A 57671-nucleotide genomic window follows, 5' to 3' on the forward strand; every position below is an offset into this window, starting at 1 on the left:
AGGGCTTCATCGTTCGACTTGCATGTGTTAAGCACGCCGCCAGCGTTCGTCCTGAGCCAGGATCAAACTCTCCGTGAATGCTGCAAACAGCACACACGAGAGCGGCACAACCAGGAGGAATAATCCCGGTGTGCACAGCATCCTCGCTGTCTGTATCAAAGAAATCCACGCCCCCAAAAACCAAGGGGACGGGGTATCAACATATCTGGCGTTGACTTTTAGCACGCTGTTGAGTTCTCAAAGAACGGACGCTTCCATCGCAACCCTGTCACAGGCCACTCCGGGCGCTTCCCTCTCGGTGAATCCGACTCTACCAGAAGTTCTCCGGCTGAAAGTCGGGGGCCAACTCCGTTGCAGCTTCCGGTAATTCAGAGTGACTGCGTGAAGTCGGGAAGATACGGACCGCTTCTGCCGAGCTCTGCGGCTCGGTGCAAGCGTTCGAATCAACCTCCACAGAAGGCCGGTTAGACCGGCTTCCGGGGCGGCGAGAACAGTAGCAGCTCATTCGGCGACGACGCACATCACGCCGCCGTAGGGACTGTCGCGGGTCGGTCATCGGCTGCCACGTCTCCGGTCTCCCCCGCTTTCGCCGCACGTGCTCCGAGGAGGTACACGTAGGCGAGGAAGAGGAGTTCGCAGACGACACCGATCGTGATGCGCGCCCACGTCGGGAGTCCCGACGGCGTCACGAAACCTTCGATGACACCGGAGACGAAGAGCACCGCCGCCAGTCCTATCGCCATACCGATGGCTGCGCGTCCCTCTGCCCCGAGGGCCTCCCGGCGAGTACGAGGGCCTGGGTCGACCACAGTCCAGCCGAGTCGGAGGCCTGTGCCCGCCGCGACGAAGACGGCTGTCAGCTCGAGGAGTCCGTGAGGAAGGACGAGTCCGAGGAAGACGTCCAGACGGCCTGCGGACTCCATGAGGCCGATTCCTGTGCCCAGGACGAGCATGTTGGTGAAGAGCACCCAGAGCACCGGGATGCCCAGTAGCGCGCCCAGGGCGAGGCATACGGCCACTGCCTGGGCGTTGTTCGTCCAGACCTGGGCGGCGAAGGACGTGGCCGGGTGGCTGGAGTAGTACGTTTCGTACTGGCCGCCCGGGCGTGTCATGTCGCGCAGTTGTGCAGGAGCTGCGATCGCCGCGCGGACCTCGGGATGGGTGCCGATCCACCAGCCGAGCAGTGCTGCCACGACGATGGAGGCCAGTGCCGTGGGCACCCACCAGTGGCGGGTGCGATAGACCGCTGCGGGGAAGCCGACTGCGAAGAAGTGGCCAACGTCCCGCCAAGAGGCCTTCCTTGCCCCTGTCACCACGCTCCGGGCACGGGCGACGAGGGAGGTGAGGTGGCCGGCGAGAGCCGGGTCCGGGGCGCTCGACTGGACCTGGGAGAGGTGCGTGGCGGTGCGCTGGTACAGGGTGACCAACTCGTCCGCTTCCCGGCCGGTGAGGCGACGGCGGTGGCGCAGCAACTGCTCCAGCCGTTCCCATTCCGCTCGGTGGGCGGAGACGAAGACATCCAGGTCCATGGTGAGAGCTTGGCAGAACCCGCCGCAGCGACGGCAGACTGGGCGAAAGGCGAGGACTCAGTGGAGGCGGGAGAGACGGTGGACGAGCTCGTCACAGGAGATGCGGTCGTCCTGGGTCTCCGGCCTGCCCGGCTGCTGAGCCGCGGGCTGGCAGTCTTCGTCGACCTGGCCCTGGCCTGGGCCGTCTATCTGCTGCTGTCGCTCGGGCTGTTGGCGGCGGTGTCCTCGCTGGATGCCGCTGCTGTGGCGGCGGTTCAGGTCGCACTGTTCCTGCTGGTTCTGGTCGGTGTGCCGATCGCAGTGGAGACGCTCAGTCGCGGACGGTCGGTGGGGAAGGCGCTGTGCGGGCTTCGCGTCGTGCGGGAGGACGGCGGGCCCGTGCGGTTCCGTCAGGCACTCGTGCGGGGAGCGCTGGGGGTCGTCGAGATCACGGTCTTCTTCGGTGTCGTCGCCTGCGCTGCCTCGCTCGTCTCCTCGCGAGGGCGACGGCTGGGGGATGTCTTCGCCGGAACTCTCGTCGTACGGGAACGCGTGCCCGCGATGCGCGGTCTGCCGGCTCCGCCGGTCTCGTCCCCCGGTGGAAGCTTCGGAGAGTTGGACTTGTCGCAGGTGCCGGGCGGTCTGTGGCTCGCCGTGCGCCAGTACCTGACACGGGCGGGGCAGCTCGACGAGGCGGTCAGCCGTTCCATGGCGGAGCGGCTCGCTGCGGACGTCGCGTCGTTCACCGGAGTGCCCGCGCCGGAGGGTGTTCCTGCTGTGGCGTATCTGGCAGGTGTGGTGGCCGAGCGGCAGGCGCGGGAGATGCAGCGGACGTTCGGGGCACAGGTGCCGGGGGCTTGGGCGGCCGCGCCGGACTCCGGTGTCGCTGCGGGTGCACCGGGGCAGGCGGACAGCACGTCTGTGCACTCCCGGAAGGCTCCTGAGCGTCCGGCAGTGCACTCCTGGGCGCCGGTTCACGTGCCTCCGTCCGCACCGGCCACGGGCCCTCCTGCTTCCACTTACGTCGCCGGTGGGCGGGGCGGCCGGCACACGGATGGAGCGGGAAGGCCCTCTGCCGGCGGTGAGAAGCGGCGCACCGGGTTCGTACCGCCCGCGTAGACGGCTGACGGCTGCGAACTGCGCGGACGCTGTGCGCACAGTGGGTCAACTGAACGTGGAGGGCGGGGATTCCAGTTCCTCCAGTTCGATGCCCGGGGCGGACAGGACGACGTCTCCGGCGATGTGAACGGGGTTCTGCTCACCCCTGTCGACCTCGCCGACACGGTAGTTGTGGACGATCAGCGGCTCGTCGTCGGTCTCGTGTGCCGAAGTGTCCACGAGCGACCACATCTGATCGAGCGTGAGCGGGGCGAGCACCGGGGGTGTCAGGGCGACAAGCCGTACGCGCCTTGCCTGTTCGCCGGCGGACGGGCGCAGGAGCCGTGAGTTCGCGATCAGAAAGGCAGGCGACGCGCCGGTGAAGGAGTGGGCCGCGACGTTGCCCTCCTGCGCGTGCTCCCCCGTGGGGTCCGTGCGGACCCAGGTGACGCCCTCCAGGGCTGCGCCGCGCACCCGCCAGCCCGCGGCGTGCAGTTCGAGACGGATGGGGCGGCCGAGGTCGTCCAGGGCGAGGTCCACCGAGCCGGCGTGATCGCCGGAGGGCGTGGTGATCTGGGAAACGTAGCGCCACCCCGAGGGGCCCGTGGCGCACTGGAAGTGCTCGTCCCCGAGGTGGGTGCGGTCGTGCGGGTCGTGGAGCGAATAGCGGCCGCGAGGCATGGTGCGACCCTACGTCCGCCCCGGCCGGGCAAGCCGAAGACCCCCGCCGCGGGGACGGGGGTCCTGGTGCTCACCGGTACCGGACCGGGTCACCGGCCTGGCGGCCGGCTCTCCGACGGATCAGTAGCGGTAGTGGTCCGGCTTGTACGGGCCTTCGACCGGGACGCCGATGTAGTCGGCCTGGTCCTTGCGGAGCTTGGTGAGCTTCACGCCGAGAGCGTCCAGGTGCAGGCGGGCGACCTTCTCGTCGAGGTGCTTGGGAAGCACGTAGACGCCGATCGGGTACGACTCCGGCTTCGTGAACAGTTCGATCTGGGCGATCGTCTGGTTCGCGAAGCTGTTGGACATCACGAACGACGGGTGCCCCGTCGCGTTGCCCAGGTTCAGCAGACGCCCCTCGGACAGCACGATGATCATCTTGCCGTCCTTGAAGGTCCAGGTGTGGACCTGCGGCTTGACCTCTTCCTTGACGACACCGTCGATGGCGGCGAGACCCGCCATGTCGATCTCGTTGTCGAAGTGGCCGATGTTGCCCACGATCGCCTGGTGCTTCATCCGGGCCATGTCGGACGCCATGATGATGTCCTTGTTGCCCGTGGTGGTGATGAAGATGTCGGCCGTCTCCACCACGTCTTCGAGAGTCACCACCTGGTAGCCGTCCATGGCCGCCTGCAGCGCACAGATCGGGTCGATCTCGGTGATCATGACGCGTGCGCCCTGACCGCGGAGCGAGTCCGCACAGCCCTTGCCGACGTCGCCGTAGCCGAACACCACGGCCGACTTGCCGCCGATGAGGACGTCCGTCGCACGGTTGATCCCGTCGATCAGCGAGTGACGGCAGCCGTACTTGTTGTCGAACTTCGACTTGGTGACGGAGTCGTTGACGTTGATCGCCGGGAAGAGAAGCGAGCTGTCCTGCTGCATCTCGTAGAGACGGTGCACGCCGGTCGTGGTCTCTTCCGTCACGCCGCGGATCTCGGACGCCAGCTGCGTCCACTTCTGCGGGCTCTCCTTGAGCGTGCGGTTCAGCAGCTCGAGGACGACACGGTGCTCGTCGTTCTCGGCCGTGTCCGGGGAGGGAGCCGCCCCGGTCTTCTCGTACTCGACGCCCTTGTGGACGAGGAGGGTCGCGTCGCCCCCGTCGTCGAGGATCATGTTGGGGCCGCCGGTGGAGGCGTTGGGCCAGGTCAGAGCCTGCTCCGTGCACCACCAGTACTCTTCGAGCGTCTCGCCCTTCCAGGCGAAGACGGGGACGCCCTGCGGGTTCTCCGGGGTGCCCTCCGGACCGACGGCCACCGCGGCGGCGGCGTGGTCCTGGGTGGAGAAGATGTTGCAGGACGCCCAGCGGACCTCTGCGCCCAGAGCGGTCAGGGTCTCGATCAGAACGGCCGTCTGCACGGTCATGTGGAGGGACCCGGTGACCCGGGCGCCCGAAAGAGGCTTGTCAGCGGCGTACTCCCTGCGGATCGCCATAAGGCCGGGCATCTCGTGTTCGGCCAGGCGGATCTCCCTGCGGCCGAAGGCCGCAAGAGAAAGATCCGCGACCTTGAAGTCCTGGCCGTTGGAGGTCGTCGTCATGCGAGCTGCTCTCCTCGATGTCGAGGTCATGGCTGACTGGTCCGTGCTGCGGCTCTGGGGCTCCGTGTGCGGTGCGTGCGTCAAGTGTGCAGAGCACACGCGGACACACTCGTCCCCTGCTCGCAACCCAGTCCGTCGGAGGCCCTCTCTCCCTCGGTGGCCCTCGGAACGGGCCAGCCGACCGCCATCAGCAGCGACGTCTGTGCTTTACGAATCTACACCCGCCCGTCCAGACGAACGGAGTGATCAGGTGCGAGCAAGGACGGACCTGATCGGTTCTCGGCCGCACACTGCACGCAGTTTTCCCGATGCCCAGGAGCATGCGCTCCCACACATCCGGATGTACCGCGCATACGGGCCGGAGGGTGTGATTCCCTCCGGCCCGTGGCACGGTGGTTGCGGCCCCCGAAAGCCGTTGTTCCGGCTATGCCTCGGCGGTCGGTGCGGACGCGGGTTCGGGCCGGTAGACGTCCGGTTCGAGATAGATCACACGGGCGCTGGCAACCGAGGCGCGAATGCGCTCCTCAGCTGCGTCGATGGCCCGGGCGACGTCTGCGGCGGAGTCGTCGTGCTGCACCGCGATCTTCGCGGCGACCAGCAGCTCCTCGGGACCGAGGTGCAGTGTGCGCATGTGGATGATTCGCGTCACACTGTCGCCGTCGACGAGCGCAGCACGGATCTTCTCCCGCTCGGCCGGGTCGGCCGCCTCCCCCAGCAGCAGCGACTTGGTCTCGGCCGCCAGCACTATCGCGATCACGACGAGCAGCACACCGATGCACAGCGTGCCGATGCCGTCCCACACCCCGTCGCCGGTCGCGATGGCCGCGCCCACGCCGAACAGGGCGAGTATCAGGCCGACCAGGGCGCCCAGGTCCTCCAGCAGGACGATCGGCAGCTCCGGCGCCTTGGCCCGGCGCACGAACTGGCTCCAACTCAGCTTGCCGCGGACCTCGTTGGACTCCTTGATGGCGGTACGGAAGGAGAGCGTCTCCGCGATGATGGCGAAAACCAACACCCCGACCGGCCAGTACCAGTCGTCGAGTTCATGCGGGTGCTTGATCTTCTCGTAGCCCTCGTACAGAGCGAAGACGCCGCCGATGGTGAAGAGGACGATCGAGACGAGGAACCCGTAGATGTAGCGCTCCCGGCCGTAGCCGAAGGGGTGCTCCTCGCTGGCCGCCCGCTTGGCCCTCTTGCCGCCCAGCAGCAGCAGCGCCTGGTTGCCCGAGTCGGCGAGCGAGTGCACGCCCTCCGCGAGCATCGAGGACGAGCCGCTGAAGATGAACGCGACGAACTTGCCCACCGCGATGGCCAGGTTCGCGCCCAGCGCGGCGATGATCGCCTTCGAACCGCCTGATGCACTCATACGAGTCGGGTGTCCCTCTCTGCGTGTCGAACATGGTTCCCGGACTCCGCCGGCCGTCGCGGCGCCGGCGTCCGCGGCGCCGCATCTCACCGCACGGCGACTGCCGCCGCTCCCGGGAGCCGGAGAGCCGTCCTGTCAGACGGCCACTGTGGCGCGAAAGAGCGTACCGTCACCGCTCGCCTCGACTCTCTCCCCGGCTTTGACGTAGGCGGACTGCCCGCGTTCCAGGGTGAGTTCGCCCCCGCCGTCCGCTACGGCGCGCAGCACTGCCCGGCCGTCCGCGCACAGCAGGATCTGAGGCGTGCGGTCCTCCAGCCGACGGGGTTCCTCTGTCGGCGACAGAAGGTAGCGAGAGAGACGGAAGTCGTCGGTCGGCACCTCGTACTGCTGCTCCCCCTCCGCGCCGGCGGCAGGAAGCAGGACCTCCGGGGCGCCGGACTCGAAGCGGACGATGCGCAGCAGTTCGGGGACGTCCACGTGCTTGGGCGTGAGACCGCAGCGCAGCACGTTGTCCGAGTTGGCCATGATCTCGACTCCCAGGCCGGCGAGGTAGGCGTGGGGCACGCCGGCACCGAGGTAGAGGGCCTCTCCGGGTTGCAGGCGCACGTAGTTGAAGAGCATGGCGGCGATCACACCGGGGTCGCCCGGATAGTGATCGGCGAGAGAGGCGTAGGCGGCGTACGCGCGGGCTTCCAGCTCTTCTCCGTACGCCGGGGCTTCCGGTTGAGCGCCGTCCGTCGCGGCGGGCGCTCCTGCCCTTTCCGCCGGCGAACTGCCGGAGAGACGCCCGGCCGCACGGGCGGCTTCCGTGACCGTACGGGCCATCTCGTCCCGGTCGGCGGTGAGCACGGCGGTCAGGACCTCGCGCAGGGCGTCGCTCTCCGGGCCGGCGCGGAGGATGTCCGCGTACGGCTTGAGCCCGTCCACGTCCAGGGCGTCCAGCAGGTCCGCGGTCTCCGACGCGGGGCGGAAGCCGCACAGCCCCTCGAACGGCGTGAGCGCGCAGATGAGTTCGGGCTTGTGCTGCGGGTCCTTGTAGTTCCGGTGGCCCGCTCCCAGCGGGACACCGCGGGCCTCCTCGTCGGCGAACCCCTCCCGCGCCTGGCTGAGGTCCGGGTGCACCTGCAGCGAGAGAGGCGATGCAGCCGCCAGCAGCTTCAGAAGGAACGGCAGACGCGGCCCGAAGGCGGCCACGGTGCCCGGGCCCAGTTCGCCCTCCGGGTCCGCGCCGATGAGTTCCGAGAGCGCCTGTGCGCCGCTGCCGCGGTCGACGTGCGAGGGGGCTCCCGGGTGGGCGCCCATCCACAGTTCGGCCTGCGGCTCGCCCGTGGGTGCTGCCCCCAGGAACTCGGGAATGGCGGTGGTGGAGCCCCAGGCGTAGGGCCTGACGGTGTTGATGAGGCGGTCCATGCGGTGGTGCTTCGCTTCCTTTGGGCGGTCAGGACCATGATGGGCCGCTGGCGGCCAGCGCGAGGTAAACGGCGGTGAAATCGAGGGTGGCGATCAGTTCCGCGGCAGCGGCGGCCGGGCTGCTGCTGTCCGAGGGTTCGAGCTCGCTGAGGGGCACCTCGTGCGCGTACGCCAGTTCCCGTACGGCGACGGCTGCGGAGTGCTCGTACTCGGTCTGCTCACGCACGAACAGCACACGTGCACGCAGCGTTTCGGGTTCCTCGACGCGGTCGCGGAAGAAGTCCTCCGGGTCGGAGGAGGCGGCGAGCGAGCCGGACAGCAGCGTGCTGTGCGCGGAGAGCGCTCCGGGCAGCGCTGCGGTGAGCACGGGGAGGCCCGGGAGGGCCGCGAACGCGCCGGCGCACCGCTGTGCCACCGCCTCCGCGACTGCGCCCTCGCTCCACAACAGCGGGAGAGTGCCCGTGAGTTCCGTGGCAAGGGTCTTGGCGGGGTTCGTGTAGGTGGCGATGGCAGGGCCGCAGCGCTCGGCGACGTGGTCGAGCCGGTCGGCCAGTGACTGCAGCGACGAGGAGTCGGCGGGGAAGAGCCCGAGCCTGTCGAACAGCACGAGGAGGGGCGTCAGAAGCGACCACAGGACCGCCGGGGACGCGGACAGTGCGACGGGCTGCTGAGCGAGCTGCCCGTTCCTCTCCTCCGCACCGGCGCGCGAGGCGGGCACGTACGGCGGCTCCCACACCGCAGCCGGACCGAGGTGCAGCGGCACGGCGAGACCGTGGGTCTCGCCGGTCAGCTCGGCCACCGCGGCGGAGGCCGGTGAGACGCTCACGACGGTGCATCCGCGGCGGTAGGCCTGCTCGATCAGTGCGGTCAGGCCCGGCTCACTGCCGTCGGTGGTGCACACAATCAGCAGGTCGAGCGGACCGGCCCACCCCGGCAGCGTCCAGCGCAGCGCTCCGGGGGCCGCGAGCGGACCGTACGAACGCAGCAGCGTGACGGACAGCGCACCGTTCGTGAACGCGCCGAGGAGGTCGGCAGTGCACACCGTGGCAGGTCCAGAACCGGCGACCAGCACGGCGCGGGGCCGTCCCTCCGGACGCAGCTCGCTGAGCGCGGACTCCTCCGCGTGGCGCGCCGCCGTCCGCACATGGGCGCCCGCCTCGGCAGCGGCACGCAGCTGCCCCTGGGCGTCCGCGCGGGCCAGGGCCTCGGGAGAGTCGAGGAGTGACTCGTCGAACATCTTCCGGAGCCTCCGATCGGCTGCGGGCCGTAGAACTGCCTGCGCCGTGGTGCGTACAGGGATGTGCCGCTCGACGGTGTGACCTTCCGGCCGGCAGCCGCCGGGTGCCGTCAGGCGGGGCGCCGGGCCTCGTCGACGAGGAGCACCGGGATGCCGTCGCGGACGGGGTACACCAGGCCGCACTCCGTGCCGCCGGTGCAGACCAGCTCCTCGGACTCCTCGCGGAGCGGCGAGTGGCACGCCGGGCAGGCGAGGATGTCGAGAAGACCGGCTTCGAGCGGCATGGGGAACCCTTTCCAAAGCAAAGGCACGGCTGCTGGCAAGGGTACCGCCGGGGGCAGGAGGCCCGTCGTGCGGCCCGGCGCCTCCGGCCGGCCCGCCCTGCCTGGAGCCGGGCCTTCCGCAGGGCGGCTTCCGCCGTGCGCGGGAGCGCTCGGCCGGAGCGCCCTGGAGGGGTTCCCGCTACGCGCGCACGATCCCGAGCACTTCGTCACGCACCGCGTCCACTGTGGCGGCGTCGCGGGCTTCGACGTTCAGCCGCAGCAGGGGCTCGGTGTTGGAGGCCCGCAAGTTGAACCACCAGTCGGCGGCGGTGACCGTCAGTCCGTCCAACTCGTCGATCTCCACGCCGTCACGGTCCTGGAAGGCGGCCTTCACCGCGGCCGCCCGGCCGGGCTGGTCCTCGACCGTGCTGTTGATCTCGCCGGAGGCGGCGTAGCGGTCGTACTCCGCGACGAGTTCCGACAGCGTGCCCTGCTGCTCGCCCAGTGCCGCGAGTACGTGGAGTGCGGCGAGCATGCCCGTGTCGGCGTTCCAGAAGTCCCGGAAGTAGTAGTGCGCGGAGTGCTCACCGCCGAAGATCGCACCAGTGCGGGCCATTTCGGCCTTGATGAACGAGTGGCCCACACGCGTACGCACGGGCGTGCCCCCGCTCTCGCGCACCACCTCGGGCACGGACCACGACGTGATGAGGTTGTGGATGACGGTGGATCCCGGCGACTTGGCCAGCTCCCGCGCTGCCACCAGGGCGGTGATCGCCGACGGCGCGACGGGGTCGCCGTTCTCGTCGACGACGAAACAGCGGTCCGCGTCGCCGTCGAAGGCCAGCCCGATGTCGGCGCCGGTCTCGCGTACACGGCGCTGCAGGTCGACGATGTTCTTCGGGTCGAGCGGATTGGCCTCGTGGTTGGGGAACGTGCCGTCCAGTTCGAAGTACATCGGGTCGAGTTGCAGCGGCAGTCCGTCAAAGACGGTGGGGACGGTGTGTCCGCCCATTCCGTTTCCGGCGTCCACCACGACCTTCAACTGCCGGATGCCGGTGAGGTCGACGAGGGTGCGCAGGTGCTGGGCGTAGTCGGTGAGCACGTCCCGCTGTACGAGCGTTCCCTGAGCCGCGTCCGGTTCACGGGCCGGCGGGCCTGAGGCGAGCCATTCCTCGACGAGCGCGCGCACCTCGGCGAGCCCGCTCTCCTGCCCGACGGGCTTCGCGCCCGCCCGGCACATCTTGATGCCGTTGTACTGCGCGGGATTGTGGCTCGCAGTGAACATCGCCCCGGGCAGGTCCAGTTGGCCACTGGCGAAGTAGAGCTGATCGGTCGAGCAGAGGCCGATCTCCGTGACGTCGGCGCCCTGGCCGGCGGCACCGCGGCCGAAGGCGCGTGACAGCCCGGGAGACGAGGGCCGCATGTCGTGTCCCACGACGATCGCCGACGCGTCGGTGACACGCACGAAGGCGGCACCGAACAACTCGGCGAGCGCCTCGTCCCATTGGTCCGGTACGACGCCGCGCACGTCGTACGCCTTCACGATCTCCGACAGATCAGCCACAGCCACGGGGCAGCCCTCTCCTGGGTGCTCGGGGTTTCCTACAGCTCACGAAGCCCCAAACCTACCCGCTGAGTCCGCGATCACCGTTGCTGCCAGGCGCCGTTCTCCCGGTGGGTCGCACGGGCACATGCCGGCGCAGCGGAGCCGGAGGCACGAAATCAGCGTTGCACTGTCGGGCTGGAGCAGACGTAGTTCATGCCGCCCTGCGGCTACAGCGGGAGACTGCCCGGCAGTTCTACTTCTCGGGCGACTTGAGCACGCGGAGGTGACCGCGCCGGGCGACCTCCATCGGGTCCGCGTCGCGTCCCTCGGGCCCGCCCACGGCGTCGGAGGGGCGCGCCGCCGACGGGTCGCGGCGCGGCGTACGGGCCGCCTCCCGCACCGCGTTGGCGAGCGCTTCGAGGTCGTCGCCGCTCGGACGGGCCGGGCCCGTGTCGACGGCCAGCCGGACGACCTCCCACCCGCGGGGGGCGGTCAGCCGCTCAGAGTGCTCGGAACACAGGTCGTAGCAGTGCGGTTCCGCGTAGGTGGCGAGGGGGCCGAGGACGGCGGTCGAGTCGGCGTAGACGTACGTAAGCGTCGCGACGGCGGGACGGCCGCATGCGGTGCGCGAACAGCGACGTACAGGGCTCACGACGATGGACCGTACCGCACTCTTGAGCGGCCTGCGACGACTCCCCTTGACGTCACTCCGTCGTGTCGTCCCGGTTCGTCTGAAACATCTGATCTGCGAGAAAGCGAAACCTCCGACACCCGTGTCCCCAGGGGGAGTCGGCGAACGCACAGCAAGCGGTCGCGAGCCGAACACAACAGGACCTCCCGGAGCGAGATCACCGGTCACAGTAAGCATCCAGTGCGATACAGAACGTTCACCGATCGATCGCGACAGGACACGGCCGTGAAAGACGCTCCAGAGGCTTGCGGCGCCGGCGTGCGGGCTAGGCTCAGGGGGATGAGCAGCTCCGTACCGCCCCGGCGTCCCGGTCTCGACGGCGAGAGCGGATCGACCGGTCCACGGCCGCGCAAGCGCGACCGCCATGGCCGCGGCATGCGCGGGCCGGTCGCGCCGCCGCAGGTACCGCTCGCCGTGAGTCGCTCGGAGTCTTTCGACGACCTGGTCCGCGACTCGGTCAGCAGGCTGGAGAGGCGCTGGCCGCAACTGACGGGCGTCGAGTTCGCCGTGCAGGAAGTGCCACGGACGAACAACGGCGAACTCGACGAGCAGACCGACGTGGTGCCGCTGGGGCGGGTGGCGGAGCCGAAGGACGGACGTCCCGACAGGATCGTCGTCTATCGCCGGCCGGTCGAGATCCGCACCCGCAATCGCGACGAACGGGCACTGCTGGTGCACGAGGTCGTCGTGGAGCAGGTGGCCGAACTGCTGGGGCTGGCCCCGGAGTCGGTGGACCCGCGCTACGGGCAGGACTAGCACGGCAGGCAGGACCGGCACTCTCGCCGTCCGGGAACCGCTGCTCGTGTGCGCTGCCGTTCGGGACGGGGATGCTGATCGGGTCGCATCGGTACAGCGAACGCAGTCTCACTGCCTGCACGTTGGCGCGTTCAGTCACCTCGCGCGTCCCCGGCAGGGCGTGAGCACCGGGTGACTGGGCTGAACGCATCGGCCAGCCTGGATGCACGCAACTGACCGCATCCGTCGCCGGGTCCAGCGCGAAAGGGGCCTGGTGAGCGACCGTACTGACGCACAGCAACGCATCTATTCGGTCAACTCTGAGCAGACGGCCGGAGCCGGCGTCTGCCTCGCCCCGTTCCCCGCCTGCGCGGAACGAACGCCGCAGCGGTCCGGCTAGCTGCGGCAACAACAACGCTGCTGCCGCACCCAACATTTCAGACCGCGGACTCGCGATCAGCCGCCATCGGTGAGCACGGAGAGGTCCTGACCGGAGCCGGGCACAGAGACAGTGCCCCGGTCGTCCGGAAGTACCTGCACTGTGAACGCGGGCAGCTTCTTGCTCTTGCGCTCCAGCATGCGGGAGGCGTGCACCGGTCCGCCCGAGAGCCGTTCGACAGTGACCGCGTAACTCCCCTTCACGCCCTTCGGCAGGGGCGGGACGAGAGACCTGGTTGTCTTGCTCTTGACCTTGTACGTCTTGCTGACGGGCTCCCCGCCACCGCTGCCCGCCGACGACGTCACACGGACTGTCGCCGACTTGCCAGGCGCGGTGAGCGACAGGACGGAGCCCTTCCCGCTGTTGTCCGCCGCAGTGGCATGGTGCGCCAGAGGCGCCGTGCCGGGGATGAAGGCGGTCTCCTGGTTCGCGCCCTTGCCGCGTATGACGCGCACAGCGGCGATCACGGGCGTCGCACTGCTCGCGTCCTCCGATGGAGAGAGCACCAGCGAGCCGGCCTCCCCCTTGGTGAGGTCACGCAGGTCGACGGCCTTGGTCGTACCGCCGCGGACGTGCAGCGTCTCGTAACCGGCGGGGGAGATCTGCCCGGACGGGCCGGCGAGCCGAACGTCCAGGTCCGCGTCGTTCTCTCCGGGGGCGAAGACCGCCAGGCGCACGGCCTTGGCGTCGCTGGGGATGCCCGGCAGGACGACCTGCGGGGCAGGGTCGGCGACGCCTGAGATCCAGTCGCCGCCCAGCTTCTCGTCGACTGCCTGCACTTGGGCGCCCACGCGGCCGGAGCGGGCGACTACATGGAGCGTCACGTTGACGGCGGGCTCGTTCGTCAGCGTCGACAACAGCACAGGCACCGTGGAGTGAGGCCGGATGGTGATGCCTTCGCCGGCCTTGGAGTGCTCCTTGCCCTTCTTGCTGTAGAGGTCGAGGTCGACGACTGCGCTCGTGTCGTCGGGGTTGGTGAGGTGGACGTAGTCCTGCCGGTTCTTGTCGGTGCTCGCGCCGGGGAACCAGAAGTCGGTGTCGGGGGGTGCGCACGCCGTGCCCTGCAATCCTCGCCCAGCTCCGGCGGATACCTGCGTGGTCTGCTGCACGGTCCAGCCGGGTGCCAGCCGTCCGTCCGCCGAGCCGAAGAGGGCCGGTGCCTTGGCGGTGTCCTTCTCGGCCGTCGCGGGCTTGCCGGGAGCCTCCAAGGGGAGGAACGGCTTCGCCGCAGCGGCGCCGCCCGGCTCGTCGGTGCGCTTCTCCTCGTCCTTGGCGTCCTTCTTGCCGCCCTTTTCCTTGCCCTTTCCCTTGCCCTTGCCCTTGTCGTCGTCGGTGCCGTCCGTGTCCGTCTTCTCGGCGGGGAACAGCTTCGCGCCGCCCTTGCCCTCGCCGCCCTTGGGCGCGAAGGCGGTGTAGGCGGTCTCAGCGACGTCGGAGTAGCCGGGCTGCGGGCAGACCAGCGTGGAGCGCTCGACCGGCTTCCGACCGGCCCCGGCGGACGCCGCGGACTCCTCACCGCCCGGCGCTGCGACAGCGGCCACACCGGTCACGGCAGCGAGTGCGGTGACCGCTCCGATCAGGGTCATGGTGGTGCGGTTCACTGCTGATCGCTCCTGTTGCCGTACCGGGGGTCGTATCCGTACGGGTCGGTTGTCCCGGAGTAGTCGTCGTATTGCTGCGTGCTGTCCCAGCCGTCGTAGGGCTGTCCGTAGCCCGGGTCGGTCCGCTCCCCGCCGGACAGCTGCTCGCCGTAGGACGACTGGTCCTCGTAGTACGGACGAGCCGACTGCGAGGGTTCGAACTGCGGCTCGCCGTAGGACTGTCCGTACTCCGTGCCGTACCGTACGTCCGCTCCGGGCTGTGACCCGTAGGTGCTCTCGAACGCGGAGTCGTACGAGGAGTCGTACGCTCCGTCGCTCACGCCCTCGCCGGACGCGCCGTGCGCGTGCGCCGGCTGGCCGTCGCGCTGCTCGGGCAGTTCACCGCCCGGTGTGTCCGCAGCCGCCGATTCCTCCGCTGCAGCCGCACGCAGCCGTCGCGCACGGCGCCCCTCTCCGGGGACGGGCTGCGCCGGTACGGAGGCTGCTTCGGGCAGGTCGTCGTCCACTTCGCGACGGCGGCCGGGCAGTGCCATGACGACGACCACCACCGCGAGGAATCCCTGCATCCACAGCCACACCGTGTGCGCCATGTCCGTCTCGAAAGTGAGCTGCAGGCGGCCGCCGTCGGCCGGGAGCCTGAAGCCCTGGGCCCAGCCGTCGAGCGTGACGGGCTTCAGCGGCGTGCCGTCGAGCGTCGCCTGCCACCCCGGGTCGGCGCTGTCCGCGATGCGGAGTACACGTCCGGACGGCCCGGGCTTGATCTCCGTGTCCGCCTCGACGAGCCCCGCGGCCACCGGGACGGGTGCCTTCTGCGAGCCGGCGCTACCCGGTTCGCCGCTGTTCCCGCCGCTGACCACGCTGATCCGGGAGACCGCCCGGTCCACGCGCCACAGCTCGCTGCCGTCCTCCTGGCTCAGCCTGGTGAGGCCCGGCGTCGAGTCCAGTACGCGGCTCATCTGGCGGGGTGCGCCGTCACGGACGAGTACGTAATGCACCGCGTAGCCGCCCAGCTGCGTGGTCTGGTCGGCCCCGGAGCCCGCGACGAGATTGGCGACCACGCGTCCCAGACGCTCGTCGTCGCCTCCCGCAGCGGCCAGGTCGCCGTCTCCGAGCCGCGCGCCGGAGCCGCGCACCAGTGAGTACGAGACGTTCGAGAGCGCCTTGGACGATCCGGGGGCGTCACCTGACAGCACCAGAGTGCGTGCCTGGTCGCGGGTGATGCTCTCTTCCGCGACGAAGGCGGGTACCTGTACGGGATCACGTCGGGACAGCGGACCGTCGGCGCCGCCGACCATCCAGCTGACCGCGGCGACCAGCGGTGCGGCGACCGCGGCTGCGGCGACGAGCGCGGCCGCAGGCTGCTTCCAGCCGAAGTTCTGCTCCGCGACACGTTCCTTGGCGCCGTCCGCCCCGATGGCCGCGGCGCACAGCAGGGCGAGGCCGTAGACGAGGGTCGACGGGCCGGCCCAGTACGAACTGTTGCTGAGTCCGGCGTACAGCAGCCCGACCAGTGCGACCGCCCAGGCGGCGCGAACGGCCAGCTGGCGCTCCTCGCGGAGCAACGCGGCGAGCGCGGCCAGTACGACGCCGACGAGCAGCAGGCCGCCGGTGGCGCCGGGACCGCCCGGGGTCAGGGTCAGCAGGTCCAGCGCGGAGGCCGAGCCGCCTCCGAACGGCAGTCCCGCTTCCGCGAAGAAGTTGGAGGGGCTCGCCAGGAGTGACAGCGACCACGGGGCCAGCAGCACCATCGGTGTCACGAGCGGAACGCTGTGGCGGAGGGCGTACCGCTGGAGCGAGTCGCCCGCAGCGGAGCCGGAGCGGTCGGAGGCGGGGCCGGTGAAGCCCTGCCAGCGCAGCACCACCAGCAGGACGGCCAGCGTCAGCGCGATCAGCCACACGACAGGCGTGAAGGCCGTCGCCAGGCTGAGCAGCAGCGCGTAACCCCACACCGCGCGCCAGCCGGGTTCGCTGCGCAGTCCGCTGACCGCCAAGGCCGAACGCGCGAGCAGCGGCAGGGTGACGGCGAGGACGGCGGTCCCGATCCGGCCGCCCGCGAGTGCGCCGGTGGCCGCGGGCAGGAAGGCGTACGCGACGCTTCCCCACGCGCGCAGCAGGCGGGACTCGACGAGGGGCCGCGACGTGAAGTACGCGGTGAAGCCCGCGAGCGGCACGGAGCAGACGAGCAGCAGCGTGAGAGCGAATCCCGTACTGCCGAAGAGGACCGTCGCGACCGAGGCGACGACGGCGAGGTACGGGGGCGCGGTCTGCGTGCCCCCGATGCCGACCGGATGCCAGCTGTCGAGATAGCGGCCCCACAGGTCGGACACGTCGGCGGGCGCGGGGAGCAGCGCACCGCCGGCGAGTGCACCGCTGCCGAGCAGCGCACGGCAGGCGATCAGCGACACCAGCAGCAGGACGACGAACAGCACGGGACCCGGCTTGCGTGCGATCTGCTTGAGCCGAGCGAACTGTTCGACGTCCAGGTAGTCCGCGTCCTCGTCCCCGGGACCGGTCTCGACGGCGCCGTGACGCCCGCCCGAGGAGGTCTCCGGCTCCGACCTGCCCCCGAAGTGGCTGGCCACCTGCTCCGCGGTGACGCGGAGCGTGGCACCAGGCGGCGGGAAGAGGTGCCGCATATCGGTGTAGGGCACAGCCGGCTTGCCCCGGCGGCGTCGCGCGCCCATCAGCCGGCCGGGCCGGAGGAGCGTGCCGGTGAGGCCGGTCACCTCGTCCAGGGCCTGCCCGGGCACCTTCCCGACAAGATAGGCGAGCGTGCGCACCAGCGTGCCGAGCACGAGGCGCAGCAGCACCCAGGGGAGCTTCTTGCTGGGCACGTTGGCGAGCAGCGTGTAGACCGCCCCGGCCTTGTCGACGCGGTGCGGGCTGGCGCCGCCCCGTGCGGCCCTGCCCACGCAGTCGACGGGCCGGCGCTCGCGCGACGCCGCCTCCGCGTGGCGGACCACGGCGTCCGGAACGATCAGCACGTTGTGCCCTGCGGCGTGTGCACGCCAGCACAGGTCGACGTCGTCACGCATCAACGGCAACCGCTGGTCGAAGCCGCCCAGTTGCTCGAAGACGTCCCGGCGGATGAGCATGCCCGCGGTGGAGACCGACAGCACCGTCCGTACTTGGTCGTGCTGTCCCTGGTCCTGCTCGCGGCGTTCGACCCCGGTCCAGCGTCGGCCGCTGTTGGCGATCGACACACCGGCCTCGAGCAGTTGCCTGCTGTCGTACCAGCTGCGGAGTTTGGGGCCGACGACTGTCGCGCTGGTGTCGGCGTCGACGACGCGCAACAGCCGTGCCAGGGCGTCCGGTTCGGGGGCGCAGTCGTCGTGCAGGAGCCACAGCCACTGCACGGGCTCGCCGTGCGGCAGCTCCGGCATGTCGTAGGCGTCGTCCCGCCACGTGCGCGTGACGGGGTCCCATCCGCTGGGACGCTTCAGGTAGGGCAGATCGTCAGGCGTCGGCTCCCCCGCTGTCCGGGCGGCCTCGTCGACAGCGGCACCGAAGCCCGTACGGCGGGCCATGTGCAGAACGCTGTCCGGACCGAGCGCCTCGGTGAGGAGCCGCGCCGATTCGTCGGCGCTGCCCGTGTCGGCCGCGATGACGTTCTGCACCGGGCGTTCCTGGGAGAGCAGCCCCGAAAGCGCTTCGGGAAGCCACCTCGCGCCGTCGTGCGAGACGAGCACGGCGGTGACGACGTGCCGGGGGAACTCAGGTGTGGCCGCTTCGTACTGGGCCGCCGAATAGCTGTGCACGGACATCGAGGTGCGGGCCCCTCCCGGGGGTGCGGGGGCGATCCCCCGAAGACGCTGCGACGGACTGAGTAGGCGCACTCGCCCCTGGGAGGGGTCGCGCACCGTGGACGGGCACACACTAACGGCTCAATGCCATGCGCTCATCGGTCCGTGCAACTAGTCCATGCAACTGTCCGTGCAAGTACGGGCGTTTGCCGCCCGGAAGCCTGTCAGACAGCGGCCTTCTTCAGGCGCCTGCGCTCACGTTCGGACAGGCCGCCCCAGATGCCGAAGCGCTCGTCGTTCGCAAGGGCGTATTCGAGGCACTCGGAGCGCACCTCGCAGGCCAGGCAGACCTTCTTCGCCTCTCGGGTGGAGCCGCCCTTCTCCGGGAAGAACGATTCCGGATCGGTCTGCGCGCACAAGGCGCGTTCCTGCCAGCCGAGCTCCTCGTCCACCTCATCGACCAGCACTTCCTGGAACAGCTCGGCCATTTGTGCGCCCCTCGTCCGTCTTTGCGTCCCCGTGATGCTGTCGTTATCGATTCCTGAACGACACGTGTGAAATTACAAGTGTGCCGATCCGCGCCAGTCAAGCCGAGATCTGCTATTGAGTCCGTTATTCACTCTGCGGAACCAAGGGCGATAGGAAGTGTTGATTTCCGCACAATCCCTGTCGCGGCCTCGCAGAGGAGGTGTGATCCACGCCTCCTGAGAGGCAGATCACGCCGCGCCTCCCGCCGTGAGCGGCTTCCCTCACGCGTGCAACCCCGGTCACCGCGCGATCAGGAGTGCGCAACGCCGTTCCCGTACGCGGGCGTTGCCCACCTGTACCCCCCACGGAGAGCACAAACCTTTCCCCGCACACCGCGACCGGATGTGGTGAAACATCGGCCCCAAACACCTCATCCAGTTGACAGCGGTACGGGTGACTCGGTCTCCTTGACCACATGCCAGTGACCCCCACCGAGTCCCGCACGGCCGCTGCCGGCCGGCTCCTTCGCGCTGCTCGCGTCGTCCAGGGTCACCGCTGCTGTCGCTGTCGCTGTTGTTGAGGCACTCCTCGCAGCGTTTCGCTCTCGCTTCCTCCGCGGTTCCCGCCGCCCGGCCGGAACCACGCCTCTCCCCGCCCGTCTCTCCCGGGCTCCCTTCAGCGCGAAAGTCCACTGACGTGAACAGCGACGTCGAGATCGCGGGCGACCCGCTCGCCCTCCCCCACCTGATGCCCCCGGCCCCGGCCCACCCGACGACTGTCGCGGGCTTCGCACGGCTGGTCCGCACGATCGCCGCCGACCGCCCCGGCTGGGTCCCGCTCGTGCAGTACGACCCCGTCAGCCGCTGGTACCACCGGCTGCGCACCGGTCCCGGCTACGAGGTGTGGCTGCTCAGCTGGCTTCCGGGGCAGGGCAGCGGACGGCACGACCACGGTGCGTCCTCCGGTGTGTTCACCGTGCTCGACGGTGAACTGACCGAGCACTCGCAGGGAGAGCGGCACGTTCTCCGGCCGGACGCGCAGCGCGTGTTCGCACCCGGCTATGTGCACGAAGTGGTCAACGACGGTCTGGCGCCGTCCGTCAGCCTGCACGTCTACTTCCCCGGGCTTACGGAGATGGCGATGCATCCCTCCGGCGGCGCCTGCGCCGCCGCTTCAGCGGTACTCGCCGCCGGCTGAACAGGAGCCGGCCGTGCAGTGCGCGGAGCGTCGGTCCGCAATACGGGCTCGTCCGAGTGCGCGGGCGTCGTCCAGGCGGCGGCAACCGCCCTGCAGTTCGAGGACCGGCTGCTGACACACTGAGCGCATGGAGCGCATTGTGGTTCTGGCCGGCGGCATCGGTGGTGCCCGGTTCCTGCGCGGACTGAAGTCCGCCGTGCCCGACGCGGACGTCACCGTCATCGGCAACACCGGTGACGACATCCATCTGTTCGGGCTCAAGGTCTGCCCCGATCTCGACACCGTGATGTACACCCTCGGCGGCGGCATCCACGAGGGGCAGGGCTGGGGACGGGCCGACGAGACGTTCGCGGTGAAGGAGGAGCTGGCGGCCTACGGCGTCGGGCCGGACTGGTTCGGGTTGGGCGACCGCGACTTCGCCACGCACATCGTCCGTACACAGATGATGAGCGCCGGATACCCGCTCAGCGCCGTCACCGAAGCGCTCTGTTCACGCTGGCAGCCGGGAGTGCGGCTCCTGCCGATGACCGACGACCGCGTCGAGACGCATGTGCTCATCGACACGGCCGATCTCGGCGAGTCCTCGCAGGACAGGGGTGAGGACGGCGGCAAGGACAGCCGCAAGGCCGTCCACTTCCAGGAGTACTGGGTGCGGCTGCGCGCCTCGATCGACGCCCACGCCGTCGTGCCCGTCGGTGCGGAGAGCGCCAAGCCGGCGCCGGGCGTGCTCGACGCGATCGCCGAGGCCGACGTCGTCCTCTTCCCGCCGTCCAACCCGGTGGTGAGCGTGGGGACGATCCTCGCGGTGCCCGGGATGAGGGAGGCGATCGCCGACGCCGGAGTTCCGGTGGTGGGGCTCTCGCCGATCGTCGGGGGCGCGCCGGTGAGCGGCATGGCCGACAAGGTGCTCTCCGCGGTCGGGGTCGAGGCCACAGCGGCCGCCGTCGCGCAGCACTACGGCAGCGGGCTCCTGGACGGCTGGCTCGTCGACACGGTCGACGCCGACTCCACCCAGGCCGTCGAGGACGCCGGCATCCGCTGCCGCGCGGTTCCGCTGATGATGACCGACACGGAGGCCACGGCCGCCATGGCCCGGGAGGCTCTCGCCCTGGCCGAGGAGGTACGGGCATGACGCCGGCCCACCCCGCGGACGACCGCGCAGGACGCGCTCCCGCGTTCCAGGTGTGGGCGCTGCCCGGCATCCCGGAGGTGCGCCCCGGGGACGATCTGGCGAAGCTCATCGTCGACGCGGCGAGCACGAGCGGCGGCACGGCGCCGGAGCAGCAGGGGCTGGCCGACGGCGACGTCCTGATCGTCACGTCGAAGATCGTGAGCAAGGCGGAGGACAGGATCGTCCAGGCCGACGACCGTGAGGCGGCGATCGACGCCGAGACGGTCCGTGTGGTCGCGCGGCGCGGCCCCGCCCGGATCGTGCAGAGCCGGCACGGCTTCGTGATGGCGGCGGCAGGCGTCGACGCGTCCAACACTCCCGCGGGCACTGTCCTGTTGCTGCCCGAGGACCCCGACGCCTCCGCGCTGCGGATTCGCGAGGGCGTGCGGGACGCGCTGGGCGTCGACGTCGGGGTGGTCGTCACCGACACGTTCGGGCGGCCGTGGCGCGAGGGGCAGACGGACGTCGCCATCGGAGCGTCGGGCGTGCGGGTGCTGGAGGACCTGCGCGGCGCGCTCGACACGTTCGGCAACCCTCTGGGCGTGACGGTGACAGCTGTGGGCGACGAGCTCGCAGCAGCAGGCGAACTGGTGAAGGGCAAGGCCGACGGTCTGCCGGTGGCCGTGGTGCGCGGACTGCCTCAGCACGTGCTGAAGCCGGCTGAGCCCTCGGAGTCGGCCAGGGCGCTGGTGCGGGACGCGGAGCACGACATGTTCCGGCTGGGCACCTCGGAAGCCGTCAGGGAAGCGCTCGGACTCCGCCGGACAGTCCGCGAGTTCACGTCCGAGCCGGTCGACGGCGGCGCGGTGCGCCGGGCCGTGGACGCCGCGGTGACGGCGCCCGCACCGCACCACACGACGCCGTGGCGGTTCGTGCTGCTCGAATCCCCGGAGTCCCGCCTCCAGTTGCTCGACGCGATGCGCGACCAGTGGATCGAGGACCTGCGCGCGGACGGCAAGAGCGAGCAGAGCATCGCGAAGCGGATCCGGCGGGGGGACGTCCTGCGCAACGCGCCGTACCTCGTCGTGCCGTGCCTGGTGATGGACGGGTCGCACGACTATCCGGACGCGCGGCGCGCTGCTGCGGAGCGGGAGATGTTCGTCGTCGCCTGCGGTGCGGGCATCCAGAACTTCCTGGTGGCGCTGGCGGGTGAGCGGCTGGGGTCGGCCTGGGTCTCTTCGACGATGTTCTGCAGGGACGTCGTCCGTGACGTGCTCGGGTTGCCGGACGACTGGGACCCCATGGGCGCTGTCGCTGTCGGCCACGCCGCGGCGCCTCCGCGGGTACGGCCGCCCCGGGACGGCGGGGACTTCACCGAGGTCCGCTGATCTGATCGTTGCTGCGCACGGGCATTCGTGAGGTGGGACGGCTCAGTGCGCCTCTGCCGGAGCGGCCATCGCACTGCACCGGCCGAGGCCCGTACAGAGGTCACGCGGGTTGATCAGAGGCGGGCGATGTCGGCGATCGGGAACTTCGGCTGACGGCGCGACGGGCCGCGGCCGACCATCAGGATCAGTCTGGCCGCCCGGTGCCGCTGCCCCTCGTACGGGGCGAGCAGTTCCAGCATCCCGTCGTCGTCGGTGTCACGTGCGCCGGTGAGCGAGTGGCCGATGATGCGGGGCAGGTGAAGGTCTCCGACAGTCAGCGCGTCAGGGGCGCCGTTGCTGCGTTGCAGGGTCTCCGCAGCGGTCCACGGCCCGATGCCCGGAATGAGCTGGAGCCTCGCCATGGCGGCCGGGAGCTCCATCGATGCCGCCTCCTCGAGACGGGCCGCTCGCTGCGCGGCGCGTATGACTGCGGCGGAGCGTTTGCCGTCGACCCCCGCACGGTGCCACTCCCAGGACGGAATGCGGCACCAGGTGCGGCAGTCCGGCATGACGTACATCCCGTCGTGCGGTCCGGGTGCGCGCTCGCCGAAGCGGCGCACGAGGAGGCGCCACGCGCGGTATGCCTCCTGGGTCGTGACCTTCTGCTCCAGTACCGACGGGATGAGCGCCTCCATCACCAGTCCGGTGCGCGGCAGGCGCAGTCCGGGGTTGCGCCTGTGCGCCTCCCCGGTCAGACGGTGATGGGGCGTGAAGGCCGACGGGTCGTCCTCGGCCCCGAGCAGCGCGGGAAGCCGGTCGACGGCCCACTCGGCACCCGGGCCCCAGGCATCCCCGTGTACCTCGGCGCCCGCGGCCCGGGTCGTGAGCCGCAGCGTCGCGGGCCCCTCGGGCGTCCGCGTCGCACGCCAGACGGCACCGTCCTCAGTCCGGTAGCAGGGGTCGTACGGTCCGCGCCGCAGCACGCGCAGGTTGCTGCGCAGGTCGTAGAACGGCGGCGCGGTCCAGGTACGGGCGGCAGCGGCAGGCACGCCCGACAGCGTAGGCGGGGCCGGGCGGGAGCGGTCCCGCGGGGCGGGGAACTGTTCAGCAGCGCAATCGCGCCGGGCTGATGTCCGCTCCGCCGATGCTCCGCCCGGGGATTGGCCGACGTGTCACTGATCGGACGAGAAGCGCACAGCCCCCGCGGGGATGTGTGCGTCGCACCAGACGCGGATTCCCCCGCGCAGTTCGTTGTGCTCCCCCACCACCGCACCGTCGCCCACCACGGCGCCGTCGAGCAGGGATCCCGCACCGATGCGGGCGCCCGCACCGATGAGCGAGTCCCTCACCTCGGCGCCGGATGCGATGACGGCGTCGTCCAGCACCGTCGAACCGTCCACACGGGCGCCGGCGCCGACAGTGGCACCGGCCCCCACGACAGTGCCGCCCGTGAGCTTCGCGTCCGGGGCCACCTGCGCTGTCGCCAGGACGAGTTGGTCGCCGCATCTGCCCGGCACCGCGGGGGACGGTGCTCTGCCGAGCACGAGATCCGCAGAGCCGCGTACGAACGCCTCGGGCGTGCCCAGGTCGAGCCAGTAGGTGGAGTCGACCATGCCCTGCAGGTGCGCGCCGTCGGACAGCAGCCCGGGGAAGGTCTCGCGTTCGACGGACACGGGCCGCCCGGTGGGGATGGTGTCGATGACGGAGCGGTTGAAGACGTACGCCCCGGCGTTGATCTGGTCGGTGACGATCTCCTCGGGCGTCTGCGGCTTCTCCAGGAACGCGGTGACGCGGCCGGTGCCGTCCGTCGGGACGAGCCCGTACGCGCGCGGGTCGGAGACACGCGTGAGGTGGAGCGAGACGTCGGCGCCGGTGCGGGTGTGGGTGCCCACGAGTGCGGCGATGTCGAGCCCCGTGAGGATGTCCCCGTTGAAGATGAGCACGGGGTCGGCGGGGCCAGAGTGCAGTCGCGAGGCGACGTTGCGGATGGCTCCGCCCGTGCCGAGGGGCTCCTTCTCGGTGACGTACTCCAGGTGCAGGCCCAGCTCCGAGCCGTCGCCGAAGTACGGCTCGAAGACCTCCGCCAGGTACGAGGTGGCCATCACGACGTGGTCGACGCCCGCGGCCCGCGCACGCGCGAGCTGGTGGGCGAGGAACGGAACACCCGCCGCTGGAACCATCGGCTTCGGCGTGTGCACGGTCAGCGGGCGCAGCCGGGTGCCTTTGCCTCCGACCAGGAGGATCGCTTCTGTCACCAGTTTTCTTCGCTTCCTGACTGACGGAGGAGGCCTGAGCCGGTGGTCGGCGGCCAGTTTATGCAGGGGGACACACTGCCTGGGCGTGCCCCCGGACGTGCGGCTGCCGCGCCGTGCGGAGGAGCGGCGCGGCAGCCGGGCATGGCGTGCGGATGCGGAACCGACAAGGCGTCAGGACGTTGAACTGCGCGTGCAGCGGACAGAGGCGCCGGTCAACTCGCACGATCACTGCCCGTTGCTCTGTTCGTACCGCGCACTGTTCGTGCCGCCCTTTTGTCCCTACCGCGCGCTGTCCGTGCCGCCTCCCGCTCAGCGGCCCTGGAGCCGTCCGGCTTGTTGCCGTACGGCGGGCAGCTCGCCGTAGAGCCGTTCGCCCGGACACTCCGTCACGTAGCCGTCCCGGTGACCGGAGACGGCGTTGAAGGAGACCTTCGTCCCCTTCGTGTGCTTGGTGCCACCGCCGGAGGTGAGCGTCACCTTGCCCCGGGCGTCGACCCCGTGGACGCCGAGCTTCCAGGCGCTGAGCTTGGCCAGGGCCTCGGTGACCGCCTTGGGCGCCGACTCCTTCGTGTACGTGCCCAGGACCGCGATGCCGGTCGTATCCGCGTTGAACCCGAAGGTGTGGGCACCCATCACCGGTCGTGCCATGCCTCCGGCGCGCCCCTCGTAGATCTTTCCGCACTTGTCGACGAGGAAGTTGTATCCGAGGTCGCGCCAGCCGCTGCTCTTGACGTGGTAGCGGTAGATTCCGCGGATGATCGCCGGGGCCTGGTCGCAGGTGTAGTCGTTCGTCTCGGCCGAGTGGTGGACGAAGGCGGCCTTGACGGTCTTGCTGTAGCTGAACTCCTTCTCCCTCATGCTTTCGTCCGCGCCCCATCCCTTGCGGGTGACGATGTCCGGACGGGGCCCGATGCGGGCGTCCGCGGGCCGGTCGCTCCGCGACGGCGTCGCCTTGGCGGCATCGTCGCCGTAGGTCGCCCGCGTCTGGGCGGAGGTCATGGCAGGCAGCACGCCCCCGGGACGCTTCTCCGGGCTCTCCGCGGTCTCGCCGTTCGCCTCGCCACCGTCCCGGCCCGCGCCGGGGCCGGGGTCACGGCGCTCTTTCGGATCACGGCTCCCGGTACCGGACGACGGAGTGTCCGGCCCGGGATCGACGAGTTCCAGGCGGGCGCCTCCGGGCAGTTCGGCCTTGCCGCCTTCCTGCCCGTGCGACTGTCCGCTCGCTCTCGTCGGGGACTTGTGCGGCACGATCCGTACGCGTACCGCGTCGGAGTTCCCGACCCAGAGCGGTGCCGTCGAGCCGAGGGCCCGGCGCCCGGAGGACCTCTTCGAGCTTGCCTCCGGACTGTGGCCGCCGTGGGTGTCCAGCGAGCGCCAGGCCGACCATCTGCCGTTGCCGGACGCTCTCGTCTGCACCTGGAGCTGTCCGCGCGGTTCGGCGGCGGCGTCCTTCCAGACCACCCCCACCAGGGAGAAGGGCTTCACGTTGCGGGAGGCGACGCGGCGTCCTCCTGAGGGGTCGTCCTCCCATGCGGAGAGGAGCTTGTCGCCCGAGCGGGTGCTGTCGGAGGGAGTGCCGAGCGGCAGCGACTGCGTGCTGCCCGGTACTCCCGTTCCGGAATCGGCCCGCGCCTTCCCGGCCGGAGGAACTGCGTCCTCCGCGGGGTCGGCGCGGCCGCCGGGCAGCGTGGAGTCGGCGGATTCGGTGGGCGACAGCGGAAGCAGCAGCAGGGCTCCCGCACACGCGGCTCCGATCGATGTGACAAGTAGTGCACGCATGGTGTGATCGTGCACATATGCCTACAAATCTGTCTATTCGGACAGTGTTCGGCTACTGACGCTGTGTCCGACGTCTGGCCCGTGGTGTGCGTGCTCCGCTCCCCCGCAGTCGCACCCGGAACGCCACACGTACGCTTGCCGGGTGAGTGCTCCCGTACGTACCGTCGCCGGCCTGCTGAACTCCGCCCTCGCGGCGGACCCGGGCCGCCCCCTGGTGACCTACTACGACGACGCGACAGGTGAACGCGTCGAACTCTCGGTGGCGACGTTCGCCAATTGGGTGTCCAAGACGGCGAACCTCTTGCAGGACGATCTCGCCGCCGAGCCCGGCGACCGGCTGGCCCTGCTGATGCCGGCGCACTGGCAGACAGCCGTCTGGCTGGTCGCCGCCTCCGCCACGGGAGTCGTCGTCGACCTGCAAGGCGACCCGTCGGCGGCCGCGCTCGCAGTCAGCGGCCCGGACACCCTCGACGCCGCCCGTGCGTGCCCCGGCGAGCGGGTCGCACTCAGCCTCCGCCCGCTCGGCGCGCGCTTCCCGGAGACGCCCGAGGGTTTCATCGACTACGCGGCCGAGGTTCCCGGGCAGGGCGATCAGTTCATGCCGTACGTCCCCGTGGATCCCGGCGCCCCCTTCCTCGTCGTCGGGCAGACGGAGGAACTGACAGGGCAGCAGGCCGTGCAGCGGGCGGAGGAGGACGCCGCCGCGACGGGCCTGTCGCAGGGGTCCCGGCTGCTGTCGACTCGTCCGTTCGACGGCTGGGAGGGACTGAGCGCCGGCCTCCTTGCTCCACTCGCGGCGGGTGGCTCCGTCGTCCTCTGCCGCAACACGGCCCGACTCGACGACGCGACGCTCCGGCGCCGGAGCGAGGAGGAGCGCGTCACCCACACCGTCGACTGAACGGTCTGCCGCCCTCGGCGCTCCTGTTCTTCCTTATCGGCTGTGATCAGCAACGATCAGGGGAGAACGCGATCATCAGCTTTGCGTACAACTCTGCACAGGCTTCGGGTGTCTCCCTACGTGACGGGGCGCCCGCACGCCTGTACGCCTCCCTGCACGCGCCGCCGATACCCGAGGGATGACGCAGACGTGACCGACCCCGGCCCAGACGAGGACAGAGCGACCGAGAACAGCACCGCGGCCACCGCGAAGACAGCAGCTTCGACAGACTCCGGACGCACCGCCGGGCCCGTCCCCCGGAACCCCCGCCGGCCCTCCCCCGCTTCCTTCCCCCGAACCCCCGCACGCTCCGCCCCCCGCTCCCGCCGCCGATGGCTGCGCTGGGTGGCACTGAGCGCCTCCCTCTCCGTGCTGGGCGTGGCCGGGGCCGGCTGGGCCCTCTACGAGAGGCTCGACGGCAACATCCGCACCGACGTCGGCACCGCGAAGGAACTCAAGCGCTACGCCGCAGAGCGCCCCGCGGCGCCTGCCGGTGAGGCGAAGAACATCCTGCTGCTCGGCTCGGACAGCAGGAAGGGCAGCAACAGCGCCTACGGGCACGACGAAGGCAGCTCCCGCGCGGACACCGCGATCCTGCTGCACCTCTCCGCCGACCGGCACAGCGCGACGGGAGTCTCGCTCCCCCGCGATCTGATGGTGGATCTGCCCGCCTGCCGCCAGGCGGACGGCTCCCACACCAAGCCGCAGTTCGGACAGTTCAACTGGGCGTTCCAGTTCGGCGGGGCCGCGTGCACTATCCGTACGGTCGAGCAGCTGACCGGCGTACGCGTGGACCATCACCTCGTGGTCGACTTCGCAGGCTTCAAATCGCTCGTCGACACGGTCGGGGGCGTCGACGTGTGTCTCCCCGGGGCCGTCCGGGACCGGGACGCCAAGCTCGATCTGCCCGCCGGGCGCCAGACGCTGGGCGGCGAGGACGCCCTGGGCTTCGTCCGGGCGAGGCACGGGCTGGGAAACGGCAGCGACACCGACCGCATGCACCGGCAGCAGCAGTTCCTCGGATCCCTCGTGAAGAAAGTGCGCAGCAACGGTGTACTGCTGAATCCGGCAAAGCTCTATCCGGTCGTGCACTCGGCGACCTCCGCACTCACCGCGGACCAGGGCCTGGATTCACTCGGTGAACTGTACGAACTCGCGCGCGGCGCAAGGGATATCCCCGAGGACCAGGTGCGCTTTCTGACGGTTCCCCGGCAGTCGTACTCCCGGGACCGCAATCGCGACGAACTGGTCCAGCCGGCGGCCGCGCAGCTCTTCGCCCAGCTCCGCGAGGACCGCCCTGTGCAGGTCAGCGACGGCGGGAGCAGGACCGATCGCGCAGCTCCCGCACCCTCCGGACGGACCGAAGGTCCTGCGAGGAACCATGCGCAGAGCAGTTCCGTCAGATCATCGGTGCGGACTGAGACCGCACCGCGCACCCGTGCGGAAGACGACGGGAAGGGCGAAGGTCCGCCGGTCTACCGGGGGACCACAGCAGCACACGACATCTGCACCGGCGACAGCGCTGAGAATAGGGTGAATTGACCAGTTACGAGTTCATGGAATTCGTCACCGCCGTCGCTCCACAGCGAACCGGGCGGATAGTGTGGCCGCTTCGGTTCGACCCGTCAGGGCGATGCCAGGCGGCTAATGGAGGACTTACGCAACCGTGAACGCGCAAGGCCGTGGGCACGCGGGAGATGTCGATCCCGCGGATCAGTGGGTGTTCGACCCGGACACCGGCAGCTACACGCTGCGGCTGAACCCCGTTGCCGACGACTCCCGGAGTCAGTACGGCAGCAGCCGCCCAACCGCGCCACGTCAGAGAAGCAGTCCCGCCCGCGGGGAGGAGGCGCACGTCCCCCCGCAGCGCCGCCGCGGCCGCGCGGAGCCCCCCGCGCCTGCCGGGAACCGCGCCGCGGCGGGAGGCCGCCGCAAGCGCAAGCCCGCCCTGTCCAGGAAGCAGAAGGTCCTGCGCTGGAGCGCGGGAAGCCTGGGATTGATACTGGTCGCGGGTGGAACCGCCGGATACTTCCTGTACAGCCATTTCAACGGCAACATCAACAAGGTCGACGTCGGCCAGGACAACGCCGCGGTGACCGACGGGCCGGTGAACATACTCGTCCTCGGCACCGACTCCCGTAAGGGCAAGGGCAACGGCGGATACGGCGACGCCGCCAGCGTCGGCCACGCCGACACCACGTTCCTCTTCCATGTGTCCGAGGACCGCACCAACGCCACCGCGCTCTCCATTCCGCGCGACATGATCACAGACATTCCGGACTGCCCGACGAAGCAGAAGGACGGTTCGACGAAGACCGTCCCCGGGCAGCGGCAAGTGCGGTTCAACACCAGCCTCGGCCAGTCCGGCCGCGACCCGGGCTGCACTTGGCGCACCGTCGAGAAGATGACGGGCGTCAAGATCAACCACTTCATGATGGCCGACTTCAACGCGGTCAAGGAGCTGTCGACCGCCGTCGGCGGCGTCGAGGTCTGTGCGGCGAAGGACATCAACGACCCCAAGTCGCACCTCAACCTCAAGGCGGGCAGGCACGTCGTCAAGGGCGAACAGGCCCTCGCCTTCGTACGGACCCGCAAGTCCGTCGGCTTCGGCAGCGACCTGAGCCGGATCGAACTGCAGCAGCAGTTCCTCAGTTCGATGATCCGGAAGATGAAGTCCGGGGGGACGCTGACCAACCCCTCGAAGCTCTTCGCGCTGGCCAACGCCGCGACCAAGGCGCTGACCGTCGACACGGGCATCGGCAGCGTCGGGAAGCTGACCGACCTCGCCAAGGACCTGCAGCGGGTGGAGCCCAAGAACATCACCTTCGCCACGGTCCCGGTCGTGGACAACCCTGACGACGCGGCCACGGTCATACTCGACGAGGCCAAGGCGAACCCGCTCTTCAAGATGGTGCAGGCGGACAAGTCGCTGACGAAGACGGGCAAGGGCTCCAAGGGGAAGGAGCCGTCGAAGGCGAAGAAGGTCCCGGCGTCGCAGGTCCGCGTGGACGTGCGCAACGGCGGCGGCCCGGTGGGCGCGGCCCAGGAGACGGTGGACTGGATGCAGAACCAGAAGGGCGTGGGGCTCTCGACCAACGCCGGCAACGCCCCTTCGCAACTGTCAAAGACCCGGCTGGAGTTCGCCCCTGACCAGGCGGGCCAGGCGGCCACCGTCGCGGACATGATGGGCCTGCCGAAGTCGGCCCTGAAGGAGAGTTCGAGCGTCGGCAAGGCGATGCAGCTGACGCTGGGCAAGGACTTCACCAAGGCGGGCGAACCCGTCTCCGCGCCCGAGAAGGCGCCGGACGGCGTGCAGAACGTCAAGGCGAACGACAAGAACATCTGCGCGAAGTGACGTAGAGACCCCGGGCCCCCGCCAGGGCCCGGGGGGCGCACACCGCGTGGGAACGGAAACGGGGAGGTCCCGTGCGGCAGAACGGCACCCGAGGCGGCCGGGAGATGTACGACGGCGCGTCCGTGGAGCGTGACCGCAGGTGGGACGAGGCTTCGTACGAGGGAGGCCGCCTGCCGCGACAGCGACAGGGGCACGTACAGACAGGCGGCATGAAGATGGACTCCGACGGTTTCGACGACGGAGAGATCCGTCAGCCACGCAAGAAGAGACGGGTGCTGCGCTGGTTCAGCATCTGCCTGTCGCTTCTGATACTTGCGACCGCGGGCGCGGGCTACTTCTACTACGAGCACCTGAACGGCAACCTCAGCAAGGACCTGCTGAACCTCGGCGACAACAGGCTCGACAAGAGCGACCCCAACGCCGCCGGGCAGACCCCCATGAACATCCTGCTGCTGGGCTCGGACTCCAGGTCGTCGAAGGAGAACGTCGAACTCGGCGGGGCCCGCGGCGACCGTGACCGCCCCCCGCTCGCGGACGTCCAGATGCTGCTGCACGTCTCGGCGGACCGCAGCAACATGTCGGTGATCTCGGTGCCCCGCGACACCAAGGCGACGATCCCCAAGTGCACCGACCCGGACAGCGGGGACGTGTACCAGGAGACCACCGACAAGATCAACAGCAGCCTCCAGCACGGCGGCCCGGGCTGCACCGTCGCCACGTGGGAAGAGCTGACGGGCATCCCGATCGACCACTTCATGATGATCGACTTCGCCGGCGTGGTCTCGATGGCCGACGCGGTGGGCGGCGTCCCGGTCTGCGTCGACAAGAACGTGTACGACCCGCAGTCCAAACTCCGCCTGAAGAAGGGCAAGTCGGTGGTCAAGGGCGAGCAGGCCCTGCACTGGCTGCGTACCCGCCACGGCTTCGGCGACGGGTCCGACATCGGCCGCGCCCGCGCCCAGCACATGTACATGAACTCGATGGTCCGCCAGCTCAAGGCCGGCACGAAGCTCACCGACCCCGGCAAGATGCGCGGCCTCGCCGAGGCGGCGACGAAGGCGCTCACGGTGGACGAGGGCCTCGGCACCGTCAAGAAGCTCTACGACCTCGGCAACGACCTCAAGCGGGTGCCGACGAAGCGCATCACCATGGCCACGATGCCCTGGAAGTACGCGCCGGGCGGCTACGTGGTGCCCAAGCCGGGCGACGCGGACGACACGTTCTCGCTCGTCCGCAACGACATCGCCCTGGACGGCAAGGACAAGAAGAAGCAGAAGCCGAAGTCGCCGCCGCCCAGCAAGCCTTCGGCCCCCAAGTCGCAGATCCCCGTCCGCGTCATGAACGGCACCGGCAGCGCCCTGCAGGCGCCCGTGTCCGGACGGGCGGGAGTGATCTCCGAGCAGCTCGGCCGCGAGGGATTCGCCCAGGCCACCGCCGACCAGACGCCCCGGTCCCAGGCGGACACCACGGTCAGCTACCCGCTGGAGAAGAACCGCGGGGACGCGCTGGCGGTCGCCGAAGCGCTCGGCCTGCCCGAGAGCGCCGTGAAGCACTCCAGCGGAGTGGAGCAGGTGACGCTGGTCATCGGCGGCGACTGGCGCGACGGTACGACGTACCCGGAGGACGCCGGCGGCTCGGGCGGCAAGAAGGAGAACAAGGCGCCCGACAGCGCGGACGCGCTGCGCGGCGACAACGACAAGGCCTGCATGGAGGTCAATCCGTCGTACGTGTGGTGACGCCTGCCAGGCCCAGCCCCCGTTCCCGGGGCGAGCGAGCGGCGAGCGGACCGTCCGACGAGTAAGGGGCAGCCACCTGGGTGGCTGCCCCTTACGTCGCTGTACGGCCCCAGCGGCTCACTGGGCCGGCACGGGCTCCCGGCGGGAGGCGATGACCTTGCGGGCGAGCTTCCGCGGGCTCGTCAGGAACCCCCAGCCCCACGACATGTGCATCGTGGCCAGCGCGACGGGGATCTGCACCCGGCTGCGCAGCGGCAGCCCCTTGCCCGCGGGCAGCGAACCGGCGGTGATCGCCGCCAGATAGCCGGCCGGCACGAGGAAGCCCCAGGGGAACCCGGCCAGCCCGAGGCCGGTACCCACCGCGATCGCGCTCAGCGCGACCGGCGCCGCGAGGTAGCGCAGGTTGATCGACCCGGCGTGGTAACGCGCGACGACGTGGCGCCAACGCCCGTAGTTCTTGTACTGCTTGGCCAGCGCCCGCACGTTCGGCCGCGGACGGTACGTCACCTTCAGCTCGGGCGAGAACCAGATCCGGCCGCCCGCCCCGCGGATGCGGAAGTTCAGCTCCCAGTCCTGGGCCCGGATGAACTCCTCGTTGTAGCCGCCCTGTTGCTCCAGCACCGAGCGCCGGAAGACGCCCAGGTAGACGGTCTCCGCCTCGCCGGCCTGCCCGCCCGTGTGGAACGCGGCGTTGCCCACGCCGATCTTCGACGTCATCGCCGCGGCGACGGCGCGCTCCCAGTCGTTCTCACCCTCGGCGTGCATGATCCCGCCGACGTTGGCCGCGCCGGTCTCCCCGAGGAGCCGCACGGCCGTGGAGATGTACCCCGGCGAGAGCATGCCGTGGCCGTCCACGCGCACCACGACCGGATGTCCGGACGCCTTGATGGCGGCGTTCAGCGCCGCGGGCGTACGGCCCGTGGGGTTGGGAACCGTGTGCACCCTCGGGTCCTGACGCACGAGTTCCGCCGCGATCTCGTCCGTGCGGTCCGTGGAGGGGCCGAGGGCGATGACGACCTCCAGCTCGCCGTCGTAGTCCTGCTGGAGGATGTGCTTCACGGAGCTGCGGAGATGCCGTTCCTCGTTGAGGACCGGCATGATCACCGAGACGGCCGGCAGCTCCGCGCTCGTCGAGGAAGTCCTATCAGTCACGCGTTCACGTTACCGCGAACGGGCGTACGCCCCCGCACGCCAGGAGAGTGCCGCGGAACCGCGGAGCGGCGTGTGGCCGGGAGCCGCCGATCGTATCCCCCTACGGTATGGCGATGCGCGCGGATGCACACAAAGACGGCCGAAGGCCCCGCTGGGGTGTGCGCCTCGCCACAGCGCTGTCCGTACTGGTGCTGGGAGCGAGCGGCGTGGGCCACGTCATGGTCAGCGGGCTCAACGCGGACGTGAACCGGCTCGACCCCTTCCACGGCCTGACCGACCGCCCCCGCGACACCGGAGGCGTCAACTTCCTCGTCGTGGGCACCGACAGACGCGACAAGCTCTCGCACGAGCAGCGGCAGAAGTACCGCCTCGGAGGCGCCCCGTGCGACTGCACGGACACCCTGATGCTGGTGCATCTCTCCGCCGACCACGACCGCGCCAGCGTCGTCAGCCTCCCCCGCGACTCGTACACGAAGCTGCCGGCCCACACGGACGCCGGGACCGGCAAGCGGCACGCGGCCGTTCCCGCGAAGCTCAACTCCGCGTACGCGCACGGCGGGGCGCATCTGACGGTCAGCACGGTCGAAGCGATGACGGGCATCCACATCGACCACTACCTGGAAGTCGACTTCACCAGCTTCATGCGCACCGTCGACGTCCTGGGCGGAGTGCCCGTGTGCACCGACGAGGCGCTCAAGGACAGCCACTCCGGCCTGGACCTGCCCGCGGGCCGGACGAACCTCGACGGCGGCCGCGCCCTGCAGTACGTGCGGGCCCGGCATCTCGGCGACGGCTCGGACCTGAGCCGGATGAAGCGCCAGCAGCGCTTCCTCGCCTCCGTCATCGAGAAGGCGACGGACAGCGGCGTGCTGATGAACCCCGTGAAACTGAGGAAGGTCTCCTCGGCGGTCCTTCAGTCCGTACGCGCGGACGACGGCCTGGGCACGGAGCAGATGCTCGAACTGGGCCGGGCCATGCGGCGCTTCACCGCCGAGTCGTCCGAGTTCGCCTCGGTCCCCGTCGAGGACTCCGACTTCACCGTGCCGAAGCTGGGGTCGACCGTGAAGTGGGACGAGCGCAAGGCCAAGAGGCTCTTCGACGCGCTGCGCGCGGACCGGCCCCTCACGGAGCAGAAGCCCCGCAGGACGGAGCGCGCCGACGGCGACTCGCACCAGGCCGGAAAGGCGGACCGCCCCGCCACGGTGCGCATCCCTCCGTCCAGCATCCGCGTGCAGGTGGAGAACGGCACCGGGCGCGCGGGACTCGCACGCGAGGTCGAGAAGGGACTCGGCAGCACCGGTTTCGACACGACGGGAACGCCGACCTCGGCTGCCAGCAACGACGTCTCGCGTACGAGGATCGCCTACGACCCGCGCTGGGACCGCTCGGCGAAGACGCTGGCGAAGGCGCTGCCCGGCGCGAAGCTCGTCGAGGACGCCGGGCGCGGGCCCGTGATGCGGGTCACGGTGGGAGAGAAGCACCACACCGTGCGGCGGGTACGCGTCGAGTCGTCCGCCCCGAGTGCCGAACCGTCCCGGCCCGCGGGCGACGCGGTCAAGGGCGACGAGAAGGCCTCCTGCTCCTGAGCGCGTGCCGGGGGCCCCGCACGCCGCTCCATGGACAGAACACCTAGGGTGCGTCGTTTGGATCTTCGTGGATCAGCGAGCGGCGCCCGGTGCGTCCAGATGGCAGGCGGAGGATCGTCCTCGTACTGGGCGTACTCGGGCGACTCCGACAACGCAGCAGATGGGCGTGCTGGGCGTCGCGAGCCCGCGAAGATCCAAACGACGTGCCCTAGCCCTCGGACTCCTCGGTCCGCCTGCGGGCGCGCAGCTCCTTGATCTCGCGGCGCCGCGCCAGACGGTGCGTGCGCCGGATCTGGGCCTCCTGGTAGCGCCTCTTGTCCTGCTCGGCCTCCGGAACCACCTGCGGGACGGGGCGCGGCCTGCCGTCCTCGTCGACCGCGGCGAAGACGAGGTAGGCGCTGCCGACGTGGCTCGCGGGCGTCGACTCGTTCCAGCGCTCGGCAAGCACCCGCACGCCGACCTCCATCGACGACCGGCCCGTCCAGTTCACCTGGGCCTTCACATGGACGAGGTCGCCCACGCGCACCGGCTCCAGGAAGACCATCTCGTCCATCGAGGCCGTCACCGCGGGCCCCTCTGAGTGCCGGCCCGCGACCGCTCCGGCCGCGTCGTCCACCAGCTTCATGATCACGCCGCCGTGGACGGTGCCGAGGAGGTTGGTCTCGTTGCCCGACATGATGTGGGACAGCGTGGTCCGGGAGACGGCGGTGGGCTTGCCCGGCAGGGCGCCCGGCTCCGCGTGGGCCTGGTCGGTCATGGCCTCCACCCTAAGTGCCGGTGCGGTACCGGAGTCCCGGGCACCCTCGTGGAACGTTTTGCATCAGATCGGCTACAGCCTCGGTCCGATGCGGTACCCGCTCTGTGTTCACCCGGGCGGCTCAAGGCAGACTGCCGTCCATGAATGAGTGGCCCGGTGGATGGAACGACGGTTCCCGCGACAGGTACGGCAGCCCGCGAGCCCACGGTGGCGTGCCGCCCCAGGCGAGGGGTGGCCACGACGCCGGTTACGGGAGACAGCCGGGCTACTACGAGGACGGCTACAGCGACTACGACTCCGGATACAACACGGGGCAGGTGTACGGCGGTGGCGGCGGCGACGGCTACGCCCCGTACGACGAGCCGCCCCGGCGCCGGCGTGTGCGCTTCAAGACGGTGGTCATATCGCTGGTCGTCGTGCTGCTGGTGTGGTCGGTCGGCACGTACTTCTGGGCGAACTCGAAGCTGAAGCGCGAGGTCGACCTCAGCATCGTCCAGGACCGGCCCGAGGCCGGGGACGGCACCAATTACCTGATCGTCGGTTCCGACAGCCGGGAAGGCCTCTCCGCGCAGGAGAAGAAGGACCTCCACACGGGTTCGGCAGCGGGCAAGCGCACCGACTCGATGATGATCCTGCACGTCGGGAGCGGCGCCCCGACGCTGATCTCGCTGCCGCGTGACTCCTGGGTCGAGATCCCGCCGTTCAAGGGCTCCGAGTCGGGCAAGCAGTTCAACAACACCCAGCAGACGAAGCTCAACGCCGCCTACTCGCAGGACGGCGCCCCGCTGCTGGTGCGCACGGTGGAGCACAACACCGGCCTGAAGATCGACCACTACGCGGAGATCGGCTTCGGCGGCTTCGCGAAGATCGTCGACTCGGTCGGCGGCGTGGAGATGAACATCCCGCAGGACATCAAGGACAAGAACTCCGGGGCCGACTTCAAGAAGGGCAAGCAGACCCTGGACGGCAAGCAGGCCCTCTCCTTCGTCCGCAACCGCCACGCGGGCACCGGGGACAGCGACCTCGGGCGCACCAAGAACCAGCAGAAGTTCCTGGCCGCGCTGGCCAGCCAGACGGCGACCCCCTCGACGGTCCTCAACCCGTTCAAGCTGTACCCGACACTGGGTGCCGGCCTGGACACGCTGATCGTCGACGAGGACATGAGCCTGTGGAACCTGGGCTCCATGTTCTTCGCGATGAAGGACGTCTCCGGCGGCGAGGGCAAGCGCATGAACATGCCGATCTCGGGTCCCGCCCCCGCCGGTTCGCTCCAGTGGGACAAGGCGAAGGTCCAGAAGCTGATGCAGCAGCTGAAGAACGACGAGACGGTCACGGTCACGTCGGACCGCTGAGCCGCCGGCCCACCGCACGGCCACCGGCGGTGGGCTGCGGTGGGCGGCCGGTCGGGATCCGGCCTACGCGACGCACAGACAGAACGGGTGCCCGGCAGGATCCAGGTAGACGCGGAAGCCTCGCTTCCCGCCGTCGTCCCCCTGGACCAGCCGGGCACCCAGTGCGATGACCTCCTGTTCCGCCTGGTCCATGCGCTCCCTGGGGACGGTCAGATCCAGGTGCAGCTGCTGGGGCCGCTCCAGGCTGGGCCACTGCGGCGGAACGAACCCCGGGGACTCCTGGAAGGCGAGCTTGTGCCCGTCGGGGCCGGTGACGTCCACCCAGTCGCTGTCGTCGCCGGGTTCGACCTTGCCCCCGAGCACCTGCGCGTAGAACTCGGCGAGCCTTCTCGGGTCCGGGCAGTCGAGAACTACCGAGTGCATCGTGGCGATCGCCATGGTGGTTACCCCTTAGTGCCGTGATCCGGTAACACTCTTCGGTTACCAGATGATGGCCCCCTGTCGGTAATCTGGCAAGCGTGACGGACCGTTCAGCCCCGACGACACTCGTCCTGGTGCAAGAGCTCGCGAACACCCTCGACGTCGAGACGGGCGAAGACTCGCTGGCCGACCCGGACGGCGTCGCGGAGTTCGCGGAGCGCCACGGGCTGCGGGACCTCGGGCTGGAGGAGACCGGAGACGCGGGCCTGCGCGCGATCCGCGAACTGAGGGAGTCCCTGCGGGCGGCCTGCCTGGCGCACACCGGGACGGACATTCCGCAGGAGGAGGCGGCCAGGCTGGCACGGCTGCTCGCCGCCGCCCCCCTCGTGGTGACGCTGGACGAAGCGGGCCGCGCACGGCTGGTCCCCGCCGAGGGCCTGTCGGGAGTCGCCGCGCTGACCGCCGAGATCGCCGCGGGCATCGCCACCGCCGAGGCGGACGGCTCGTGGCGGCGGCTCAAGGCCTGCGAGGCACACGACTGCCTGTGGGTGTTCTACGACCGCAGCCCGGCCGGCCGCGGCCGCTGGTGCACGATGGCGGTGTGCGGCAGCAGGGCGAAGATGCGTACGTACAGGGCGAAGCGCCGCGCCTGAACCGGGCACGGCGGGGGCCGGCGAAGCAGCGGGACGGGCAGTGCCCCCGGGCCGGAGCGGCCGGTCAGGCCGTGGGACGTCCCAGCGCGCGGAAGTGCCAGTTCTCCTTGCGCCACAGCGCCGGGTCGAGGGTGTTCCGTCCGTCCAGCACGCGCCGTACCGCGACGACCTCTCCCAGCGCCGCCGGGTCCAGCTCCTGGAACTCGCGCCACTCCGTCAGATGCAGCAGGACGTCGGCGCCCCGCGCGGCCTCGTGCGCGCTCGGCGCGTAGCGAAGCGTCGGGAAGATGGCCCGCGCGTTGTCCATGCCCTTGGGGTCGTAGACCGTCACCTGCGCGCCCTGCAGGTGCAGTTGGCCGGCGACGTTCAGCGCGGGCGAGTCCCGTACGTCGTCGGAGTCCGGCTTGAACGTGGCGCCCAGCACGCCGATGCGCGTTCCCAGCAGCGTGCCGCCGACGGCCTCGCGCGTCAGCTCGACCATGTGGGCCCTGCGCCGCATGTTGATCGAGTCGACCTCGCGCAGGAACGTCAGCGCCTCGGACGCGCCCAGCTCCCCCGCCCGCGCCATGAAGGCACGGATGTCCTTGGGCAGGCAGCCGCCGCCGAAGCCGATGCCGGAACGCAGGAACTTCTTGCCGATGCGGTCGTCGTGGCCGATCGCCTCGGCCAGCTTCACCACATCGCCGTCGGCGGCCTCGCACACCTCCGCCATCGCGTTGATGAAGGAGATCTTCGTCGCGAGGAAGGAGTTGGCGGACGTCTTGACCAGCTCGGCGGTCGGGAAGTCGGTGACGATGAACGGCGAACCCTCCGCGAGAGGCGTCGCGTACACCTCGCGCAGCGTCTTCTCGGCGCTCTCGCTGCGGACGCCCACCACGATGCGGTCCGGGTGGAGGGTGTCCTTCACCGCGAAGCCCTCCCGCAGGAACTCCGGGTTCCAGGCCAGTTCGGCCTCCTGACCCGCCGGCGCCAGCTCCGCGAGCCGTACCGCCAGGCGCTGCGCGCTGCCCACGGGCACGGTGGACTTGCCCACGACCAGGGCACGGCGCTTCAGATGGACCGCGAGCGCGTCGACTGCGCTGTCGACGTAGGACATGTCGCACGCGTACTCGCCGTGCTTCTGCGGGGTGTTGACGCAGACGAAGTGGACGTCGCCGAAGTCGCCCACTTCCTCGTAGGAGGTCGTGAAGCGGAGCCGTCCGCTGGAGCCGGGGTGCCCCGCCACGTGCCTGCGCAGCAGTTCGTCCAGACCCGGTTCGTACATCGGCGTCTCGCCGCGCTCCAGCAGCGCGATCTTCTCCGGCGAGATGTCCAGCCCGAGCACCTCGAAGCCCAGTTCGGCCATGGCGGCGGCGTGGGTGGCGCCGAGGTACCCGGTGCCGATCACTGTGATCCTGAGCGGGGCCTTGTTGGCCATGAGGGGGTGCTCCTGTAGGACGACGTCTGGAACGCTCCGAGAACGCTGCCCGGGCAGCATATCGGGGGCTTCCTGTCGCGAACCTCACGTATCCCGGTCAGGCCTGTGACCTCTAGAATCGGTTACTTAACGGTAGTTAGCCGTCCCACAGTTCCCACACGTATTCCGCTCGCCGCCCAGCGAAGCAGAGCTGAAGAGGAGTGAGTCACCTTGGCGCCATCGGGAAAAAGCGCGGCCGCCGAATTCGGCCTCTACCGGCCGTCCGAGGAGCACGACATGCTCAGGGACTCGGTGCGCGCCCTCTCCGAGGCGAAGATCGCCCCCTTCGCCGCGGAGGTCGACGAGGAGGGACGCTTCCCGCAGGAGGCCCGGGACGCGCTCGAGGCCAACGACCTGCACGCCGTGCACGTACCCGAGGCGTACGGAGGCGCGGGAGCCGACGCGCTCGCGACCGTCATCGTGATCGAGGAGGTCGCCCGCGTCTGCGCGTCCTCCTCCCTCATCCCGGCGGTCAACAAGCTCGGTTCGCTGCCCGTGATCCTCTCGGGCAGCGAGGAGCTGAAGAAGAAGTACCTCGCACCGCTCGCACGCGGCGACGCGATGTTCTCGTACTGCCTGAGCGAGCCGGACGCCGGATCGGACGCGGGCGGCATGAAGACCAAGGCCGTGCGGGACGGCGACCACTACGTGCTCAACGGCGTGAAGCGCTGGATCACCAACGCCGGCGTCTCCGACTACTACACGGTCATGGCCGTGACCGACCCGGACAAGCGCACGAAGGGCATCTCGGCCTTCGTCGTCGAGAAGGACGACGAGGGCGTCTCCTTCGGCGCCCCCGAGAAGAAGCTCGGCATCAAGGGCTCCCCGACGCGCGAGGTGTACCTCGACAACGTGCGCATCCCCGCCGATCGCATGCTGGGCGGGGAGGGCACCGGCTTCGCCACCGCGATGAAGACCCTCGACCACACCCGCATCACCATCGCGGCCCAGGCCCTCGGCATCGCCCAGGGCGCTCTGGACTACGCCAAGGGGTACGTCGCCGAGCGCAAGCAGTTCGGCAAGCCGATCGGCGACTTCCAGGGCGTCCAGTTCATGCTCGCCGACATGGCGATGAAGCTGGAGGCCGCCCGCCAGCTGACGTACGCGGCTGCGGCGAAGTCCGAGCGCATCTCCCTCGGCGGCGGCGACGAGGACCTGACCTTCTTCGGCGCGGCGGCCAAGTGCTACGCCTCGGACGCGGCCATGGAGATCACGACGGACGCCGTCCAGCTGCTCGGCGGCTACGGCTACACGCGCGACTACCCCGTCGAGCGGATGATGCGCGACGCGAAGATCACGCAGATCTACGAGGGCACGAACCAGGTCCAGCGGATCGTGATGTCCCGCAATCTGCCGTAGGCCGGCGGAGCCGGAGCCGCACGAGCTGCGGCTCCCGGTGCGGACCGTGCCCGGAGGGGCGCTCCCGTTCGATCGGGAGCGCCCCTCCGGCGTTTCTGCGGGGCGCCGCACGCACGTCTTGGCCCCGCCCGGTCCCCGCGTTCTCCGAGGCTCAGGGACGACCGGCCGCTTCCGCGCACGCGCCGCCCGGACGTCTCACGGCCGTCACGGCGGCCGCGCCGCACCCCGCTCCGTACGGGGGCCCGTGCGGGCCGCGATCCAGCCGAGGACCCGCTCGGCCACGGCCGGCGTGCGCATCAGCGCCCCGCCGTGCTCCGACCCGGGGACCGTCACGACGCGGATGTCGTCCGCCGTCATGCCGCGCCGCCGCTCGGCCGCGCGCAGGGCCTCGGAGTGCGCCGGCGGCACGAAGTCCCGCCGGGAGTGGACGAGCAGCATCGGGGCGTCGTCGCCGCCCGTCGCGTGGTGCACCGCGGACATGTCCCGCCAGACGCGCAGGCAGTCCGCCCGTCCGGTGCCGGAGCCGCGCCGCGGGTCGCAGCCCGCGAGCACGGCGGCGCTCGAGCGCAGGACGGCGGCGCCGCGGCGGACGGTGCCGCCGTCCCGTGCCGCGCCGTCCCGCCAGGCGCGGTACGGATCGACGACGGGCGAGAGGGCCACTGCGCCCGCGAGCAGCTCGCGGCCGGCGCCGTAGGCCGCCACGTTCGTGGCCAGCTGCCCGCCCGCGGACGATCCCAGAAGCACCAGCCGGCGCGGGTCGACGCCGAGGCTCCCGGCGTGCCGGCGGATCCAGTGCAGTGCGCGCAGTACGTCACGGCGCTGCGCCGGCCAGGGGGCGTCCACACTGCGCCGGTAGTCGACGTCGAAGACGACGGCGCCCCCGCCGGCGATGCGCCGGGCCCACGCGCCCCAGCCCCGGGACCTGTCCTGGTACCAGAAGCCGCCGTGCAGGACGACCACGCCGGGGAGCGCCTCGCCGCGTGGGGGCGGCGTCCGGTCACGGTAGGCGACCAGCTGCTGGCGTGCCCGCGGGCCGTAGGAGTGGGTGCGCTCCGTCTCCCGGCCGGCCGCGGGGCCGGCGTACATCACGGGTGACGTGCAGAGCAGCACCGTCAGGCCGACGAGGACAGCGAGGGGGAGCCTGCGCACCACCTCAGCGTCAGGGCACCGGGCGCTGGCCGCAACATCACGCTCCGCGACCACACGGGCTACGGAGGCGCGCCGCCCCGTACGCACGGCGGCCCCCGGCTCCTGGGAGCCGGGGGCCGCTCGCGGGTCGGCCGGGGCCGCGCGGGTTACTTCACCTCGCCCATCAGGGGCCGGATCTTGTTGCGCGCGGCGAGGAAGACCACGCCGGCGAGCGCGGCGATGACGCCCTGCACCGCGAACCCGGTCTTGCCGCTGGCGGCGTCGCCGATCAGCAGCTGGACGATCGCGAAGACGCAGTCCCCCGCCGTGACGGCGAGGAACCACACGCCCATCAGCTGGCTCGCGTACTTGGCCGGGGCCAGCTTCGTCGTCACCGACAGGCCGACCGGCGAGAGGCACAGCTCCGCGAGGGTCTGGAGCAGGTAGACGAAGATCAGCCAGAGCGGGCTGACCTTGGTCTCACCGGAGGCGGCGGCCATGGCCAGCATCATCAGGCCGAAGGACGCACCGACGCCGATGAGACCCATCGAGAACTTCGTCGTGGTGGTGGGGTTGCGGCTGCCCAGCTTCACCCAGAGCGCGGCGAGCACCGGGGCGATCGCCATCACCCACAGCGGGTTGACCGACTGGAACCAGCTGGTCGGGAACTCGATGCCCCACAGGTCCGTGGACGTCTCCTTCTCGGCGAACAGCGTCAGCGTGGAGCCGGACTGGTCGAAGATCATCCAGAAGATGGCGGCGGCGACGAAGAACCAGATGTAGGCGCTGAGCTTCTTCTTCTCCTCGACCGTGACCTCTCGGTCGCGCCGCATGCGCACGAAGTACCACGTGGGCAGGATCAGTCCGGCGATGCTCACCGGCCACAGCACCCAGTCGATGGTGAAGGCGTCGGCGAGCACGACGGCGGTGTAGAAGAGCGCGAGCACGACGGCCGCCAGCACCGTGTTGCGGATCGCCTTCGTCCGCTCGTCGCCGCTGAGCGGGTAGGGGACGACGCTCGAACGCGCCGGCAGGTGCCGGGTGCCGATGAGGAACTGGATCAGGCCCAGCCCCATGCCGAGCGCGGCGAGGCCGAAGCCCAGGTGCCAGTTGACCTTCTGGCCGGCCCAGCCGATCAGCAGCGGCGCGGCGAAGGCGCCGATGTTGATCCCCATGTAGAAGACGGTGAATCCGCCGTCCCTGCGCGGGTCGTTGGGCCCCTGGTAGAGGTGGCCGACCATCGTCGAGATGTTGGCCTTCAGCAGACCGGAGCCGACGCCGATGAACACCAGCCCGACGAAGAACAGGGCGTCGACGCCCACGGCCAGCAGCCCGTGGCCGATCATGATCACGAACGACGAGACCGCGACCGTCTTGCGGGGGCCCCAGACGCGGTCGCCGAGCCAGCCGCCCGGCATCGCCATGAGGTAGACGGTGGCGTTGTAGACGGAGTAAAGGGCCACGGCGGTGGCCGAGGCCATTCCCATGCCGCCTTCGGAGACCGCCGCCGTCAGGTAGAGGACGAGCAGGGCGCGCATTCCGTAGAAGCTGAAGCGCTCCCACATCTCGGTCATGAAGAGGGTGGCGAGACCGCGGGGGTGGCCGAAGAAGGTCCTGCCCTCGGCCGCGGGTGGATCCTGCGGTTCGTCCTTGGAGAGTGTGGAGGCCATGTGGGGGGTTCCTCGCTGTTGGATGGTGCCTGCCAGCCGTGCACCCCCGTGCAACGCGCGTAGATCACGCAACGGGCCCGGCCGACGGGTCATTGACCGATCTCGGGCCGCCTCCGCCGTGCCGGTCCGGCCGCGGCGACGGCCGGGCGGGCATCTGCGCACAGAAGCCCTGAACAGGGCCGACGGTGATACGTGCAGCACGCACGCACCCGGAAGCGGCCCTCACCATACGTCACGGTGACCCCCCGAACGGAAGGCGTTGCGACACAGATCACAGGTGACGCCCATATCGTTTCGGCCAAATCGAAGGTAACGAGTGTGCATCTCCGACGATCCGCACCGGTTGCCGGGGACCGGCCTTACGCATCGCGACGAGGACTACCATCAGCTCATGACCCGTGTACTGCTCGCCGAGGACGACACCTCGATCTCGGAGCCGCTCGCCCGTGCGCTTCGCCGCGAGGGATACGAGGTCGAGGTGCGCAAGGACGGCCCCACGGCACTCGACGCCGGGCTGCGCGACGGGATCGACCTCGTCGTGCTGGACCTCGGCCTCCCCGGAATGGACGGCCTGGAGGTCTGCCGCCGGCTCCGCACCGAAGGGCACACCTTCCCCGTACTCGTCCTCACGGCCCGCGCCGACGAGGTGGACACGGTGGTGGGCCTCGACGCGGGTGCGGACGACTACGTGACGAAACCGTTCCGCCTCGCCGAGCTGCTCGCGCGCGTCCGGGCCCTCCTCCGGCGCGGGGCACCGGTCGAGCCCGTGGTACCGCCCGCCACGCACGGGGTGCGCATCGACGTCGAGTCGCACCGCGTGTGGATGGGCGAGGAGGAACTGCAGCTGACGGCGAAGGAGTTCGACCTGCTGCGCGTCCTGGTGCGCGACGCCGGACGCGTCGTCACGCGCGACCAGCTCATGCGCGAGGTGTGGGACACGACGTGGTGGTCCTCCACGAAGACCCTCGACATGCACATCTCCTGGCTCCGCAAGAAGCTGGGCGACGACGCGGCCAACCCCCGCTACATCGCGACCGTGCGGGGCGTGGGCTTCCGCTTCGAGAAGAGCTGACCGTGGAGAGGCGCACGTGCGACGGCGGCTGATCCAGTCGACGCTCGCGGTCGTGCTCGTCGTGGTCGCCGTCTTCGGCGTCTCCCTGATCCTCGTGGAGTCGCGCTCCATCGAGAACAGCGCCCAGGACGGTGTGCAGTCGGAGGCCGTTCAGCTGATCTCCGTCGTGGAGAGCCGCATCGTCGCAGGTGAACGAGTTTCCCCGGGCACGATGAGCAACGCCGCGCCGGCGAATCGCCACGTGCGCATCGAGGTGCCGGGGCAGCGCGCCATCACGCTCGGAAAGAAGCTCGAGGGCAAGGTCATCCAGGCCTCGCAGACGGGCGGCCACGGCGAGCGCGTCACCGTGCGGCGGTCCTACGGCTCGGTCCAGGAGGAGATCGGCCGCACCCTCGGGATCATTCTCGCGGTCGCCCTGCTCGCGGTGGCCGCCGCCGCGATCCTCGCCGTACGGCAGGCGCACCGGGTCGCCGCACCGCTCACCGACCTCGCCGAGACCGCCGAGCGGCTGGGCTCGGGCGACCCCAGGCCGCGCCACCGGCGCTACGGCGTCCCCGAGCTGGACCGGGTCGCCGACGTGCTGGACGGCAGCGCCGACCGCATCGGGCGGATGCTCACCGCCGAGCGGCGCCTCGCCGCGGACGCGTCGCACCAGCTGCGTACGCCGCTGACCGCGCTGTCCATGCGGCTCGAGGAGATCATCGCGACCGCCGACACCGACGACCCGGAGGACCAGGCCACCGTCAAGGAGGAGGCGACGATCGCCCTGGCGCAGGTGGAGCGGCTGACGGACGTCGTGCAGCGCCTCCTCACCAACTCCCGTGACCCCCGCTCCGGTTCGGCCGTGGACTTCGACCTGGACGAGGTGCTCAAGCAGCAGGTCGAGGAGTGGAAGCCGGCCTGCCGGAGCGAGGGGCGGGCGATCGTCCGCTCCGGGAAGCCGGGCGTGCGGGCCGTGGGGACGCCGGGAGCCGTGGCCCAGGTGCTCGCGACGCTGATCGAGAACTCCCTGATGCACGGGGCCGGCACCGTCGCCCTGCGCACCCGCATCACCGGCAACCAGGTCGTCGTGGAGGTGACCGACCAGGGCCCCGGCGTGGACCCGCAGCTCGGCTCGCGGGTCTTCGAGCGGACGGTGAGCGGTCACAACTCCACCGGCCTCGGCCTGGCCGTCGCCCGCGACCTCGCCGAAGCGGACGGCGGGCGGCTGGAGCTACTTCAGCAACACCCGCCGGTCTTCGCGCTTTTCCTTGGACGAGAGCTCTCCTGAAGCGCCGGAACGACCGAAGACGCGGCCCGCGGAACCCGTCTGGAAAACCCACGTGCGGTACGTCCAGAAGCGGAAGACCGTGCCGATGCCCAGGCCGATCACGTTCTTGGCGATGTTGTCCGCGAGCGGCGAGGTGAAGCCGAGACCGTAGTGGGAGACGGCGAGCACCGCGTTCTCGATGACGAGCGCGACGCCGCTGAAGGCGAAGAAGAGGACCGTCTCACGGTGGATGCGGCGCTTGTCGGTGTGCCGGTACGTCCAGTACCGGTTGCCCAGGTAGTTGGTGCCGATCGCGACGACCTGCGAGATCACGCCGGAGCGGATCGGCGCCAGCTGGAACGTGTGGATGCACAGGTTGAAGACGGCCACGTTGACGAGGAATCCGACCGCACCGACAGCACCGAACTTGGCGACCTCGCGAGCGAGGCGTTCGAGCCGGGTGCGCAGTCGTCTCACTGTGCGCGCTGCGCCCCATTCACCCATGGTCTCGCTGTGCCCCGTTCCGGTCGCGGTCGTCCGTCCCCCGCGGACATGCTAACCAGCGGCCCCCGCTCGCGCAGCGCGGTGCGTGGCAGCCGGGCGGGCCGGGACCCGTGCGACGGCGTCCGCCCCGGGCGCACCGCGGTCGGGCCGGACGGTGCAGCGCCGCGCGAGCCGCCGGGAGCCGCGCCCCGGGAGGGGGCCGGACGCCACCCGCCGGGCTCCGGGCCCGGAAGGTGTGCGGATACGCTGACGTTGTGACGTTCCCGGTAGTCGGCATGGTCGGCGGTGGCCAGCTCGCCCGTATGAGCCACGAGGCGGGCATCCCTCTCGGCATCAGATTCAGGCTTCTCTCGGACACCCCGCAGGACTCCGCTGCGCAGGTCGTGCGCGACGTCGTCGTCGGCGACTACCGCGACCTCGACACGCTGCGCGAGTTCGCCCGCGGGTGCGACGTGATCACCTTCGACCACGAGCACGTACCGACCGAGCACCTGCGCGCCCTGGAGGCGGACGGGATCCCCGTACGCCCCGGGCCGGACGCGCTGGTGCACGCCCAGGACAAGGGTGTGATGCGCGCCCGGCTCGACGCCATGGGCGTCCCGTGCCCGCTGCACCGCATCGTGCGCGACCCCGGGGATGTGGCCGCCTTCGCCTCCGAGGCGGCGCGGGCGGCCGGCGCGCGGCAGGACACGGACGACACGGATGCCGGCTCAGGCTCCGGCTCCGGCTCCGGCTCCGGGAGCGCCTTCCCCGTGCCCGTCGTGCTGAAGACCGTGCGCGGCGGCTACGACGGCAAGGGCGTGTGGGTCGTGCGCAGTACCGCCGAAGCGGCCGACCCGTTCAAGGCGGGCGTTCCCGTCCTGGCGGAGGAGAAGGTGGACTTCGCCCGCGAGCTGGCGGCCTGCGTGGTGCGCTCGCCGCACGGCCAGGCGGTCGCCTATCCCGTCGTCGAGTCGATCCAGGTGGGCGGCGTCTGCGACACAGTGATCGCCCCTGCGCCCGGTCTGCCGGAACAAGAGGCCGTGCAGGCACAGGAGTTGGCGCTGCGCATCGCCGTCGAGCTGGGCGTGGTCGGCCATCTCGCGGTGGAGCTCTTCGAGACCCACGACGGGCGGGTGCTGGTCAACGAACTGGCGATGCGCCCGCACAATTCCGGCCACTGGACGCAGGACGGCGCCGTCACCTCGCAGTTCGCCAACCATCTGCGGGCCGTGCTCGACCTCCCGCTGGGCGATCCGCGTCCGCGCGCCGAGTGGACGGTGATGGCGAACGTGCTCGGCGGCGACTACCCGGACATGTACTCCGCCTATCTGCACTGCATGGCGCGCGACCCGCAGCTGAAGATCCACATGTACGGCAAGGACGTGAAGCCCGGCCGGAAGGTCGGCCACGTCAACACCTACGGCGACGACCTGGCCGATGTGCGCGAACGCGCGGCCCACGCCGCCGGATACCTGCGAGGGACGATTCCCGAATGACGACTGGAACCCCGCTTGTGGGCCTCGTGATGGGCTCCGACTCCGACTGGCCCGTCATGGAGGAAGCCGCGAAGGCGCTGGACGAGTTCGAGATCCCGTACGAGGCGGACGTCGTCTCCGCACACCGCATGCCCCGCGAGATGGTCGCCTACGGGGAGGAGGCGGCCGGGCGCGGGCTGCGCGCGATCATCGCCGGCGCGGGCGGCGCCGCCCACCTGCCGGGCATGCTCGCCTCGGTGACACCGCTGCCGGTCATCGGCGTACCGGTGCCGCTGAAGTACCTCGACGGCATGGACTCCCTGCTCTCGATCGTGCAGATGCCCGCCGGGGTGCCGGTGGCGACGGTCTCGGTCGGCGGGGCCCGCAACGCCGGCCTGCTCGCCGTCCGGATGCTCGCTGCGGCGGACCCGGAACTGCAGGAGCGCATGCGGCGGTTCCAGGAGGAGCTGAACGAGGAGGCGTCCGAGAAGGGCCGCAGGCTGCGCAGCAAGGTGGCGGCGGGCCACTCCGGCTTCGGATTCGGGGGCTGACGCGGATGGCCACCGGCGGATCCCTTCTGGAGCGCGCACGCGGACTCCTCGCCGCACACCCCGTCGTCGACGGGCACAACGACCTGCCGTGGGCGCTGCGCGAGCAGGTGGCGTACGACCTGGACATGCGGGACATCTCCGCGGACCAGTCCGCGCACCTGCACACCGACATCCCCCGGCTGCGTGCCGGCGGAGTGGGCGCGCAGTTCTGGTCGGTGTACGTGCGCACGGACCTCAGCGGCGACGGCGCGGTCAGCGCGTGTCTCGAACAGATCGACGTCGTACGCCAGTTGCTGGACCGCCACCCCGCGGACCTGCGACTCGCCCTCACGGCCGACGACATGGAGGCGGCGCGGTCGGAGGGCCGCATCGCCTCGCTCATGGGCGCCGAGGGCGGCCACTCGATCAACAACTCGCTCGCCACGCTGCGCGGACTCCACGAGCTGGGCGTGCGCTACATGACGCTCACCCACAACGACACGATCGACTGGGCCGATTCGGCCACCGACGAGCCGCGGCACGACGGCCTGTCCCGCTTCGGCGAGGAGGTCGTGCGCGAGATGAACCGGACGGGGATGCTCGTCGACCTCTCGCACGTCGCCGCGAGCACGATGCGCGACGCCCTGCGGGTGACCGAGGCCCCGGTGCTCTTCTCGCACTCCTCGGCGCGCGCGGTCTGCGACCACCCGCGCAACATCCCCGACGACGTGCTCGCCGCCCTGCCCGCCAACGGCGGTGTCGCCATGGCCACGTTCGTGCCGAAGTTCGTCCTCCCCGAGGCCATCGCCTGGACGAAGGCGGCGGACGAGAACATGCGGGCCCACGGACTGCACCCGCTGGACGGCAGCGAGGAAGGGACGCGCGTGCAGCGGGAGTTCGAGCGGGAGAACCCGCGTCCGCTCGCCGACGCGTCCACGGTCGCCGGCCACCTCGACCACATGCGCGAGGTGGCCGGCATCGACCACATCGGCATCGGCGGCGACTACGACGGCACCGCCTTCGTGCCCCGCCAACTGGAAGACGTCTCCGGCTATCCGCACCTGATCGCCGAACTGCTGCGCAGGAACTGGTCGGAGGAGGACCTGGCCAAGCTGACGTGGCAGAACGCGGTCCGGGTGCTGCGGGACGCTGAGGCGGTCTCACGTGAACTGCGCGCACGGCGCGGGCCGTCCGTGGCGAGGATCGAGCAACTCGACCGCTGAGACCGACAAGTCGCGCCCCGGTGAGGGGCGCGACGCGGGACGGGCCGGCCGGGCAGTGACCACCGGTCGGCCCCGGGCGTACGGAGGCGGCCGTCAGCTGGGAGCGGCCAGCTCCGCCCACACGGTCTTGCCGCTGCCCTCCGGGTTGCGTACGACGCCCCAGTCCAGGCAGAGACGCTGGACGATGAACATGCCGTGCCCTCCGGGGCGTCCGGCGCGGTGGGGCGTGCGGGGAGCGGGCGAGCCGCTGCCCTGGTCGACGATCTCCAGCCGGAGCACCTTCGATCCGCTGCCGACGCGCAGCTCCTCGGGCCCGTCCGCGTGCAGGCAGGCGTTCGTCACCAGCTCGGAGACGACCAGCAGGACGTCCTCGGCGGCGGCCCGCTGGTCGCCGGTGGCCGCCGGCAGCCAGCCCCAGTCCTGCAGCGCCTGGCGGACGAAGTCACGGGCACGGGGAACGGCACCGCTGACGCCGACCAGGCGCAGTCTGCGCACCTGGCGCATGGGATGCCCCTTCCCGGTCTCTCGCTCCGCGGGGCCGCCGGCGCCGCCGGGCTCCCCCGTCACGCCTTCCTGAGCCGCCTCACCGGCGGCGGGCGCCTGGACGGGCTGCTCGGCTCGGACGTCGTGCGGGACCTGGCCCTGCGCGCCCGGCTGCTCGGCCGAGCCGGAGGCACCGCCCGCTCCGGAAGGCTTCGCGGCGCCGGTCACGCTCGCGGCACCGGACGCGGAGACGCCGGCGACGGCTTCCGTTCCGGCAGTCCCGGCGCCGGGCGTGGCTGCTGTCGTCGCGGCGCCCTCGGGCTCCGGACCGCAGTCGCCCGCCGGATACGGCCGGATGGTGCTCATCAGTGGTTCACCTCACCGATCACCGATAATGCCTCTCGTCGCCGGGTGCCCGGGCCTGCGACAACACACGAGTGTCCGAGTGCCCATCTGACTGCCCAGAGGATCTCCTGCCCTACGGGAACGTGAGAACACCCACTGATTCGGACGGACTCATGTGACACGCGTAACTTCCGCGCAGTCTTCCCGACACGGACGGTGCGGACACCGCTACGCCTCCGCCACATGCGCCAGAGCCGCGTCCACGTCGTCGTGCACCGTGAAGACCGCTCCGGCGCCCGTGATCTCGAAGACCCGGGCAACCACCGGCAGCATTCCCGCCAGGTGCACCCCGCCGCCCGCCGCCTCGGCCTTCAGCCGGGCTCCGAGCAGCACGTTCAGACCCGTCGAGTCGCAGAACTCGAGTCGCGAGCAGTCCAGGACGAGGCGGCTGCAGCCGTCTTCGAGGGCTTGTTCCAGCGGAGCGCTGAGCACCTCCGCGGTGTGGTGATCGAGCTCGCCCTCGGGGGTCAGGACGGCACTGCTCCCCTGGTGTCTGACGTCGACCGTCAGCCGACCCCGGCTCGTGCTGCCGGGCATCCCGCGGTCCATGCACACCCCTCTTGCTGTCAAAAGCGCCGTCTCTTGTTCCCCCGTCGAGCGACATGAACCTTACGCCCTCACCGGCACAACCGGTAGCCGAACAACCCACACATTGGTGCATATTCGGACAATTAGCACTTGCCATGCGCGTGTGCGAGCGGGTAGGCGTATAGGCATACAGAAAACGCGTCGGCTTTGGAGGCGCCGCACCTTCGTAGTGCACGTCACGGCTTCGGCAGCCATATGCCGAGATGATGGAGGACACCGCCATGTCACCCAGGCTCGATCACGGGAACCCGGGCACCGCTACCGCCCCGGTCGTTCCGGCGCAGTTCAGCCCGGAGCAGGTGCCGGACCCCGCGAGCCCGGAAGAGGTCGCGGAGCTTCTCGAAGAGCAGCTCGGGCTGCCGGAACTCCCACCCTATGACGAGGTCGGCCCCGTCGACGCACGGGCCATGTCCAAGACCCTCTTCACACGCCTGGAGCGCCTCGAAGAAGGCACGCACGAGTTCTCGTACGTGCGCAACACCCTGGTCGAACTCAATCTCGCGCTGGTGAAGTTCGCGGCCTCGCGCTTCCGCTCCCGCAGCGAGCCGATGGAGGACATCGTCCAGGTCGGCACGATCGGCCTCATCAAGGCCATCGACCGGTTCGACACCGAACGCGGCGTGGAGTTCCCGACGTTCGCGATGCCGACGATCGTCGGCGAGATCAAGCGCTTCTTCCGCGACACCTCCTGGTCCGTGCGGGTCCCCCGCCGCCTCCAGGAGCTGCGCCTGGACCTGGCGAAGGCGGGCGACGAGCTCGCCCAGAACCTCGACCGCGCGCCCACGATGGAGGAGCTGGCCGAACGGCTCGGCATCTCCGTCGAGGAGGTCGTCGAAGGCATGGCGGCGAGCAACGCCTACACCGCCAGCTCCCTCGACGCGCAGCCCGAGGAGGACGACACCGAGGGCGCCCTGGCCGACCGCATCGGCTACGAGGACAACGGCCTGGAGGGCATCGAGTACGTCGAGTCCCTCAAGCCGCTGATCGCCGAACTCCCGCCGCGCGACCGCACGATCCTCTCGCTGCGGTTCGTCGCCAACATGACCCAGAGCGAGATCGGCGAGGAGCTCGGCATCTCCCAGATGCACGTCTCGCGCCTCCTGTCGCGCACGCTGAACAAGCTGCGCAAGGGGCTCATGGTCGAGGAGTGATCCTCACCCGCCCCGTCCGGGCGGGACGCGTCCACGCGGAACGGTCCGCCCCGGTCCCACGACCGGGGCGGACCGTCGCGTTCGCGGCGCGGGCGGCTTCGGCGGGCCCGCCGGGCTCACGCGTCCAGCAGCGCTCCGCGGTGCCAGACACGCGAGACGAGCGGGACACCGGGACGGTAGGCGAGGTGCACGTGCGAGGGCGCGTCGAGCAGCACGAGGTCCGCGCGTGCGCCCGGGGCGACGCGGCCGACGTCCGTACGCCGCAGCGCGCGTGCGCCGCCCGCCGTCGCCGCCCAGACGGCCTCGTCGGGGGTCATGCCCATCTCCCGTACGGCGACCGCCACGCAGAACGGCATCGACGAGGTGAAGGACGACCCCGGGTTGCAGTCCGTGGACAACGCGACCGTCACGCCGGCGTCCAGCAGGCGGCGGGCGTCGGGGTACTCGGCACGGGTGGAGAACTCGCAGCCGGGGAGCAGCGTCGCGACCGTGCCGGCGGACTGGCCGAGCGCGTCCACGTCCGCGTCGCTCAGGTGCGTGCAGTGGTCGGCCGACGCGGCGCCCAGTTCCACGGCGAGCTGGACGCCGGGGCCGTAGGAGAGCTGGTTGGCGTGGACCCGCGGCGTCAGCCCCTTCGCCTGTCCGGCGGTGAGGATCGCGCGGGCCTGGTCGCCGTCGAACGCGCCCTTCTCGCAGAAGACGTCCACCCAACGGGCGTACGGGGCGCAGGCGTCCAGCATGGGTCCCGTCACGAGGTCGACGTAGGCGGCCGGGTCGTCGGCGTACTCGGGGGCGACGATGTGCGCGCCCAGATAGGTCACCTCGTCGGTCTGGCGTGCCGCCACCCGCAGCGCGCGGGACTCCTGCTCGGGGGTGAGGCCGTAGCCGGACTTGGTCTCCATGGTCGTGGTGCCCTGGCGCCGCGCCTCCGCGAGGTAGCGCGCCAGGTTCTCCGCCAGCTCCGTGTCGCTCGCCTCCCGCGTCGCGGCGACGGTGGTGCGGATGCCGCCCGCGCTGTAAGGGCGTCCGGACATGCGGGCGTTGAACTCCTCTGTGCGGTCGCCGCCGAAGAGGAGGTGCGAGTGGGAGTCGACGAATCCGGGGAGCGCGGCCCGGCCCTGCGCGTCGTGGCGCCGGTCGGCCGCGGGCGCCGCGGAGGCGGGCCCGGCCCATGCGACGTGCTCGCCGTCGAGGACGACGGCCGCGTCCTGGACGAGGCCCAGCGGCCCCTCGCCGAGGGCGGGGTCGTTGGTCACCAGCGTGCTGATGCCGGTGACGAGGGTGCTGGTCATCTCTCGGGTCCTCCCGGTGGTCGTAGGGGCGCCCCGCCGGCCCGTTCCGGGCGTACGGGCGGCGCGGCCAGGGGGTGTCTCAAAGTAGCGTCGTTCCGGCCGAAGGCCGCGGGCCGCGGGCCAGAAGGGGCTTGAGACGCCCCTAGCCGAGCGCGCCGATGGCCTCGGCCAGTGCTCGGGGCACGTCGGGCACCGCCGTGTGGCTGCCGTCGCGGACGATGTGGCGGCCGCCGACGACGGTGTGCCGTACGTCCGCCGCGGTCGCCGCGAAGACAGCGGTCTCGGCGGCGGTCCGTGCGATCGCCCCCGCCGTGCGTACGGAGTCCAGCGCGACCGTGGTGAAGTCGGCGAGCATTCCCGCCTCCAGGCGCCCGGACTCGGGCCAGCCCAGGGCCTCGTGCCCCTGCTCGGTCGCCGCGCGCAGCAGCTGGGCCGCGGTCCAGTGCCCGCGAGTACGGGCGCGGAGCCTCTCGTTCAGCTCCATCGCGCGCATCTCCTCCAGCAGGTCGACGACGGCGTGGCTGTCGCTGCCCAGCGACAGCGTGGCCCCCGCCCGCTCCAGCCGGGGGGCCGGGCCGATGCCGTCGGCGAGGTCGCGTTCGGTGGTGGGGCACATGCACACCCCCGTCGAGGCGCCGCCGAGCAGGGCGATGTCTCCGTCCGTGAGGTGCGTGGCGTGGACCGCCGTCGTGCGGCGTGAGAGCACCCCGTGATCGGCGAGGAGACGGGTGGGGGTGCGGCCGTGCACCTCCTGGCAGGCGTCGTTCTCGGCCGTCTGCTCCGAGAGGTGCACGTGCAGGGGCGCCGAGCGTGTCCGGGCCCACTCGGCCACCGTGCCCAGCTCCCTCGCGGGGACGGCCCGCACGGAGTGGATCGCGGCGCCCGCGCGGACGTGGTCCGCGTCGGCCCGCAGGCCGCCCGCGCGCTCCGCCCACGCGTCGGCCGTCCCGTCGGAGAACCGCAGCTGGGGGCGCGTGGGCGGCTCGCCCGCGCCGTGGCGGCCGATGCCGGACGCCAGGTACGCCGTGTCCAGCAGGGTGATGCGGATGCCGGCGTCGGCCGCCGCCGCGATGAGCGCGTGGCCCATGGCGTTGGGGTCGTCGTAGCGCTCCCCGCCGGGTGCGTGGTGCAGGTAGTGGAACTCGCCGACGCAGGTGATACCCGCCAGGGCCATCTCCGCGTAGACGGCGCGGGCCAGGGCGTAGTAGGAGTCGGGCGTCAGCTCGGAGGCGACCCGGTACACCGTCTCGCGCCACGTCCAGAAGGTGCCCGACCCCACCTGCACGGTGCCGCGCAGCGCCCGGTGGAAGGCGTGCGAGTGCGCGTTCGCCAGTCCGGGGAGGGTGAGCCCGCGCAGCGGTTCGGCGTCCTGCGGGGGCGCGTCGAGGGCCGTGCGCACTTCGGTGATCTTGCCGTCGGCGCCCGTGTGCAGGACGACGCCCGACTCGACGAGGCCGTTGAGCCAGGCGTACTCGCACCAGTAGGTCCGCCCTGCCTGCTGCGTCGCGGGCGTCATCGGCATGCCAGCTCCTCCAGTACGTCGGCGAGCGCGTCGACCCCGGCCTCGCAGTCGTCCTCCTCGGCGAACTCGGCGGGCGAGTGGGAGACGCCGGTGGGGTTGCGCACGTACAGCATCGCCGTCGGGACGGAGGCGGAGAGGATGCCGGCGTCGTGGCCCGCGCCGGTCGGGAGCAGCGGGGCGCCGTCCAGGCGCTGCGCGAGGCGGTCCCGCAGGTCGTGGGCGAACTCCACGACAGGGGTGCGGGATTCGCGCGTCACGTCCACTTGCACGCCGTCGCGGCGCCCGCGCTCGGCGGCCGCGTCCTCCACCGCGGCGACGACGGCGGCCAGGGTGTCCTCGTCCGCCGCGCGGGAGTCGAGCCAGCCGCGCACCAGTCCGGGGACGGCGTTGACGCCGTTGGGCTCGACGGCCACCTTGCCGAACGTGGCGAGCGCCCCCGTGAGCAGGGCCTTCTCGCGTGCCGCGAGGACCGTGGCCGCGTAGGTCAGCATCGGGTCGCGGCGGTCCTCGATGCGGGTCGTGCCCGCGTGGTTGGCCTCGCCGCGGAAGTCGAAGCGCCAGCGCCCGTGCGGCCAGATCGCCGACGCGACGCCGACGGGACGTCCGCGCGTGCCCGTGGACGCGGTGTCCGCGCCGAGGCGGGCGAGCGCCGCCGGATCGGCGAGGGCGCGGCCCTGTTCGATGTGGAGTTCGACGAACGCGCCGATGCGGGCCATGCGCTCGGGGTCGGGGCCGATGGCGTCGGGGTCGTGTCCTGCCCGTTCCATGGCCTGCGGGAGGGTGGTTCCGTCCGCGTCCGTCAGGGCGTGCGCCTTCTTCTGGCTGAGGCCGCCCGAGCTGAGCCGGGACCCGACGCAGGCGAGCCCGAAGCGTGCGCCCTCCTCGTCGGTGAAGTTGACGATGCCGACGGGAGCGGTGAACGCCGCGTGGCCCGCCCGGAGCCGGTCGAGCGCCGCGAAGGCGGAGACGACGCCGAGCGGCCCGTCGAAGGCGCCGCCGTCCGGGACGGAGTCGAGGTGGGAGCCGGTGACGACGGCGTTGCCGAGGGCGATGTCCTCCGGGGTGGCGACGCCCAGCCACGCCCACTGGTTGCCGTTGCGGTCCAGTTCGTAGGCCAGGCCGCGGCTCTCGGCCTGGGCGCGGAACCAGGCCCGGCAGTCGGTGTCCGCACCGGTCCAGGCGTAGCGGCGGTAGCCGCCGCTGCCCTTGTCGCGTCCGATGGAGGCCAGATCGCGCCACATCTCGTGGAACGACGGCGGACGCGGCTCGGCTTCCGCCGCCGGCGCCGCGTCCCGCAGCCGCGGTACGGGCCTGCCCACCACCGACCCGCCCCCGGTGCGTCCGGCGGGGCCGCCGGACGCACCCTGGACGTCCTGGCTCTCGTCGTGCTGCTGCGGTGAGGTCACGCGGTCTCGCCTTCCCGCATCGGCACGCGTACGCCCTTCTCGGCGGCGATCTCCTCCGCACGCTCGTATCCGGCGTCCACATGCCGCACGACGCCCATGCCGGGGTCGTTCGTCAGGACGCGGCGCAGCTTCTCCCCGGCGAGCTCCGTGCCGTCCGCGACGGTGACCTGGCCGGCGTGGATCGACCGGCCCATGCCGACGCCGCCTCCGTGGTGGACGGAGACCCAGGTGGCCCCGGACGAGACGTTGACCATGGCGTTGAGCAGCGGCCAGTCGGCGATCGCGTCGGAGCCGTCGAGCATGGCCTCGGTCTCGCGGTAGGGCGAGGCCACGGACCCGCAGTCGAGGTGGTCCCGGCCGAGGACGAGGGGTGCGGAGAGCTCGCCGCTCGCCACCATGTCGTTGAAGCGCTCGCCGGCGCGGTCGCGCTCGCCGTAGCCGAGCCAGCAGATGCGGGCGGGCAGGCCCTGGTAGTGGACGCGTTCGCCGGCGAGGCGCAGCCAGCGCGAGAGCGACTCGTTCTCCGGGAAGAGGTCGAGCAGGGCCCGGTCGGTGGCGGCGATGTCCCTGGGGTCGCCGGACAGGGCGGCCCACCGGAAGGGGCCCCTGCCCTCGCAGAAGAGCGGCCGGATGTAGGCGGGCACGAAGCCGGGGAAGTCGAACGCCCGCCCGTAGCCGTGGAGTTGTGCCTCCCCGCGGATGGAGTTGCCGTAGTCGAAGACCTCGGCGCCCGCGTCCATGAAGCCGACCATGGCTTCCACCTGCCGGGCCATCGACTCCCGCGCGCGCAGGGTGAAGTCGGCGGGCTTGTCCGCCGCGTACGCGGCCATGTCGTCGAAGTCGACCCCGGCGGGCAGGTAGGACAGCGGGTCGTGCGCGCTCGTCTGGTCGGTGACGATGTCGATCGGCGCGCCCCTGCGCAGCAGTTCGGGGACGACGTCCGCCGCGTTGCCGAGCAGGCCGATCGACAGTGCCCGGCGCTCGTCCCGCGCGCGGGTGGCCAACTCCAGGGCGTGGTCGAGGGAATGGGCGCGCACGTCCAGGTAGCCGTGGTCGATGCGGCGCTCGATGCGGGTCGGGTCGCACTCGACGCAGATCACGACGCCGTCGTTCATCGTCACGGCGAGCGGCTGGGCGCCGCCCATGCCGCCGAGG

Annotated in this window: 47 protein-coding genes and 1 rRNA gene (1 of these 48 running past the window's edge); 19 read left to right on the forward strand and 29 right to left on the reverse strand. The window is 70.8% G+C overall.

The features are described from left to right. Both H181DRAFT_RS21820 and H181DRAFT_RS21825 read right to left on the reverse strand, forming a co-directional pair. Positions 1-78, reverse strand: a 16S ribosomal RNA gene (locus H181DRAFT_RS21820); the annotation flags it as partial. 443 nt (positions 79-521) lie between these two features. Continuing rightward, on the reverse strand, positions 522-1529 hold the full coding sequence (locus tag H181DRAFT_RS21825; RefSeq protein WP_045861870.1) for a stage II sporulation protein M: 1008 nt from the start codon (positions 1527-1529) through the stop codon (positions 522-524). Positions 1530-1607: 78 nt separating this feature from the next. On the opposite strand from H181DRAFT_RS21825, the gene H181DRAFT_RS21830 reads away from it, so the two are divergent. After that, a complete protein-coding gene (locus H181DRAFT_RS21830) occupies positions 1608-2627 on the forward strand; it encodes an RDD family protein (protein WP_045862033.1) in 1020 nt (339 codons plus the stop codon). A 45-nt stretch (positions 2628-2672) separates the two neighbouring features. On the opposite strand, the gene H181DRAFT_RS21835 is transcribed toward H181DRAFT_RS21830, so the two are convergent. The 8 genes from H181DRAFT_RS21835 to H181DRAFT_RS29685 form a co-directional block, all read right to left on the reverse strand. Further along, a complete protein-coding gene (locus tag H181DRAFT_RS21835) occupies positions 2673-3287 on the reverse strand; it encodes a hypothetical protein (RefSeq protein ID WP_045861871.1) in 615 nt (204 codons plus the stop codon). A gap of 120 nt (positions 3288-3407) precedes the next feature. Next, positions 3408-4865: an adenosylhomocysteinase gene (gene ahcY / locus H181DRAFT_RS21840; protein ID WP_045861872.1), complete on the reverse strand. Its 1458-nt coding sequence runs from the start codon at positions 4863-4865 to the stop codon at positions 3408-3410. A gap of 424 nt (positions 4866-5289) precedes the next feature. Further along, the gene (locus H181DRAFT_RS21845) at positions 5290-6231 is read right to left on the reverse strand and encodes a cation diffusion facilitator family transporter (protein WP_045861873.1); all 942 of its coding nucleotides are present in this window, start codon (positions 6229-6231) and stop codon (positions 5290-5292) included. Positions 6232-6366: 135 nt separating this feature from the next. Next, positions 6367-7641 (reverse strand): mannose-6-phosphate isomerase, class I, encoded by a 1275-nt coding sequence (gene manA / locus H181DRAFT_RS21850; RefSeq protein ID WP_045861874.1) that lies wholly within the window; start codon positions 7639-7641, stop codon positions 6367-6369. A 28-nt stretch (positions 7642-7669) separates the two neighbouring features. Continuing rightward, positions 7670-8878, reverse strand: a complete 1209-nt coding sequence (locus tag H181DRAFT_RS21855) for an SIS domain-containing protein (protein ID WP_045861875.1) — start codon at positions 8876-8878, stop codon at positions 7670-7672. Positions 8879-8988: 110 nt separating this feature from the next. Beyond that, positions 8989-9162 (reverse strand): Trm112 family protein, encoded by a 174-nt coding sequence (locus H181DRAFT_RS21860; protein WP_074467984.1) that lies wholly within the window; start codon positions 9160-9162, stop codon positions 8989-8991. 178 nt (positions 9163-9340) lie between these two features. Beyond that, complete coding sequence (locus tag H181DRAFT_RS21865; protein WP_045861876.1) at positions 9341-10705, reverse strand: phosphomannomutase/phosphoglucomutase; 1365 nt, start codon at positions 10703-10705, stop codon at positions 9341-9343. A gap of 235 nt (positions 10706-10940) precedes the next feature. Then, on the reverse strand, positions 10941-11339 hold the full coding sequence (locus tag H181DRAFT_RS29685; RefSeq protein ID WP_045861877.1) for a DUF3499 domain-containing protein: 399 nt from the start codon (positions 11337-11339) through the stop codon (positions 10941-10943). A gap of 318 nt (positions 11340-11657) precedes the next feature. On the opposite strand from H181DRAFT_RS29685, the gene H181DRAFT_RS21875 reads away from it, so the two are divergent. Then, a complete protein-coding gene (locus H181DRAFT_RS21875; protein WP_074467985.1) occupies positions 11658-12134 on the forward strand; it encodes a metallopeptidase family protein in 477 nt (158 codons plus the stop codon). Between the two features lie 435 nt (positions 12135-12569). Here H181DRAFT_RS21875 and H181DRAFT_RS21880 read toward each other — a convergent pair whose 3' ends face one another. The 3 genes from H181DRAFT_RS21880 to H181DRAFT_RS21890 all read right to left on the reverse strand — a co-directional run bounded on the left by H181DRAFT_RS21880 (position 12570) and on the right by H181DRAFT_RS21890 (position 18384). Continuing rightward, positions 12570-14153 (reverse strand): DUF5719 family protein, encoded by a 1584-nt coding sequence (locus H181DRAFT_RS21880; protein WP_045861879.1) that lies wholly within the window; start codon positions 14151-14153, stop codon positions 12570-12572. Continuing rightward, complete coding sequence (locus H181DRAFT_RS21885) at positions 14150-17917, reverse strand: glycosyltransferase family 2 protein (RefSeq protein ID WP_045861880.1); 3768 nt, start codon at positions 17915-17917, stop codon at positions 14150-14152. The genes H181DRAFT_RS21880 and H181DRAFT_RS21885 overlap by 4 nt, the downstream gene beginning before the upstream one ends. A gap of 203 nt (positions 17918-18120) precedes the next feature. Next, positions 18121-18384: a WhiB family transcriptional regulator gene (locus H181DRAFT_RS21890; protein WP_045861881.1), complete on the reverse strand. Its 264-nt coding sequence runs from the start codon at positions 18382-18384 to the stop codon at positions 18121-18123. 676 nt (positions 18385-19060) lie between these two features. Between H181DRAFT_RS21890 and H181DRAFT_RS21895 the strand changes: the two genes are divergently transcribed. From H181DRAFT_RS21895 to H181DRAFT_RS21905, 3 genes are all read left to right on the forward strand, one after another. Next, positions 19061-19561, forward strand: a complete 501-nt coding sequence (locus H181DRAFT_RS21895) for a cysteine dioxygenase (protein ID WP_045861882.1) — start codon at positions 19061-19063, stop codon at positions 19559-19561. A 127-nt stretch (positions 19562-19688) separates the two neighbouring features. Then, positions 19689-20693, forward strand: coding sequence for a 2-phospho-L-lactate transferase (gene cofD, locus H181DRAFT_RS21900; RefSeq protein WP_045861883.1), 1005 nt, complete (start codon positions 19689-19691; stop codon positions 20691-20693). Then, a complete protein-coding gene (locus tag H181DRAFT_RS21905) occupies positions 20690-22060 on the forward strand; it encodes a coenzyme F420-0:L-glutamate ligase (protein WP_045861884.1) in 1371 nt (456 codons plus the stop codon). Before cofD ends, H181DRAFT_RS21905 begins: the two co-directional genes overlap by 4 nt. Before the next feature lie 113 nt (positions 22061-22173). Here H181DRAFT_RS21905 and H181DRAFT_RS21910 read toward each other — a convergent pair whose 3' ends face one another. The 3 genes from H181DRAFT_RS21910 to H181DRAFT_RS21920 all read right to left on the reverse strand — a co-directional run bounded on the left by H181DRAFT_RS21910 (position 22174) and on the right by H181DRAFT_RS21920 (position 26073). After that, on the reverse strand, positions 22174-23088 hold the full coding sequence (locus H181DRAFT_RS21910) for a DNA-3-methyladenine glycosylase family protein (RefSeq protein ID WP_045861885.1): 915 nt from the start codon (positions 23086-23088) through the stop codon (positions 22174-22176). A gap of 123 nt (positions 23089-23211) precedes the next feature. Continuing rightward, complete coding sequence (locus H181DRAFT_RS21915; RefSeq protein ID WP_045861886.1) at positions 23212-24294, reverse strand: mannose-1-phosphate guanylyltransferase; 1083 nt, start codon at positions 24292-24294, stop codon at positions 23212-23214. A gap of 309 nt (positions 24295-24603) precedes the next feature. Beyond that, positions 24604-26073, reverse strand: a complete 1470-nt coding sequence (locus H181DRAFT_RS21920; RefSeq protein ID WP_045861887.1) for a peptidoglycan recognition protein family protein — start codon at positions 26071-26073, stop codon at positions 24604-24606. A gap of 142 nt (positions 26074-26215) precedes the next feature. On the opposite strand from H181DRAFT_RS21920, the gene H181DRAFT_RS21925 reads away from it, so the two are divergent. The 4 genes from H181DRAFT_RS21925 to H181DRAFT_RS21940 all read left to right on the forward strand — a co-directional run bounded on the left by H181DRAFT_RS21925 (position 26216) and on the right by H181DRAFT_RS21940 (position 32101). Next, positions 26216-26971 (forward strand): TIGR03089 family protein, encoded by a 756-nt coding sequence (locus H181DRAFT_RS21925; protein ID WP_045861888.1) that lies wholly within the window; start codon positions 26216-26218, stop codon positions 26969-26971. Positions 26972-27346: 375 nt separating this feature from the next. Continuing rightward, entirely contained in the window at positions 27347-28552 is a 1206-nt protein-coding gene (locus tag H181DRAFT_RS21930; RefSeq protein WP_254666945.1) for an LCP family protein, read from the forward strand. A gap of 124 nt (positions 28553-28676) precedes the next feature. Then, positions 28677-30365 carry an LCP family protein gene (locus H181DRAFT_RS21935; RefSeq protein WP_045861889.1) on the forward strand — a complete coding sequence of 563 codons (1689 nt, stop codon included), beginning with the start codon at positions 28677-28679 and terminating at the stop codon, positions 30363-30365. Between the two features lie 209 nt (positions 30366-30574). Further along, positions 30575-32101, forward strand: a complete 1527-nt coding sequence (locus H181DRAFT_RS21940) for an LCP family protein (RefSeq protein WP_254666940.1) — start codon at positions 30575-30577, stop codon at positions 32099-32101. Positions 32102-32218: 117 nt separating this feature from the next. On the opposite strand, the gene H181DRAFT_RS21945 is transcribed toward H181DRAFT_RS21940, so the two are convergent. Then, positions 32219-33253, reverse strand: coding sequence for a glycosyltransferase family 2 protein (locus H181DRAFT_RS21945; RefSeq protein ID WP_074467988.1), 1035 nt, complete (start codon positions 33251-33253; stop codon positions 32219-32221). Between the two features lie 113 nt (positions 33254-33366). Here H181DRAFT_RS21945 and H181DRAFT_RS21950 point away from each other — a divergent pair, with 113 nt between their 5' ends. Continuing rightward, positions 33367-34839: an LCP family protein gene (locus H181DRAFT_RS21950; RefSeq protein ID WP_254666941.1), complete on the forward strand. Its 1473-nt coding sequence runs from the start codon at positions 33367-33369 to the stop codon at positions 34837-34839. Positions 34840-35047: 208 nt separating this feature from the next. Here H181DRAFT_RS21950 and H181DRAFT_RS21955 read toward each other — a convergent pair whose 3' ends face one another. Next, a complete protein-coding gene (locus H181DRAFT_RS21955; protein WP_045861892.1) occupies positions 35048-35596 on the reverse strand; it encodes an acyl-CoA thioesterase in 549 nt (182 codons plus the stop codon). Positions 35597-35736: 140 nt separating this feature from the next. On the opposite strand from H181DRAFT_RS21955, the gene H181DRAFT_RS21960 reads away from it, so the two are divergent. Further along, on the forward strand, positions 35737-36948 hold the full coding sequence (locus tag H181DRAFT_RS21960) for an LCP family protein (protein WP_045861893.1): 1212 nt from the start codon (positions 35737-35739) through the stop codon (positions 36946-36948). 63 nt (positions 36949-37011) lie between these two features. Here the strand turns inward: H181DRAFT_RS21960 and H181DRAFT_RS21965 are convergent, their stop codons facing one another. After that, entirely contained in the window at positions 37012-37386 is a 375-nt protein-coding gene (locus H181DRAFT_RS21965; protein WP_045861894.1) for a VOC family protein, read from the reverse strand. 80 nt (positions 37387-37466) lie between these two features. Between H181DRAFT_RS21965 and H181DRAFT_RS21970 the strand changes: the two genes are divergently transcribed. Further along, on the forward strand, positions 37467-38021 hold the full coding sequence (locus H181DRAFT_RS21970; RefSeq protein ID WP_045861895.1) for a CGNR zinc finger domain-containing protein: 555 nt from the start codon (positions 37467-37469) through the stop codon (positions 38019-38021). Between the two features lie 64 nt (positions 38022-38085). Here H181DRAFT_RS21970 and H181DRAFT_RS21975 read toward each other — a convergent pair whose 3' ends face one another. After that, positions 38086-39438: a UDP-glucose dehydrogenase family protein gene (locus H181DRAFT_RS21975; RefSeq protein WP_045861896.1), complete on the reverse strand. Its 1353-nt coding sequence runs from the start codon at positions 39436-39438 to the stop codon at positions 38086-38088. 210 nt (positions 39439-39648) lie between these two features. Between H181DRAFT_RS21975 and H181DRAFT_RS21980 the strand changes: the two genes are divergently transcribed. After that, positions 39649-40836: an acyl-CoA dehydrogenase gene (locus H181DRAFT_RS21980; RefSeq protein WP_302622652.1), complete on the forward strand. Its 1188-nt coding sequence runs from the start codon at positions 39649-39651 to the stop codon at positions 40834-40836. 204 nt (positions 40837-41040) lie between these two features. Here H181DRAFT_RS21980 and H181DRAFT_RS21985 read toward each other — a convergent pair whose 3' ends face one another. Both H181DRAFT_RS21985 and H181DRAFT_RS21990 read right to left on the reverse strand, forming a co-directional pair. Next, the gene (locus H181DRAFT_RS21985; RefSeq protein WP_139131741.1) at positions 41041-41985 is read right to left on the reverse strand and encodes an alpha/beta hydrolase; all 945 of its coding nucleotides are present in this window, start codon (positions 41983-41985) and stop codon (positions 41041-41043) included. Positions 41986-42131: 146 nt separating this feature from the next. After that, positions 42132-43634, reverse strand: coding sequence for a peptide MFS transporter (locus tag H181DRAFT_RS21990; protein ID WP_045861898.1), 1503 nt, complete (start codon positions 43632-43634; stop codon positions 42132-42134). 391 nt (positions 43635-44025) lie between these two features. Between H181DRAFT_RS21990 and H181DRAFT_RS21995 the strand changes: the two genes are divergently transcribed. Then, positions 44026-44706: a response regulator transcription factor gene (locus H181DRAFT_RS21995; RefSeq protein ID WP_045862037.1), complete on the forward strand. Its 681-nt coding sequence runs from the start codon at positions 44026-44028 to the stop codon at positions 44704-44706. Between the two features lie 16 nt (positions 44707-44722). Further along, complete coding sequence (locus H181DRAFT_RS22000; protein WP_045861899.1) at positions 44723-45976, forward strand: ATP-binding protein; 1254 nt, start codon at positions 44723-44725, stop codon at positions 45974-45976. On the opposite strand, the gene H181DRAFT_RS22005 is transcribed toward H181DRAFT_RS22000, so the two are convergent. Continuing rightward, complete coding sequence (locus H181DRAFT_RS22005) at positions 45920-46423, reverse strand: GtrA family protein (protein ID WP_254666946.1); 504 nt, start codon at positions 46421-46423, stop codon at positions 45920-45922. The two genes, H181DRAFT_RS22000 and H181DRAFT_RS22005, sit on opposite strands and share 57 nt — an antisense overlap. A 311-nt stretch (positions 46424-46734) precedes the next feature. Here H181DRAFT_RS22005 and H181DRAFT_RS22010 point away from each other — a divergent pair, with 311 nt between their 5' ends. Genes H181DRAFT_RS22010 through H181DRAFT_RS22020 form a run of 3 tightly spaced genes read left to right on the forward strand, consistent with a single transcriptional unit; the run spans position 46735 to position 49669 of the window. After that, positions 46735-47937: a 5-(carboxyamino)imidazole ribonucleotide synthase gene (locus tag H181DRAFT_RS22010; protein WP_254666947.1), complete on the forward strand. Its 1203-nt coding sequence runs from the start codon at positions 46735-46737 to the stop codon at positions 47935-47937. Then, positions 47934-48467, forward strand: a complete 534-nt coding sequence (gene purE, locus H181DRAFT_RS22015; RefSeq protein WP_045861902.1) for a 5-(carboxyamino)imidazole ribonucleotide mutase — start codon at positions 47934-47936, stop codon at positions 48465-48467. The genes H181DRAFT_RS22010 and purE overlap by 4 nt, the downstream gene beginning before the upstream one ends. A 5-nt stretch (positions 48468-48472) precedes the next feature. After that, positions 48473-49669: a dipeptidase gene (locus tag H181DRAFT_RS22020; protein WP_045861903.1), complete on the forward strand. Its 1197-nt coding sequence runs from the start codon at positions 48473-48475 to the stop codon at positions 49667-49669. 93 nt (positions 49670-49762) lie between these two features. On the opposite strand, the gene H181DRAFT_RS30035 is transcribed toward H181DRAFT_RS22020, so the two are convergent. Together H181DRAFT_RS30035 and H181DRAFT_RS22030 are read right to left on the reverse strand one after the other, a co-directional pair. Continuing rightward, positions 49763-50236: an ATP-binding protein gene (locus H181DRAFT_RS30035; RefSeq protein ID WP_078895374.1), complete on the reverse strand. Its 474-nt coding sequence runs from the start codon at positions 50234-50236 to the stop codon at positions 49763-49765. Positions 50237-50725: 489 nt separating this feature from the next. Then, positions 50726-51106: an STAS domain-containing protein gene (locus H181DRAFT_RS22030; protein WP_045861905.1), complete on the reverse strand. Its 381-nt coding sequence runs from the start codon at positions 51104-51106 to the stop codon at positions 50726-50728. Positions 51107-51351: 245 nt separating this feature from the next. On the opposite strand from H181DRAFT_RS22030, the gene H181DRAFT_RS22035 reads away from it, so the two are divergent. Continuing rightward, a complete protein-coding gene (locus H181DRAFT_RS22035; protein WP_045862038.1) occupies positions 51352-52296 on the forward strand; it encodes an RNA polymerase sigma factor SigF in 945 nt (314 codons plus the stop codon). Between the two features lie 116 nt (positions 52297-52412). On the opposite strand, the gene hutI is transcribed toward H181DRAFT_RS22035, so the two are convergent. From hutI to hutU, 4 genes are all read right to left on the reverse strand, one after another. Then, complete coding sequence (gene hutI / locus H181DRAFT_RS22040) at positions 52413-53588, reverse strand: imidazolonepropionase (RefSeq protein WP_045861906.1); 1176 nt, start codon at positions 53586-53588, stop codon at positions 52413-52415. A 142-nt stretch (positions 53589-53730) separates the two neighbouring features. Continuing rightward, positions 53731-55110 (reverse strand): formimidoylglutamate deiminase, encoded by a 1380-nt coding sequence (locus tag H181DRAFT_RS22045; RefSeq protein ID WP_045861907.1) that lies wholly within the window; start codon positions 55108-55110, stop codon positions 53731-53733. Beyond that, positions 55101-56351, reverse strand: a complete 1251-nt coding sequence (locus H181DRAFT_RS22050; RefSeq protein ID WP_045862039.1) for an allantoate amidohydrolase — start codon at positions 56349-56351, stop codon at positions 55101-55103. The genes H181DRAFT_RS22045 and H181DRAFT_RS22050 overlap by 10 nt, the downstream gene beginning before the upstream one ends. 161 nt (positions 56352-56512) lie before the next feature. After that, positions 56513-57671, reverse strand: partial view of a urocanate hydratase gene (hutU, locus tag H181DRAFT_RS22055; protein WP_045861908.1) — the 3' portion only. The gene runs 506 nt beyond the window's last position; 1159 of the gene's 1665 nt are visible here — the last part of the coding sequence; its start codon lies beyond the right edge, outside the window — the gene reads right to left on this strand; it ends in the stop codon at positions 56513-56515.

This window comes from Streptomyces sp. WMMB 714 (assembly GCF_900090125.1).
In the GTDB taxonomy this organism is placed as follows: Bacteria; Actinomycetota; Actinomycetes; order Streptomycetales; family Streptomycetaceae; genus Streptomyces; species Streptomyces daqingensis.

Coding starts and splice junctions, on each gene's coding strand:
- H181DRAFT_RS21825 (WP_045861870.1), bottom strand. CDS start 1,529: ATGGACCTGGATGTCTTCGTCTCCGCCCACCGAGCGGAATGGGAACGG.
- H181DRAFT_RS21835 (WP_045861871.1), bottom strand. CDS start 3,287: ATGCCTCGCGGCCGCTATTCGCTCCACGACCCGCACGACCGCACCCAC.
- ahcY (WP_045861872.1), bottom strand. CDS start 4,865: ATGACGACGACCTCCAACGGCCAGGACTTCAAGGTCGCGGATCTTTCT.
- H181DRAFT_RS21845 (WP_045861873.1), bottom strand. CDS start 6,231: ATGAGTGCATCAGGCGGTTCGAAGGCGATCATCGCCGCGCTGGGCGCG.
- manA (WP_045861874.1), bottom strand. CDS start 7,641: ATGGACCGCCTCATCAACACCGTCAGGCCCTACGCCTGGGGCTCCACC.
- H181DRAFT_RS21855 (WP_045861875.1), bottom strand. CDS start 8,878: ATGTTCGACGAGTCACTCCTCGACTCTCCCGAGGCCCTGGCCCGCGCG.
- H181DRAFT_RS21860 (WP_074467984.1), bottom strand. CDS start 9,162: ATGCCGCTCGAAGCCGGTCTTCTCGACATCCTCGCCTGCCCGGCGTGC.
- H181DRAFT_RS21875 (WP_074467985.1), top strand. CDS start 11,658: ATGAGCAGCTCCGTACCGCCCCGGCGTCCCGGTCTCGACGGCGAGAGC.
- H181DRAFT_RS21885 (WP_045861880.1), bottom strand. CDS start 17,917: ATGTCCGTGCACAGCTATTCGGCGGCCCAGTACGAAGCGGCCACACCT.
- H181DRAFT_RS21890 (WP_045861881.1), bottom strand. CDS start 18,384: ATGGCCGAGCTGTTCCAGGAAGTGCTGGTCGATGAGGTGGACGAGGAG.
- cofD (WP_045861883.1), top strand. CDS start 19,689: ATGGAGCGCATTGTGGTTCTGGCCGGCGGCATCGGTGGTGCCCGGTTC.
- H181DRAFT_RS21905 (WP_045861884.1), top strand. CDS start 20,690: ATGACGCCGGCCCACCCCGCGGACGACCGCGCAGGACGCGCTCCCGCG.
- H181DRAFT_RS21920 (WP_045861887.1), bottom strand. CDS start 26,073: ATGCGTGCACTACTTGTCACATCGATCGGAGCCGCGTGTGCGGGAGCC.
- H181DRAFT_RS21940 (WP_254666940.1), top strand. CDS start 30,575: ATGAAGATGGACTCCGACGGTTTCGACGACGGAGAGATCCGTCAGCCA.
- H181DRAFT_RS21950 (WP_254666941.1), top strand. CDS start 33,367: ATGCGCGCGGATGCACACAAAGACGGCCGAAGGCCCCGCTGGGGTGTG.
- H181DRAFT_RS21955 (WP_045861892.1), bottom strand. CDS start 35,596: ATGACCGACCAGGCCCACGCGGAGCCGGGCGCCCTGCCGGGCAAGCCC.
- H181DRAFT_RS21960 (WP_045861893.1), top strand. CDS start 35,737: ATGAATGAGTGGCCCGGTGGATGGAACGACGGTTCCCGCGACAGGTAC.
- H181DRAFT_RS21965 (WP_045861894.1), bottom strand. CDS start 37,386: ATGGCGATCGCCACGATGCACTCGGTAGTTCTCGACTGCCCGGACCCG.
- H181DRAFT_RS21975 (WP_045861896.1), bottom strand. CDS start 39,438: ATGGCCAACAAGGCCCCGCTCAGGATCACAGTGATCGGCACCGGGTAC.
- H181DRAFT_RS21990 (WP_045861898.1), bottom strand. CDS start 43,634: ATGGCCTCCACACTCTCCAAGGACGAACCGCAGGATCCACCCGCGGCC.
- H181DRAFT_RS21995 (WP_045862037.1), top strand. CDS start 44,026: ATGACCCGTGTACTGCTCGCCGAGGACGACACCTCGATCTCGGAGCCG.
- H181DRAFT_RS22010 (WP_254666947.1), top strand. CDS start 46,735: ATGGTCGGCGGTGGCCAGCTCGCCCGTATGAGCCACGAGGCGGGCATC.
- purE (WP_045861902.1), top strand. CDS start 47,934: ATGACGACTGGAACCCCGCTTGTGGGCCTCGTGATGGGCTCCGACTCC.
- H181DRAFT_RS22020 (WP_045861903.1), top strand. CDS start 48,473: ATGGCCACCGGCGGATCCCTTCTGGAGCGCGCACGCGGACTCCTCGCC.
- H181DRAFT_RS22030 (WP_045861905.1), bottom strand. CDS start 51,106: ATGGACCGCGGGATGCCCGGCAGCACGAGCCGGGGTCGGCTGACGGTC.
- H181DRAFT_RS22035 (WP_045862038.1), top strand. CDS start 51,352: ATGGAGGACACCGCCATGTCACCCAGGCTCGATCACGGGAACCCGGGC.
- hutI (WP_045861906.1), bottom strand. CDS start 53,588: ATGACCAGCACCCTCGTCACCGGCATCAGCACGCTGGTGACCAACGAC.
- H181DRAFT_RS22045 (WP_045861907.1), bottom strand. CDS start 55,110: ATGCCGATGACGCCCGCGACGCAGCAGGCAGGGCGGACCTACTGGTGC.
- H181DRAFT_RS22050 (WP_045862039.1), bottom strand. CDS start 56,351: ATGTGGCGCGATCTGGCCTCCATCGGACGCGACAAGGGCAGCGGCGGC.